Below are 43,150 nucleotides of genomic sequence, written 5' to 3' on the forward strand. Positions count from 1 at the left end.
AGCAGGTCCGGGCACAGCTTCAGCGCGTGCCGCGACGACATGGCCGAACGCACGCCGTAGGCACGCGCTTCATAGTTGCAGGTGGCGATCACCCCGCGGCGGTCGGCCGAGCCCCCCACCGCCATGGGCCGCCCGGCCAGGCGCGGGTCGTCACGCATTTCGATCGCGGCATAGAAGCAATCGCAGTCGACGTGGATGATCTTGCGCAAGGACATGGATGACCGTCAGCACTGTAAATTCATACAGATAGTATCGCATGCGCCCTCGGGTATGCAGCCTGTGCGCGACATTGCTCGATAATCGGCCTGAAAGCCCCGTCGCGCCTGAGCTGCGGGCCATATACAGACGCTAAGAGTTTGAACAGGAAAGGTTTTTTCAGAAAAAAGCTTGACACCCACGGGTAAATCCGTAGAATTCGATCTCACAGGCGCGGGATGGAGCAGCCTGGTAGCTCGTCGGGCTCATAACCCGAAGGTCGTCGGTTCAAATCCGGCTCCCGCAACCAGATTCGAGAAAAGGCCACTGTTCACGCAGTGGCCTTTTTCTTTGCGTCAAATAATGCGCTGATAGAAATTTCAAAAAAATCAACGACTAGCGCTTGACACCCATTCTGAAAACTGTAGAATGCGCCCCACTGACGCGGGATGGAGCAGCCTGGTAGCTCGTCGGGCTCATAACCCGAAGGTCGTCGGTTCAAATCCGGCTCCCGCAACCATATTCGTCAGAACAAACCCCGCCTGTGTAACAGCAGCGCGGGGTTTGTTGTTTCTCCCCTCCTGCTTTTCGTCGCCCCCGATTCTCCCGTCCTCCAGCCAACCCGCAGGCTTGAGAGGTCGTGCCCAGGATGAACTATCTTTAACCCTGCCAGGCCGCTGAAAGCGCTCGAGGCCGGAGTAACATTGGATACGTTTTTCCTAAGGGACTTTCACTTGGCCACACCTTTCCCTCACCTCGCGCTGCATGCCCGGGGCAATCCATGACTTCGCACAACCCCGAATCCCCGGTGCCGCTTGCCACAACGCTGCCTGGCGCCGCGCAACGTTTGCCCTTGCTGGAGCGCATGAGCCGTTACCGCCAGCCCATCGGCCTGGTAGTGACACTGGTGTTGTTCACCATGGCCTTGGTCGCCTGTCGCCACCTGTTGAGCGAGTTGGACATCTATGCCTTGCACGATGCCATGCTCAGCGTGCCTACCCAGTCGTTACTTGGCGCCTTGCTGGCAACTGTGCTCGGTTTCGTGATCCTGCTTGGTTACGAGTGGTCGGCCAGCCGCTATGCCGGCGTGAAACTGCCCGCGAGCAGCCTGGTGCTGGGCGGCTTCAGCGCTTTTGCCATAGGTAACGCCATCGGCCTGTCGATGCTTTCGGGCGGTTCGGTGCGCTATCGCCTGTATGCGCGCCAAGGGGTTGGCGCAGGTGAAGTTGCACGGATGACCGTTTTTGCCAGCCTGTCACTGGGCTGCGCGCTACCGCCCCTGGCCGCCTTGGCGACCTTGAGCGACCTGCCGGCGGCCTCGGCCGCACTGGGTTTGGCGCCAGGCTTGCTGGCGGGTATCGCCATAGCGGTGTTGCTGGTGTGCAGCGTGCTGATGTTCGGCCTGTACCGCCGACGCCTGGCTGAACAACCACTGGCCAACAACCTGCTGGTACAACTGGGCCGCCGCACGCTGCGCCTGCCGGGCGCACGCCTGGCCGCCCTGCAATTGCTGATCACCGCACTGGATGTCGCCGCTGCCGCCACCGTGCTGTATCTGCTGCTGCCCGAAGCACCGCCGTTCGGTGCCTTTGTCCTGGTGTACCTGCTGGCCTTGGCCGCAGGTGTGCTCAGCCACGTCCCGGGCGGCGTCGGGGTATTCGAAGCCATACTACTGGCGGCTTTTGCCGACCAACTTGGCGCGGCGCCGCTGGCAGCGGCACTGCTGCTGTATCGGCTGATCTACGTGGTGCTGCCGCTGCTGCTGGCCTGCGCGCTGCTACTGGCCAACGAGGCCCGGCGCCTGCTGTTCGCGCAACAGGCTATCAAGGCCGCTTCCGGGCTGGCTGCACCGATCCTTTCGATCCTGGTATTCCTGTCCGGGGTGGTGCTGCTGTTCTCCGGTGCCACGCCCGAAATCGACACCCGCCTGGAGCACATGGGTTTCCTGGTTCCGCACCGCCTGATCGATGCTTCGCATTTTGGCGCCAGCCTGATCGGCGTGCTGTGCCTGCTGCTGGCCCAAGGCCTGCGCCGGCGCCTGTCCGCCGCCTGGCTGCTGACCACCGTGCTGTTGCTGGTCGGTGCCCTGCTGTCGCTGCTCAAGGGCTTCGATTGGGAAGAGGCCTGCTTGCTGACCCTCACTGCCGCCCTGCTCGCTCTGTTCCGCCGTTCCTTCTACCGTCCCAGCCGCCTGCTCGAGTTGCCGTTCTCGCCGGTGTTTCTGGTAGCCAGCGCCTGTGTGGTCGGCGCATCGGTTTGGTTGTTGCTGTTCGCCTACCAGGATGTTCCCTACAGCCATCAGTTGTGGTGGCAGTTCACCCTCGATGCCGATGCCCCGCGTGGCCTGCGCGCCGCCATGGGCAGCGCCTTGCTGCTGGCGGCCGTGGCCCTGACCTGGCTGCTGCGTACCGCACCACCGGTGATCCACTTGCCTGACGAAGAAGAGCTGCTGCGTGCCAACCGCATTCTGCTGGCATCCGACCAGCCAGATGGCGGCCTGGCGCTGACCGGTGACAAGGCGCTGCTGTTCCACCCTGGCAACAACGCCTTCCTCATGTACGCCCGTCGCGGTCGCAGCTTGGTGGCCCTGTACGACCCGATCGGCCCGGCCCAGGAGCGCGCCGAGATGATCTGGCAGTTCCGCGACCTGTGCGACCTGCACCATGCCCGCCCGGTGTTCTATCAGGTGCGCGCAGAGAACCTGCCGTTCTACATGGACATCGGCCTGACCGCGCTGAAGCTGGGTGAAGAAGCCCGGGTCGACTTGCGCCGCTTCGACCTCGAAGCCAAGGGCAAGGAGATGAAGGACCTGCGCTACACCTGGAACCGTGGCGGCCGTGACGGCCTGAGCCTGGAAATCCATGAACCCGGGCATGCCCCGCTGGCAGAGCTGAAGGAAATTTCCGACGCCTGGCTTGGCGGCAAGAACGTGCGCGAGAAAGGCTTCTCGCTGGGGCGCTTCAGCCCTGAATACCTGCAGCATTTTCGCATTGCCCTGATCCGCTTCCAAGGCCGCCCGGTGGCTTTCGCCAACCTGCTGGAAACCCATGGCAAGGAACTGGCCAGCCTCGACCTTATGCGTGCGCACCCCGAGGCCCCGAAGCTGACCATGGAATTCATGATGATCGGGCTGATCTTGCACTACAAAAGCCATGACTACGCTCGCTTCAGCCTGGGCATGGTGCCGCTTTCCGGCCTGCAGCCACGGCGTGGGGCGCCCTTGACCCAGCGCCTGGGCTCGATGGTGTTCCGCCGTGGCGAGCAGTTGTACAACTTCCAGGGGCTTCGACGCTTCAAGGACAAGTTCCAACCGGACTGGGAACCCCGTTACATGGCCGTGCCGGCCGGGCTCGACCCGCTGGTGGCACTGGCCGACACCGCCGCCCTGATCGCAGGCGGCCTGACTGGATTGGTGAAACGTTGATGACCCGACGCTTTTGGCTGTACCTGCTGGTTCCCCTGCTGTTGGCTGCCCTGGGAGGCGCGCTGGCATTCTGGCTATGGACGCGCCCGGCTCCCGAGGCACGCCTGGAACAACTGAGCATCAATGACACCCGCATCACCCGTGTGACCCCAGCCGTGCACCCCAAGGCCCGGGTGGCCATCGGCGTACCTCAAGACCAGGCGCTGACCGACAGGCAGCTGCTGGACCTGGCCCAGGCTGGCGAAGCGCAACTGGTGCAGGTGATCCTGCCGCCCAATGACTGCAGTAAACAACAACAGGCCCTGGACCAGGCCTTGGGCCAGTTACCGGAGAAGCCGACCCTGGTTGCCGGTATCGGCCCTGGCGCCGCCCAGGCCTGGCGCTGGCTGGCCAGCCAGAACAACGACAAGGCGCGGGCGATTTCCGTGGGCTTCAGCCTGGAACAGCCGGGCTGCCAGACAGCGCTGCCGAAGTCGGCCGCCCACGGCCACTGGAACGTCGCCTGGAACGACAACCCGGATGACGCCAGCGCCGCCTTCGTGCGCGACCAGGCCAATGCCGAAACCAGCATCAGTGACTACGACATCCACCTGCCACAAGTGCTCAAGGCCCAACTGACCCAGGCCCTGGTCGGCCACGACGGCAACGCCCTGGCCATTCCGGTAGTCGAGGTGCCAGCCGGGCAGACCACCGACACGGTCACCCTGTTCCTTTCCGGTGATGGCGGCTGGCGAGACCTGGACCGCGACGTGGCCGGGGAAATGGCCAAGCTTGGTTACCCGGTGGTCGGCATCGACACGCTGCGCTACTACTGGCAACACAAGACCCCGGAACAAAGCGCCGCCGACCTGTCCGAGCTGATGCAGCACTACAGACAGAAGTGGGGCACCAAGCGCTTCGTGCTGACCGGTTATTCGTTCGGTGCCGACGTCCTGCCGGCGATCTACAACCGCCTGCCGGCCGAGGACCAGCAGCGTATCGACGCGGTGATGCTGCTGGCCTTTGCCCGCAGCGGCAGCTTCGAGATCGAAGTCGAGGGCTGGCTGGGCAAGGAAGGCCAGGAAGCGCCAACCGGGCCGGAAATGGCCAAACTGCCGGCGTCCAAGGTGGTGTGTGTGTATGGCGTGGAAGAAACCGACGAGAGCGGTTGCACCGACAAGACTGCGGTGGGTGAACGCCTGAAGCTGCCGGGGGGGCACCACTTCGACGAAAACTACCCGGCATTGGCCAAGCGCCTGATCGGTGAGATCGAGACGCGCCAGGGCAAGTCGAGTGTGGCTGAGCAGAACTGATAAGGCTTGCGGCCCATTCGCGGGTAAACCCGCTCCCACAGGTACAGCGCAAGCTTTGAAAGCTATGCGCTCCATATGGGAGCGGGTACTGCCTTGAAATCTGTGTTGCCCCTCAGATCTCGACCTGGGTCCCCAGCTCGATCACCCGGTTCAGCGGCAGGTTGAAGAAGCGCAAGTTGCCGTTGGCATTCTTCAGCAGGAACGCGAACAGGTTGCCCCGCCAGCGCGACATCCCCTCCAGCCGTGAGGCGATCACGGTCTCGCGGCTGAGGAAGAAGGTGGTGCGCATCGGGCTGAAGTCCAGGTCTTCCAGGTGGCACAGCTTCAACGCCGCAGGCACGTCCGGTTCGTCCATGAAGCCGAAGTGCAGCAACACGCGGAAGAACCCATCGCCATAGGCCTCCACTTCAAAGCGCTCCTGTTCCGGCACGCGTGGCCGGTCCTCGCTGACCACCGTCAACAGCACCACCTGGCTGTGCAGCACCTGGTTATGCAGCATGTTGTGCAACAGCGCATGGGGCACCGCATCGGAGCGTGCCGTGAGGAACACCGCCGTGCCTTCGACCCGGTGCGGTGGCTGAATGCGGATACTGCTGATGAACAGCTGCAGCGGCAGCGCGCCTTCGTCGATGCGCTCCATCAGGATCTGCTTGCCACGCTTCCAGGTGCTCATCAACAGGAACAGCACAGCGCCGGCCAGGACCGGGAAGGCCCCGCCCTGGATGATCTTCGGCACGTTGGCGGCAAAGAACAGCCCATCCACCAACAGGAAACCCATCAGGATCGGCACCGCCAGCACCGGCGGCCACTTCCATAGCAGCAGCATCACCGCCGCAACCAGGATGGTGGTCATCAGCATGGTACCGGTCACAGCCACCCCGTATGCCGCCGCCAGGGCACCGGATGACTCGAAACCAAGCACCAGCAGTACCACGCCGACCATCAGTGTCCAGTTGATCGCACCGATATAGATCTGCCCCTGTTCATCGCTGGAAGTGTGCTGGATCTGCATGCGTGGGATGTAGCCCAGCTGGATGGCCTGGCGGGTCAGGGAGAACGCCCCCGAGATCACCGCCTGCGAAGCGATCACCGTGGCCATGGTAGCCAGGCCGACCATCGGCAGCAGTGCCCAGCCCGGCGCCAGCAGGTAGAACGGGTTACGTGCAGCATCCGGGTCCTGCAGCAGCAACGCGCCCTGGCCAAAGTAGTTGAGCACCAGCGCCGGCAGCACCAGGGCAAACCAGGCCCGAGCGATCGGCTTGCGGCCAAAGTGGCCCATGTCGGCGTACAGCGCCTCGGCACCGGTCAGCGCCAGGACCACCGCACCGAGAATGGCAACGCCCATGCCGGGGTGAACCACGAAGAAGTTGACCGCCCAGGCCGGGTTGAAAGCCTTGAGCACTTCCGGGCTCTGCGATATGCCGTACACGCCCAGCGAGCCCAGCGCCAGGAACCAGGTGACCATGATCGGGCCGAACAGCTTGCCGATCTTCTCGGTGCCGTGCTTCTGCACCAGGAACAGCGCCACCAGGATCACCAGCGAAATCGGTACAACCCAGTGATCGATACCATCAAACGCCAGGCCCATGCCTTCCACCGCCGACAGCACCGACACCGCCGGCGTGATCATGCTGTCGCCATAGAACAGCGAAGCGCCGATCAACCCGCACACCACCATCAACGTACGCAACCTCGGGTAGGCCGCCGTGGCCCGCCGCGCCAGCGCGGTCAGCGCCATGGTGCCGCCCTCGCCCTGGTTGTCGGCGCGCAGGATGAACATCACGTACTTGAACGACACTACCCATAGCAGCGACCACAGGATCAGCGACAGGATCCCCAGCACGCCGTCATGGTTGACCGGCACTCCGTACCCGCCGCTGAAGACCTCCTTGAGGGTATACAACGGGCTGGTGCCGATATCGCCATAAACCACCCCGACCGCCGCCACGAGCAGGCTCAACGACCGCGTCGCCCCATGCTTCCCCTCGTGCCCGCCCTCGGCGTGACTGCTTGCCTGAACCATCGACCACTCCCGCAGACGGCCTTGCAAGGCCAGTAGAATTCCCGATGCGCCAGGTGATACTGATACCCCCGGCGCAATGGCGCGAAGCATAGCGCAGCGTTCGTCGCATTTCTGCTGGTCAAGCGACCCTGCGCTCGCTAGAATTGCGCACTTTTTGATCAGAGGCGCCAAAAGCGCCCGTCAAGATCGCCCCCGATTCCGGCCGGGCGACCTGCATTCAATACCGAGGTTAGTCATGTCCACCACGCCCGCCACCCCCAAGGTAGGTTTCGTAAGCCTGGGTTGCCCAAAAGCCCTGGTCGATTCCGAGCGCATCCTGACCCAGCTGCGCATGGAAGGCTATGAAGTCGTGCCCACCTACGAGGACGCCGACGTAGTGGTGGTCAACACCTGCGGCTTCATCGACAGCGCCAAGGCCGAGTCGTTGGAAGTGATCGGCGAAGCGATCAAGGAAAACGGCAAGGTCATCGTCACCGGCTGCATGGGTGTCGAGGAAGGCAGCATCCGTGACGTGCACCCTAGCGTGCTGTCGGTCACCGGCCCGCAGCAGTACGAGCAGGTGGTCAACGCCGTGCACGAAGTGGTGCCGCCACGCCAGGATCACAACCCGCTGATCGACCTGGTGCCGCCGCAGGGCGTCAAGCTGACCCCGCGCCATTATGCGTACCTGAAGATTTCCGAAGGCTGCAACCACAGCTGCAGTTTCTGCATCATCCCGTCGATGCGCGGCAAACTGGTCAGCCGCCCGGTCGGCGAAGTGCTGAGCGAGGCCGAGCGCCTGGTCAAGGCCGGGGTCAAGGAGATCCTGGTGATTTCCCAGGACACCAGCGCCTACGGCGTCGACGTCAAGTACAAGACCGACTTCTGGAACGGCCGCCCGGTCAAGACCCGCATGCTCGAGCTGTGCGAAGCCCTGAGCAGCCTGGGTGCCTGGGTACGTCTGCACTACGTGTACCCGTACCCGAACGTCGACGACGTGATCCCGCTGATGGCCGCCGGCAAGATCCTGCCGTACCTGGATATCCCGTTCCAGCACGCCAGCCCGAAAGTGCTCAAGGCCATGAAGCGCCCGGCCTTTGAAGACCGCACCCTGGCACGTATCAAGAACTGGCGCGAGCAGTGCCCGGAGCTGGTGATTCGCTCCACCTTCATCGTCGGCTTCCCGGGCGAGACCGAGGAAGACTTCCAGTACCTGCTGGACTGGCTGACCGAAGCCCAGCTGGACCGCGTGGGCTGCTTCCAGTACTCGCCGGTGGAAGGCGCCCCGGCCAACGACCTGGGCCTTGAAGAAGTGCCGGACGACGTCAAGCAGGACCGCTGGGACCGCTTCATGGCCCACCAGCAGGCCATCAGCGCCGCCCGCCTGCAACTGCGTATCGGCAAGGAAATCGACGTGTTGATCGATGAAGTGGAAGAGCAAGGTTCGGTTGGCCGCAGCTTCTTCGATGCCCCGGAAATCGACGGCAGCGTGTTCATCGATGGCGACCACGGCTTCAAGCCGGGTGACAAGGTACGTTGCCGCGTGGTGGATGCCGACGAATACGACATGTGGGCTGAACCCATCTAACGCAGCAGCAAACTGAAAAGCCCCTGCCCCGCCATTCCCCACAAGGAACTCCCGGGCCAGGGGCTTTTTCGTCAGAACGCGTGAAAAAGCATCAGGCCGCCCTCTGCATCCGGGCTGGCATCCGAGAAGCCTTTGACTGCATAGAGTTGCACTTTCCACTGCTGGTTGAGCTTGTGTGTCAGGAACAGGGTAAGTTCCTTGATCTGCGCCCCCGTCGAAACGACTTTCTGCCGCCAGTCGTAGGAGGCACCCGCCGAAGTACCTGCAGCCACGGGCATGGCAAAGCCGAGACTGGCAAATATCGGGTCGTCGAAATCACTGTCGGGCGGGTCGCCGAACTTCTTCCAGCCCAAGGTCGCGAAACCGGTCACCGGGCCGAAGGCCTTGGCGATGTCGACCTGGCCGGTGTAGTCGTATTCACCGGTGCCCAGGCACTGGTCTTCATCGGCAGTGGGGAATTTGACCTTGCCGATCAGGTCCAGCATCAGGCCACCGTCACTGCCGTCGAGCAGGGCGTAACCGGCGCTGGCAACCGTGTCTCCCAGCCCGCTTTCCACATCCCGGCAGCCACCGGGCAAGGGGTCACCATTCGGGCCCACTTCAGGGTTGGTGATGCGCAGCCAGGGCACAGTGACCTTGTAGGTCATTGGGCCGGTTTCATACTTGCCGACCACGGGGATGTACCAGATTTCCGAGGTTGTACCCGTGCCATAGTCGCCACTTGAATAGTCCATACCTATGGCGGCGCTGAAGGTATCGCCCAGGACCGACGCGCTGGCGCATGACAGCAAGCAGGCGAAAAGAGGGAGCGTGGGTCTCATCTGCACCTCGGTATCCCGGACGGGAAGGGTGATCGCACTTACCCAGCCTAGTTGCCTAATGCCCGGATCGCTCTGGATGCTCCACTTTTTCGGCTTTCTCTACTGTCTCGGGTCTTTCGACCTTTTCGACCTTCTCTACTTTCTCGACCTTCTCTACTTTCTCGACCTTCTCTACTTTCTCGACCTTCTCTACTTTCTCGACCTTCTCAACTTTTTCTACCTTCTCGACTTTCTCAGGCTTTTCGATCTTCTCGACCTTCTCGACTTTCTCAGGCTTTTCGATCTTCTCGACCTTTTCGGGCTTCTCGGCTTTCTCGATCTTCTCTACTTTTTCTACTTTCTCTACCTTTTCAACCTTCTCTGCTTTTTCAATTTTTTCCACCTTTTCGAGCTCGACCTTCTCTACCCGGTCAGAGCTTCCGCTATTGCTGCTCTCGGGTCGCTCCATGGTGTCGACATGTTCCGACTTTCCGGACTTGTCCACGCGTTCAGTACCGTCCCGACCACTGGAATCGTCAACACCGCCGTGCCCGCTGTGGTCATCACTGCTTTCAATGCGATCACTGGTCGCATCTCGTCCGCCGTGCCCGCTGCCACGCCCCGAATGCCCCCTGTCCGGGTTGTCGGCGCGGCCGTCATCGAACTCCACGCGGGTTGCCCGCAGCTCGTGCTTGCCATTGAACACCCCGCTCACCCGCACACGTTGATCGAGCGCCAATGCCGCGGGCTGCTTGCCGACGATCACGGTACCCTGCCCCAGCGTCACCTTGATGCCTGCCACCACCAGTTGTTGAGCGTGGCTGCGCTGTACCAGCCCCTCGATCACCGCCGTCTGCACACGGCCAGCAAAAGGCAGGCTCGGGTCTGGGCGGGTTTGCGCCACTTCCAGCTGGCGTCCGGTCCACTGCCCACGTACCAGCACTTCCCTCGCAGGTGCCACACGGGTTCCCAGCTTCAGCCCCTGGAGGCTGCCGGCACGGTCTACCGCACCGATGGCACTGGCTTCCCTGAGCCCCGGCGCCCGCTCGATACGGCTGGCTACCACTTCGCCCCTGGCATCGCGCAGGCCACTGACCCTGACCGGATCGCCCGGGCGCAACCCTTCAGCCACCCGCGCCCCTGCAGCTAGCCGCACAGGTTGGCCCATGACCCGCAGGGGGGCCGATGCATTGGGCAGTGCCGTCAGCGGCCCTTCGTAAACGTTGAGGATCGAGATGCGCCCTGCTTGCAGGCCGCTTTTGCCGGCAAATGCCTCAACCGCGACAACCTGGCCGATTGCCAGGTGAGCGGTACTGGCAGGCGCACCGTTTTCACTCACCGGTACGTCCTTGCCAAAGTGCACTTCCAGGCCATTGACGCAGATCGAGGCGAACCCGGTAATGGTGCCGACGATGCCCGTGCCACCGGTACCACCCGGGCGCAGGATCGGTGCGCCGGTACCACCTGCCCCACCGTGATCGATGAAGGTACCGTCCACACCGTCGGCCACCGCACCGGTCCCGCCCGTGCCGCCGGGACGCTGCGGCAGCGGCGCACCGGTGCCACCTACTCCGCCGTTTTCGCTGCGTACACCGGTACCACCGACACCGCCCGTCCTGGCCCCGGTACCACCAATACCGCCGGGAAACTGCAAGCCCGCCGCCCCCGCCATACCCACTTCGTCACGGCTGACACATACCGGTGCCGCGGCCACTTCGGCAGGCGCCACCAGATTCAGCCCGAAACCCAGGACCAGTGTGACCACACTGAGGCAGCGCGCGAGGGAAGTCATGGGTCGGATGTCTTCGACAAATCGGGGTCGGTAGCTTCAGTGTAGAAATAAAGCCCTACCGTGATGCGCTGACGTTGCTCGGCGCTGGGCACATCGGCATCTTCCAGGCCTGATGCGAGCCGGCTGAAGGCAAGCAGCATCTGCATGCCGTCCTTGTCCACCGCTGCACGCAAATGGTCGACGCTGGCCGGGCTCAAGGCGTCGTAGTGCACACTGCGTTCAAAGAACGGCTGGCCGTCCCCACTCAGGTTGTGCACTGCTGCGCAGGCATGGTCATGCAGGTTGTGGCCAAAGTACGCGGCCTTTTCGTCGAAGCCCTTCTGCGGCACGAATGCCTGGGCTTCCAGGTGGACACAGTCCTGGTCGTCGAGCCGGACGATACCCAGGCGCAACCACTCATCCAGCACCACCCGCCCGCGGATGTCGGTGCTGATCTTCGCCACCAGCGCATCGAAGGAACGATCGCCGCCAACGCTCGCCAGACGCGGCAACGGCAGCGCCTGGCCAGGCTCCGAGCAGAACGGCTTGCCAGTGGTCCACATATTGACCAACTGTGCACCTAACGTGATGTTTTCCGGCAGCGCGGCGAGCAATGCGCCCCCCTCGCTGCGCAAACGCCGGACATCCTTGCGATGCACGCCCGTGAGCAGGCTGATGCGGCTGTCGGTCGGCACTGTACCGTCCAGGCGAAACTCGCGATGGGCCACATCGACGAACACTTCCTTGAGCAGGTCGGCGAACATCGTGTAGGTGACCCCTTTGCGCAGCATCAGGCGCACCAGAGGACGCATGACACGCCGCAGTGCGCTTAACATCGAAGGGGGGATGGTAGGCGATTGCATTGAGCGCATTCCTTGACAGATGAACCCAGTATACGACGCGGGAAAAGATCCCACACCAACTGTGACCATATCCCTGACGAGATGAGGGATAGTCGTCGGCGCTCATTGCATTCGCGTTCAGTGGGGCTGCCGTGTATCCGAACCTGGCCTCATACAGGCCCGCCCCGTGGGCGCTGCATGAGACCGTTCAGAGCCAGTCAGCTCCTGCTGTTGTCATCACCCGGTTCGCCACCCAGATGGTCGCCACGATCATCACCAGGTTCACCACCAACGTGATTGCCGTGGTCATCGCCAGGCTCACCGCCAACATGATTGTCATGATCGTCCCCGGGCTCACCGCCAACGTGATTGCCATGATCGTCACCGGGCTCACCGCCAACGTGATTGCCGTGATCGTCCCCAGGCTCACCGCCAACGTGATTGCCATGATCGTCACCCGCTTCAGCGTGGTTGCCGCTGCGCCCAGAGTTCGAGGAGCCGTCATGGCCGCGCCCACTGTTGCCGGCATGGCCATCTCCATCCCCGCCAGTGCCGTGGCCGCCGCCCTCACCGCCATGGCCGCCACCACCACCGCCGTGACCACCACCGCCACCGCCATGGCCGCCACCACCACCGCCGTGACCACCACCGCCACCACCGTGGCCTCCACCGCCGCCACCGTGACCACCGCCGCCGCCACCATGGCCACCACCACCCCCACCATGGCCACCGCCGCCACCTCCGTGACCGCCTCCACCACCACCATCCTTGGCGTAGGCGCTGGAGCCATTGGAAATCGAGTCAGGGACCAGAACGATGGAAGTCGACAGCACGCCAGCAACGGCAGCCGCCAATATCGCTTTTTTGAACAGCACATGGATTTGCATATTTCGTCTCCAGGTCGTCGCCGTGAGAACGCCAAATCAAGCCGGGAATCCTGTGTCAGGTTCTTGCTTTTCATTTTGTGGGAATTTTTCCCACAGGAAATTAATAGACCGCCAAACCCCGAGATTCAAGCAGCGCGCGGAGAAGCCGACCGGTGGTTGGCCTGCTATGTTTGCCTTATCGTCATGGAGGAACACCGGCATGCATTCGGTACTGACGCTGCAAACCCCGCGCTTGAGTGACTACGGCGAACTGGTACAGGTGTGGGAAGAATCGGTACGCGCCACCCACGACTTCTTGCCGGATAGCTACATTGCCTTGCTGCGCGACCATGTGCTGCTTCGCTACCTCGACGCAGTGATGCTGATCTGCTGCAAGGACCGCCAACGCATCTGTGGTTTCGCCGGCGTTGCCAACGGGCGCGTGGACATGCTGTTCGTCGCACCGGACTACCGTGGCAAAGGGGTTGGCAAGCGCCTGCTGCACTATGCGATCGACGAACTGAATGCCGAGCGCCTGGACGTCAATGAGCAAAACCCGCAAGCCCTGGGCTTCTACCTGCATGAGGGCTTCGAGGTGATCGGCCGCTCGGAAACCGACGGCCTGGGGCAACCCTACCCACTGCTGCACATGCGCCTGCGCAAAACGGCGTAAATGACACAGATTCCCAGCCCCTCTGCCGCGCGGGCAGGTACAATGCAGGTCTTTCCCTGCCTTTGCGAATTACCGTTATGTCCGAACCCGTCCGCCTGTCCAAACGCCTTATCGAGCAGCTTGGCTGCTCCCGCCGCGAGGCCGAGTTGTATATCGAAGGCGGCTGGGTCACGGTCGATGGCATGGTGGTCGAGCAACCGCAGTTCAAGGTCGAGCAGCAGCGCGTCGAACTGCTGCCGGGTGCCCGTGCCGAAACGCTGGAACCAGTAACCCTGCTGCTGAACCAGGCGGCCAACGTGGACAGCGAAACCGCCCGCGCCAGCATGAACATGGGCAACCTCAGCGAAGCCCACCGCGAAGGCGTGCGCGCACTGCACGGGCATTTTGCCCGGCAGGCCTGCGTGGCGCCGCTGGAGCGCGGTGCCAGCGGCCTGCAGGTATTCACCCAGGACTGGCGGGTAACCCGCAAGATCGAAGCCGACCTGCGCCGCCTGGAACAGGAATTCATCGTTGAAGTGCGCGGCGAGACCACACCCCAGGCGCTGGAACGCCTGGCGCGCGGTGCCACCCGCAATGACCGCGAGCTGCCTAAAGCCAAGGCCAGCTGGCAGAACGAGACCCACCTGCGCATGGCCCTGAAAAACCCGCAGCCCGGGCAGATCGCCGAGCTGTGCGCCTACCTGCGCCTGGAGCTGGTAGGCATGCGCCGCATTCGCCTGGGCGGCGTGTCGATGGGCAAGCTGCCCCTGGGCCAGTGGCGCTACCTGGCCACTACCGAACGTTTCTAAGCAATACGCCGCGCCACAGGTGCGGCACCTGAACAGGATTCTGCAACAATGAACCACAACGACGTCCTGCGCAGCCTGCGCTACATGCTCAAGGTGAATGACGCCAAGATGGCCGAAATCATCGGGCTATCCGGCCTCGACGTGCATCCCCTGGTGCTGGCCACCTACCTGAAGAAGGAAGACGAGGAAGGCTTCGTGCGTTGCCCGGAACGGGTCATGGCGCACTTTCTCGACGGCCTGGTGATCCACCGCCGCGGCAAGGATGACAGCCGCCCGCCGCAGCCGATCGAGCTGCCGGTGACCAACAACCTCATCCTCAAGAAGCTGCGGGTGGCCTTCGAGCTCAAGGAAGACGACCTGCATGCCATCCTCAAGTCGGTCAACTTCCCGGTCAGCAAGCCCGAGCTCAGCGCACTGTTCCGCAAGGCCGGCCATGACAACTACCGCCCGTGCGGCGACCAGTTGCTGCGCAACTTCCTCAAGGGCCTGACCCTGCGCGTGCGCGGCTGATTGGCCATGCAGCATACGGTTACCCCGATCGGCATCATCCGCTCCTGTTTCAAGGAGAAGTTCGCCATCCCGCGCCAGCCGCAACTGGCGCCCGCCGCACGCGGTGTGCTCGAGCTGCTGCCGCCGTTCGACCAGGGCGATGCGGTCGAGGGGCTGGAACAGGTCAGCCATGTCTGGCTGCTGTTCCTGTTCCACCAGGCACTGGAAGACAAACCTCGCCTGAAGGTGCGGCCACCGCGCCTGGGTGGCAACAAGAGCATGGGTGTGTTCGCCACCCGCGCCACTCACCGGCCCAATGGCATCGGCCAGTCGGTGGTGCGCCTGGAAGGCGTGGAGCCAGGGCGCCTGTTGCTGTCTGGTATCGACCTGCTCGACGGTACGCCGGTGCTGGACATCAAACCGTATGTGCCGTACGCCGATAGCATCCCTGGCGCCAGCAACCAGATGGCCAGCCAAGCGCCTGCCGCGATCGCCGTGCAGTGGGGCGACAACGCCCTGCCCCAGGCCCGCGAACATGCACTGCGCCTGGGTGAACCGCTGGTGGAGCTGATCGAGCAGTGCCTGGCGCAGGACCCACGGCCGGCCTACCAGGTGCCACCGGCCGAGCGGGTGTATGGGGTGAAGTTCTGGGATGTGCAGGTAAGGTGGCATTACCCGCAGCCGGACGTGATCCGGGTGCTGGAGGTGGTGAAAGATTGAGGATCACAGGCCCGGCTCTATCGCCGGGCCTGAAAGCACAATAATCACCCACAAAAAGGCGACCCTGAGGTCGCCTTTTTCTTTTCACCATCCCGCGATCAGCGAGCCGGGCCTTCAGCCACGCCCAGGTCGTCGGTCGGACGGGTATCGACCAGCGGCGCACCACCGGAGGCCAGCTCCGATGCCAGCTTGTCGTTGTCCATTTCCTTCACCCACTTGGCCACGACCACGGTGGCAACGGCGTTGCCAACCAGGTTGGTCAGCGCGCGGGCTTCGGACATGAAGCGGTCGATGCCGAGGATCAGCGCCAGGCCGGCAACCGGCAGGTGGCCAACGGCCGACAGGGTGGCGGCCAGGACGATGAAGCCCGAACCGGTAACACCGGCAGCACCTTTGGAAGCCACCAACAGCACCAGCAGCAAGGTGATCTGGTGAGTGATGTCCATGGTGGTGTCAGTGGCCTGGGCGATGAACACCGCAGCCATGGTCAGGTAGATCGAGGTGCCATCGAGGTTGAACGAGTAACCGGTCGGGATCACCAGGCCAACCACCGACTTCTTCGCACCCAGGCGCTCCATCTTGGCCAGCATGCGTGGCAGGGCCGACTCCGAGGACGAAGTACCCAGCACGATCAGCAGTTCTTCACGGATGTAGCGGATCAGCTTGAGAACACTGAAGCCGTGGGCGCGGCAGATACCGCCCAGCACCACCAGCACGAACAGCAGGCAGGTGATGTAGAAGCAGGCCATCAGGTAGCCCAGTTGCACCAGCGAGCCAACGCCGTACTGGCCGATGGTGAAGGCCATTGCACCGAAGGCACCGACCGGGGCCAGTTTCATGATCATGTTGATGATGTTGAACATGACATGGGCGAAGCGGTCGATCATGTCCAGCACCGGCTTGCCATAGCTGCCCAGGCGGTGCAGGGCGAAGCCGAACAGCACGGAGAACATCAGCACTTGCAGGATGTCGCCATTGGCGAAGGCGCCGACCACGGTGTTCGGGATGACGTTGAGCAGGAAGCCGACAGTGGTCTGCTGCGCACCGGCGGCGGCGTAGGCAGCCACGCTGCTGGCGTTCAAGGTGCTGACATCGATGTGCATGCCAGCGCCCGGCTTGACCACGTTGACAACGACGAGGCCGATGATCAGGGCGACCGTGGAGACGATTTCGAAGTACAGCAGCGCGTAGCCGCCAGTCTTGCCGACCGACTTCATGCTCTGCATGCCGGCGATGCCGCTGACCACGGTGCAGAAGATGATCGGGGCGATGACCATCTTGATCAGTTTGACGAAGCCGTCCCCCAAGGGTTTGAGGGCGACGCCCGTCTCCGGATAGTAGTGGCCGAGCAGGATACCGATGGTGATGGCGACCAACACCTGGACATACAGGGATTTGTACAGCGGCTGACGTGTCGTCATGGCTAATTTTCCTCAAGTGTGCCGGTTCACCCTTCCCAGGGCGATGGGGCACCTGAATCGCTAACCCTCCTGCACCCGGAGGGATTTGTCGTTGTGTTCGAGCTGCCTGGGCAGGCCTCTGCGAGGATCAATAGCAAGGGTGGTGCCAAAATGCCCACGAAGGGTGCAAGTGCCGTATTTGCGAGGGATAAACGCCCAACGACGGGGCGAATTGCCTGAGGAAAGCTGGCGGATTTCCGCCCGGTGGCGGGATTTGTACAGGGGCATTGGCGGGAATCCGCCCATTGTGGTTTGCCTGTGCGGGCCCTTTCGCGGGCTTGCCCGCTCCCACAGGTACTGCGCAGGGCCTGAGGGCAGTGCGGTTCGTGTGGGAGCGGGCAAGCCCGCGAAAGGGCCCGCACAGGCTACAAAATCAATCCAGGTTGAAGGTGATCCTGAACGCAGCCCCCCCCAGAGGAGAATCCCCCAGGCTCAGCTCGGCGTCATAGCTGTCGACAATATCCTTGACCACTGCCAGCCCGATCCCCTGCCCCGGGTGCTGGCTGTCCAGCCGCTCCCCACGCTCCAGAATCCGCTCACGCTGGTCCGCCGGCACCCCCGGTCCGTCGTCCTCGATGCACAAGGTCAACCGCCCAGGCGCCTGCTCCAGGCTCACGCGCACCTGGCCCAGGCTCAGGCGGTAGGCGTTCTCCAGCAGGTTGCCCAGCAGCTCCAGCAACGCGCCCTGCTCCATCGGCACCTGCGCCGCATCGGGCAGTTGCAGCGTCACGTCCACCCGCTTGTCCCGGTACACCTTGGCCAAGGTGCTGCACAGGCTTTCGAGCAACGGCCGCAGCAACACGCTGTGGCGTACCAGGCCGCTCTTGCGCAGGCTGGCGCGTTGCAACTGGTAGTCAATCTGCTGGCTCATGCGCTCGATCTGGCTCTGCAGCACGCGCGCCTGCTCGCGCTCGCCGCTACGCTGCTGCAGGCTTTCGCCCACCCCTTGCAACACCGCCAGCGGCGTCTTCAGGCTGTGCGCCAGGTCATCGAGCGAATCACGGTAGCGCTGACGCTGCTCGCGCTCGCTGCGCAACAGGCGGTTCAGCGAGCCGGTCAGGCGCAGCAGCTCCCGTGGGTGTTCGCCGCTCAGGCCATCCCGCACTCCCGACTCCACGTCGTCCAGCTCGTGGCTGAGCCGGCGCAACGACCGCAAGCCCCAGGTCAAACCGGCCCACAGCAGCACCAGCAGCGCCAGCAAGGCCGCGCCAAAGCCCAGGTAGAGCTTTTCGCGCAGGCCATCAAGGGTGTGCTGGTACTCGCGCACAGGTTGCAAGGCAACGATGCTGTAGGCGGCGCTCTGGCCACCCAGCAGCTTGATCTCGACGTCGTACACAAAGAACTCTTCGCCGTCGGCCTGGTGAATGCGGGCGAATTCGTTGCCGCGGCCGTCGTAGCGTGGGCGGTAGTTGATGTTTTGCGCGGCGGTTGCCCGCGACTGCCAGACCAGCTTGCCGTCGCGGTCGAAGATATAGCCGAGCAAGCCGGTGTACGGCAGGTTGTAGCGCTCGTCCGGCAGCAACGTCGGCATCTGCAGTTGGCCGTGTTCGATACGCGCTGCGGAAATCAGCGTGGTCACATCCGAGGCCAGGCGTTGTTCGATCGACTCCTGCAGGGCCAGGCTGAAGGCCTTCTGCAAGGCCGGCAGCAACGCCAGCATGAACAGCAGCGCCAGCACCGCGGCCGCCAGCATCAGGCGCACCCGCAGCGAACGGATCATCGGCAGCGCTCGGTGAACAGGTAGCCCAGGCCGCGCACGGTGTCGATCGGTTTGAAGCCGTGCTCGCCCTCAAGCTTGCGCCGCAAGCGGCCGACCAGCACTTCGATGACATTGGGGTCGCGTTCCTCGTCACCTGGGTACAGCTGCTCCATCAGGCGGTCCTTGGCCACCACCTGCTGGTGATGGCGCATGAGGTATTCGAGGATGCGGTATTCGTAGGCGGTCAGGGCCAGGGGCTGCTCGTCCAGCGTCGCCTGCTTGCGGTTGAGGTCGAGCACCAGCGGGCCGGCGGCAATGGTCGACTGGGTGAAGCCGCTGGAGCGGCGCAGCAGGGCGTTCAGGCGTGCCTCGAGTTCTTCGAACTGGAACGGCTTGACCAGGTAGTCGTCGGCACCGGCGGCCAGGCCCTCGACCTTGTCCTGCCAGTTGCCGCGGGCGGTGAGGATGAGAATGGGGAAGGTCTTGTCCTGGCTGCGCAGGCGCGTGATCAGTTCCAGCCCACTGATGCCGGGCAGGCCCAGGTCGATGATGGCCAGGTCGAAGTGGTATTGCCCGGCCTGGTACAGCGCCTCCTCGGCATCGGCGACCGCCTCGACCACATGGCCGCCTTCGCCCAGGCGGGTGTAGAGGTGATGGCGAAGCAGGGCTTCGTCCTCGACCACCAGCAGTTTCATGTGCAGCTCCTTGATATGTATTGCCTGTACCGGCCTCTTCGCGGGCACGCCCGCTCCCACAGGGATCGCACAGGCTCCAGGGCTCGTGCAGTACCTGTGGGAGCGGGCGTGCCCGCGAAAGGGCCGGTACAGGATAACCCGGCTCGCCCGTCAGAACTTGTAGCTTGCAGCCAGGTAGGTCTGCGCGCTGCTGGTCAGGCGCAGGGTGCCGTCCTTCGGCCCGCCGTGCGCACCCACTTCGGTAGCAGCATTGGTACGCAGGTAACGGTAGCCCAGTTCCACCGAAGCCTTGTCGGTGATGTCCTGGATCACGCCGGCCTGCAGGCCATAGGCGTAACCGTAGTCGGTATCCCGGCTGGCCCCCGGCGAGTCCTGGGTCAGCTTGGTCACGCCCAGGCTGCCGCCGCCGAACAGCTTGGTGGTATCTCCCACCGGCAGGAACAGGTCGTAGCTGCCCAGCAGGTTTTCCTGGCGCAGCTTCAGGCCGCTGTGGTCGCCCGAGACATTGTCGTAAGTCATGTAGTAGCGGCCCTGGTCATTGATCTTGCCCACTCGCACGCCCCAGGTGTCGTCCTTGCCGATGATGCCGTCGGCGTTGAGGTGGTCGGTGTTGCGCTGCAGCAGGCCGGACTTGCGAACCTTGTCGCTGGTCTGGCCGTAGGTCAGGCTGGCGAAGTTGTCGTCAGCGGCCTGTGCGGTGGTGATGCCAGCGGCGCAGACGGCCATGGCGGCAAGCAGGGTGTTGAAGGTTTTCATGGCTGGATACTCCAGTTGAGTGCGCTGTTTCGGTCTGGAAGCTAGAGTAAGCAGGGCACCCTGAACCGCGACTGAACCCTGGCTGAACCCCGGCTGAACGAACCGTTTGAAGAACAAGGAGTAGTGACCATGCGTGCCCTGCTGGCCTTGACCCTGATGTGCAGCGCCGCCCTCGCCCAAGCGGCGGTACAAACCCGCGAGATCCCCTACCAGGACGCCGACGGCAATCGCCTGGTCGGCTACTACGCCTATGACGACGCCATCGAAGGCAAGCGCCCCGGCATTGTCGTGGTGCATGAATGGTGGGGGCTGAACGACTATGCCAAGCGCCGCGCCCGCGACTTGGCAGCACTGGGCTACAACGCCCTGGCCATCGACATGTATGGCGACGGCAAGCAAACCGAGCACCCTGCCGACGCCAAGGCATTCATGACAGCAGCGATGAAAGACCCCAAGGCCGCGGAGCGGCGCTTCGATGCCGGCCTTGAACTACTGAAACTGCAGCCGAACACCAACAAGCACCAGTTGGGCGCGGTCGGTTATTGCTTCGGCGGCAAGGTGGTACTGGATGCCGCACGCCGCGGCGAAAAGCTGGACGGCGTGGTGAGCTTCCATGGCGCACTGGCCACCCAGACCCCGGCCAGGCCTGGGGTGGTACGCGCGGAGATCCTGGTCGAGCACGGCGCGGCAGACAGCATGGTTACTCAGCAGCAGGTGGAGGCATTCAAGGCCGAGATGGATGCAGCCAAGGTCAACTATGAGTTTGTCAGTATCGAAGGGGCCAAGCATGGGTTTACCAACCCGGATGCAGACCGGCTGAGCCATGGCGAGCATGGCGGGCCGGATATCGGCTACAACAAGGCGGCGGATGAAAGATCGTGGACGGATATGCAGGCGTTCTTCAAGAAGGTGTTCAAGTAAACAACGCGAGGGGCCGCTTTGCGGCCCAATCGCCGGCAAGCCAGCTCCCACAGGGGCCGCGCAAAGCTTGGGCCGTGCCCTGTACCTGTGGGAGCTGGCTTGCCGGCGATTGGGCTGCAAAGCAGCCCCTGCGATCCGATCTCCCACACCGTCACCTCGGCTGGCACAATACCCCCCATGAACACACTCCCCGCCTGCTGCGCCCCGCTCCAGCACCACTGGCCCCTGCCCCGCCCTCTACCCGGCGCGGTGCTGGTCAGTTGTGCCTTCGACCCCGCCCATCTGGCACCCGACGACTTTCAGCGCGCCGGCGTCGTGCCTGGCGCCAGCCTGCAGCGCTCGGTGGCCAAGCGCCAGGCCGAGTACCTGGCTGGCCGGGTATGTGCCCGCGCCGCGCTGCAGCGCCTGGACGGCCGTGACTACGTGCCCGGCACCCACGAGGACCGCTCACCCATCTGGCCCGCCGGCATCCACGGCTCGATCACCCACGGTAAAGGCTGGGCTGCTGCCGTGGTTGCTGCCGAGGGCAGTTGCCAGGGCCTGGGCCTGGATCAGGAAGCGTTGCTGGATGACCAGCGTGCCGAGCGACTGATGGGCGAAATCCTCACCCCGCCCGAGCTCGAACGCCTCGACCGCCGCCAGCCAGGCCTTGCAGTCACCCTGACCTTCTCGCTGAAGGAAAGCCTGTTCAAGACGCTCTATCCGCTGACCCGCCAGCGCTTCTACTTCGAGCATGCCGAAGTACTGGACTGGTCCGCCGAAGGCCTGGCCCGCCTGCGACTGCTCACCGACCTGTCGCCGCAGTGGCGGCATGGCGCCGAACTGCAGGGCCAGTTCTGCCTGCTGGACGGCCACCTGCTCAGCCTGGTCAGCGTCTGACCGTCACAGCGGTGCCTGCTGCCGTGGCCAGTTCAGGCTGAAGCAGGCACCACCCAGCGCGGCGCTGCGCCCCACTGTGGCGCGCCCCGCGTGCCAGTAGATGATCCGCCGCACGATCGACAAGCCCAGGCCATGCCCGCCCGAAGCGCGGGTACGGCTGTCGTCGAGGCGGGTGAACGGTGTGAAGATACGGTCCCAGACGCCCTCGGGGATCCCCGGGCCGTCATCCTCCACATCAATGCGGCAGCGTTGCTGCCCCAACTGGTAGCTCAGGCGCACCTCGGCCTCGGCGTGACGCATGGCGTTGCCCACCAGGTTCTGCAGGGCCCGGTGCAGGTAGCGCGGTTCGGCCTCGACCCAGGCGCCTTCGCCATCCGCGCCCTGGCACTCACCACGCACCACCCGTACCTCGGCACGCAGCGGCGCGAGCTCTTCGATCACCCGGTCGAGCAAGGCATCCAGGTCTACCCGCTCGAACTTCAGCGCCGGTGCGCCCTGCTCCAGGCGGGCGTAGGTGAGCATCTCGTCGACCAGCTTGTCGAGGTCCTGGATATCGCCGTCCATGCCCGCCAGGTGCTTGGCCCGGGCCTGCTCGGTGGTGGCACTTTCGATCATCTCCAGGCCAAAGCGCAGGCGTGCCACCGGCGTGCGCAGCTCGTGGGAAACCGCCCGCACCAGCTCGCGCTGCATGGTCAGCGAGCGCTGCAGGTGCTCGGCCATGCCGTTGAAGGCCGCGGCCAGGCGCCCCACCGAGTCGGCGTCGCCGGCCGGCACACGGGTGTCCAGGCTGCCCTGGGCGATGCGCGTGGCGGCAATCTCCAGGCCCGACACGCGCCGCTCCAGTTGGCGCACCAGCAGGTAGACCACCAGGCCGATCAGGCACAGGCCAAGAAAGGTGATCAGGATCAGCAACTGCGGCGGATACGGGTTGAGCTGGTACAGCGGGCCGATTTCCAGCACCCAGGGCGAACCCGCCAGCCCGGCGAACACGCGGATCGAGTCACCATCCTTGCCCAGAGCCATGACCGTGTCGCCCTCCTCGACCCGGCGCCGCTGGTCATCGTCCAGGCTCACCCGCTCGATGCGCTGCAGGGCCACGCCAAAGCCGAAGCCCTTTTCTTGCTTGATCTGTGCCAGGCGCTGCTGCTGTTCGGTCACCGGGTAGCGCACCAGTTCGTCGGCCAGCAGATAGAGGGTGGCCCGCGCCAGTTGCTCGCTGATCTGTTTGATCTGCGCTACCAGCATCAGGTCTTCCTGGCCGACCTTGCGCAGCACCTGGGCCGCATGCGGGCCGGTCTTCTCGACCACCACCAGGCCGCGGTACAGGCGCGCCCGCTGGCTGCCATCGAGTGTGCGCGCGGTCATGGGTTGCAGCGCCAGCGGCACGCCGAGCAGGCGCTCCCAGATCAGCAGCGAGCGCTTGCGTTCGGTGTCGTTCTGCAGCGCCAGGTTGTCGGCCATCAGGCTGAAGGTACCCTGGGCCAGGCCCTCGCGGTGCTGGGCGGCACGCACTTCGTTGACCAGGTGCAGGCTGAGCACCCCGAGCAGGGCCACCAGCACCAGCACGGCCAGCATGCCGCCATAGATGCGCAGGAAGATCGAGTTGTTCATGGGGCCTCGCCGACGAACAGGTAGCCCTTGCTGCGCAGGGTCTTGATCAGCCTTGGCTGGAGCGGGTCGTCGCCGATCTTGGGGCGGATCCTGGAGATGCGTATGTCGATGGAGCGGTCCTGGCCGTCGTAGCCGACGCCACGTAGCGCGGTGAAGATCTGCTCGCGCGTCAGCACCCGCCCGGCGTTGCTGGCCAACAGCCAGAGCAGGTCGAATTCGGCGCCGGTCAGCTCGATCAGCTGTTCCCCCAGACGCGCCTCGCGCAGGCGATTGTCGATGCGCAGCGCGCCGAAGGCCAGGTCCTGGCGCTTGCTGTCCGGTGCTTCGCTGCGGCGCAGCAGGGCCTGAATGCGTGCCAGCAGCAGGCGTGGGCGTACGGGTTTGCAGACGTAGTCGTCGGCCCCCAGGTCCAGGCCCTGGACCTGGTCGAGTTCATCGCTGCGGGCGGTCAGCATGAGGATCGGGCCAGGGTACTGGCTGCGCACCCGGCGGCAGATGCTCAGGCCGTCCTCGCCGGGCAGCATCAGGTCGAGAATGACCAGGTCGGGCTGGCTGTCGACGATGCGCCGCGCGGCGCGCGCGCCATCGCCCTCGACGCTGACTTCGTAGCCGTTGGCCTGCAGGTACTCGGCGGTGAGCTCGGCCAGGCGCTGGTCGTCTTCAATGATGAGGATGCGGGGTGCGGGGTGGTCCATGGCTTGTGCCTTTGTTTGTTGTTTTTCTATGGCCTGTGCCGGCCTATTCGCGGGTGAACCCGCTCCCACAAGGACCGCACCGCTTTCGAACCCTGTGCAGTACCTGTGGGAGCGGGTTCACCCGCGAAAGGGCCAGCACAGGCAACATAACCCTTTAACCAAAAAGCAACATCCCCTCGGAATACTACGGCTGCCATCCGGTACTGCCAACCTGCCAGCAGCCCCTAGACTGAACCGTTTTTTGTGATAGGGTTCGCGCCCGAAAAATTCTGCCCCGGGGCAGCAAGGCGCAGAAAAATACTGCAAACCACTTGGCACAAGGCCTACAGCGAATACCCACCATTCACTCACAAAGTACGCACAAGTTATCCACAGGCGCTCGCCTTGCAAAGCCCCCGATACCGCATTATCTTGTATCCCGATCGCAGCGAACCACTAGATATAGGGGTTCGTGCAAAATCACACACAAAAGTCAACCCGCAAGATCAAGCGATTTTTTCGGGTGAACTTCAAGTGATTCCAGCAGCCAAACCGCTCCTGCGGAGGCGACCGAGGCAAGCCCTGCCAGGGCCTTGTTCGGGTATGGGTGTTACAGGCCAGGCCTGGCATCCATCAGCAACAGTTTTTGGGCCCGGCCCAGAACCTTTGACTTCGGCCAGGGAGCGGCGAGCCATTGCCCCTTTTTCCTGAGTCTGTCCCGAAGTTGGTACGCCCGCGCGGGCGGATGCGCATGCATTGCCCATCCCCGCCAGGCCATCGAGCAAGTGGACGGAACGGTGGGCGCCCAAAAGGCGCCTGAACAATATAGAAACTGTGGAGACACCCACCCATGCAAACCGACACAACTCGCGAGAACCCGCAGGCCAAGGTGCCGCAGGCCGCCGATTCCAACCAGGATCTGGCCGCCACCGCTCCCGGCCAACTGCGTGTGATCAAGCGTAACGGCACTGTCGTCCCCTACACCGACGACAAGATCACCGTGGCCATCACCAAGGCGTTCCTCGCAGTTGAAGGCGGCACCGCCGCCGCTTCGTCGCGCATCCACGACACCGTCGCGCGCCTGACCGAGCAGGTCACCGCCACGTTCAAGCGTCGCATGCCATCGGGTGGCACCATCCACATCGAAGAAATCCAGGACCAGGTCGAACTGGCCCTGATGCGCGCCGGCGAGCAGAAGGTCGCCCGTGACTACGTGATCTACCGCGAGCAGCGCGCCAAGGAGCGTGCCACCCGCGTCAACACCGAGTCCGTGGTCGAGCCGCACCCAAGCATCCGCATCACCCTGGCCGACGGCAGCCTGGCGCCGCTCGACATGGCCCGCCTGAACACCATCATCAGCGAAGCCTGCGAAGGCCTGGCCGAAGTCGATGGCGACCTGATCCAGCGCGACACCCTGAAGAACCTGTACGACGGCGTGGCCATCAAGGACGTCAACACCGCCCTGGTGATGACCGCCCGTACCCTGGTCGAGCGCGAGCCGAACTACTCGTTCGTGACCGCCCGCCTGCTGATGGACACCCTGCGTGCCGAAGGCCTGGGCTTCCTGAACGTGGCCGAGAGCGCCACCCACCACGAAATGGCCGACCTGTACGCCAAGGCCCTGCCGGCCTATGTCGAGAAAGGCGTCGAGTTCGAGCTGCTGGACCCGGCCCTGAAAGGCTACGACCTGGAGCGCCTGGGCAAGGCCATCGACCACGAGCGTGACCAGCAATTCACCTACCTGGGCCTGCAGACTCTGTACGACCGCTACTTCATCCACAAGGATGGCGTGCGCTTCGAGCTGCCACAGGTGTTCTTCATGCGTGTGGCCATGGGCCTGGCGCTGGAAGAGAAAGACAAAGAAGCCCGTGCCATCGAGTTCTACAACCTGTTGTCGTCCTTCGACTACATGGCCTCGACCCCGACCCTGTTCAACGCCGGCACCCTGCGCCCGCAGCTGTCCAGCTGCTACCTGACCACCGTGCCGGACGACCTGTCGGGCATCTACCACGCGATCCACGACAACGCGATGCTGTCGAAATTCGCCGGTGGCCTGGGCAACGACTGGACCCCTGTGCGTGCACTGGGCTCCTACATCAAGGGCACCAACGGCAAATCCCAGGGCGTGGTTCCGTTCCTGAAAGTGGTCAACGACACCGCCGTTGCCGTCAACCAGGGTGGCAAGCGCAAGGGCGCCGTGTGTGCCTACCTGGAAACCTGGCACCTGGACATCGAAGAATTCATCGAGCTGCGCAAGAACACCGGTGATGACCGTCGTCGTACCCACGACATGAACACCGCCAACTGGATCCCTGACCTGTTCATGAAGCGTGTCTTCGATGACGGCAAGTGGACCCTGTTCTCGCCTTCGGAAGTGCCAGACCTGCACGACCTGACCGGCAAGGCCTTCGAAGAGCGCTACGAGTACTACGAAGCCCTGACCGAGTACAACAAGATCAAGGTGTTCAAGACCATCCAGGCCAAAGACCTGTGGCGCAAGATGCTGTCGATGCTGTTCGAGACCGGCCACCCGTGGCTGACCTTCAAGGACCCGTGCAACCTGCGTTCCCCGCAGCAGCACGTGGGCGTGGTCCACAGCTCGAACCTGTGCACCGAGATCACCCTGAACACCAACAAGGACGAGATCGCGGTCTGCAACCTGGGCTCGATCAACCTGCCGAACCACATCGTCGACGGCAAGCTGGACACCGCCAAGCTGCAACGCACCGTGAACACCGCCGTGCGCATGCTCGACAACGTGATCGACATCAACTACTACTCGGTGCCGCAAGCGCGTAACTCGAACTTCAAGCACCGCCCGGTCGGCCTGGGCATCATGGGCTTCCAGGATGCGCTGTACCTGCAGCACATTCCGTACGGCTCCGATGCTGCCGTCGAGTTCGCCGACAAGTCGATGGAAGCGGTCAGCTTCTACGCCATCCAGGCGTCCTGCGACCTGGCCGACGAGCGCGGTGCGTACGAGACCTTCCAGGGTTCGCTGTGGTCCAAGGGCATCCTGCCGCTGGATTCGCAACAGATCCTGATCGAGGCCCGTGGCGCCAAGTACATCGATGTCAACCTGGAAGAGTCCCTGGACTGGGCCCCGGTGCGCGAGCGCGTCAAGAAAGGTATTCGTAACTCGAACATCATGGCCATCGCGCCGACCGCGACCATCGCCAACATCACCGGCGTGTCGCAGTCCATCGAGCCGACCTACCAGAACCTGTACGTGAAATCGAACCTGTCGGGCGAGTTCACCGTGATCAACCCGTACCTGGTCCGCGACCTGAAGGCCCGTGGCCTGTGGGACTCGGTAATGATCAACGACCTCAAGTACTACGACGGTTCGGTGCAGCAGATCGAGCGTATTCCGCAAGAGCTGAAGGACCTGTACGCCACCGCGTTCGAAGTCGAGACCAAGTGGATCGTCGATGCCGCCTCGCGTCGCCAGAAGTGGATCGACCAGGCCCAGTCGCTGAACCTGTACATCGCCGGCGCCTCGGGCAAGAAGCTGGACGTGACCTACCGCATGGCCTGGTACCGTGGTCTGAAGACCACCTACTACCTCCGTGCCCTGGCCGCGACCAGCACCGAGAAGTCGACCATCAACACCGGCAAGCTCAACGCCGTTTCCAGCGGTGGCGACAGCGCCCCGGTCCAGGCAGCCGGCCCTGCGCCAGTGCCGAAGGCCTGCGCGATCGACGAGCCTGACTGCGAAGCCTGCCAGTAAGGCCAGGCCGAGGCTTCCTGCGGGAAGCCTCAACGCGTTTTCCGCACCACTGCGGACCCTGTGGGAGCGGGTTCACCCGCGATGAGACCGGCACTCCCGCCGCCTCTCCACAGCCAGACACAACAAGCCCTGGCTACAAAGCCGCGGCCAGCCCTTTTCGGGCACCTCAGATTTGCGTGCACCGCACCGCAACCAAGATCCACCGGCCATACTTGATAGATGGCCCTCAAGCAGGAGCATCTCACCATGCTGAGTTGGGACGAATTCGATAAAGAAGACGGCGAAGTAGCCGCCAAAGGCAACACCCCTGCGCAGGCCGCTGCCGCCGCCACCCTCGACAAGCTCGATAGCGCCGGTGGTGCCGCCGCCCTGGAAGCCCGTGCCGCCACCGCCGACGACTCCGACGCCGTCAAGCGCGCCAAGGCTGCCCTGAACGACCTCGACATCGCCGAAGGCCTGGCCGAGCTGGAAGGCTCCAGCGCCCGCGTGCGTGTTGACGAAAAGCGCATGATCAACTGCCGCGCCGACCTCAACCAGCTGGTACCGTTCAAGTACGACTGGGCCTGGCAGAAGTACCTGGACGGCTGCGCCAACCACTGGATGCCGCAAGAGGTCAACATGACCGCCGACATCGCCCTGTGGAAGAGCATGGACGGCCTGACCGAAGACGAGCGTCGCATCGTCATGCGCAACCTCGGCTTCTTCTCCACTGCCGACTCACTGGTAGCCAACAACCTGGCCCTGGCCGTGTACCGCCTGATCACCAACCCGGAGTGCCGCCAGTACATCCTGCGCCAGGCCTTCGAAGAGGCGATCCACACCCACGCCTACCAGTACTGCATCGAGTCGCTGGGCATGGATGAAGGCGAGATCTTCAACATGTACCACGAGATCCCGTCGGTCGCGAAGAAAGCCGCCTGGGGCCTGAAGTACACCCGCGCCATCTCCGACCCGGAATTCAACACCGGCACCGTCGAAACCGACAAAGAGCTGCTGCGCAACCTGATCGCCTACTACTGCGTACTGGAAGGCATCTTCTTCTACTGCGGCTTCACCCAGATCCTGTCCATGGGCCGCCGCAACAAGATGACCGGCGTGGCCGAGCAGTTCCAGTACATCCTGCGTGACGAGTCGATGCACCTGAACTTCGGTATCGACGTGATCAACCAGATCAAGATCGAGAACCCGCACCTGTGGGACGCGGCGATGAAGGAAGAAGCGACCCAGATGATCCTGCAAGGGACCCAGCTGGAGATCGAATACGCCCGTGACACCATGCCTCGCGGCGTGCTGGGCATGAACGCAGCGATGATGGAAGACTACCTCAAGTTCATCGCCAACCGTCGCCTGACCCAGATTGGCCTGAAGGAAGAGTACCCAGGGACCACCAACCCGTTCCCTTGGATGAGCGAGATCATGGACTTGAAGAAAGAGAAGAACTTCTTCGAGACCCGCGTGATCGAGTATCAGACTGGTGGGGCGTTGAGCTGGGATTGATAGTCCGGGCGAAGCATAGAGAAGGCTGCCGATTGGCAGCCTTTTTTATTGGCAGGAAAAAAGCCGAAGAGGAAGCTTCCTACAAGGTTCTCATTGTGACTTTTGTATCGTCGCGATAACGTCTGTCGGCGCTTAAGAACGCTCACGCAGCGGTATTCCGTTCCCGTTAGCAGCGGCTCTCCAATTCAGGATGGCCAAGATGGACAGTTTCAATACCCCTACCCTCTTCACCCGCCGCAACCGCCCCCTCCACACCCTCTGGCTCGAATCCCAAGCCTGGTTCTGCGCCCACGAACTCGGCCGGCTGAGTGGTCACTTCTACGACGAACACTGCATGCGCAAGCTCGACCCGGATCAGTACCGCTCCGTGCAGTTGCTGCGCTATGGCAAGTACCAGGAAACCACGATGGTCAGCGAGTCCGGGGCCTATACCTTGTTGGCGCATCACCATGTGCCGGAGAACCGGCATTTGCGCTGGTGGCTGACGCATGAGGTGGTGGCGGTGCTGCGTGATCGGCAGGCGGACGGCGTGGAGGATGTTCCGCGACTGGGGCAGATGTGCTGGCCTGGGGGGCGGAGCGCGACGTTGTTGTATTGGCAGAGTGAGCCTTGGGTGAGGATGCGGGATATGCCGGTGGTGCTGGCTGGGGAAGTGCAACAGCTGCCGCCAGTAGAGCAGCCGAAGTTGAGTTGGCGGGAGTGTGCGCAGCGGGCGCTGCGATTGCATGGGGTTTAAGCGGCGGGTTTGCCTGGGCGGGCCTCTTCGCGGGTGAACCCGCTCCCACAGGTACTGCGCTGGCTTCGAGCTCACGCTGTACCTGTGGGAGCGGCCGTGGCCGCGAACACCGGCGCAGCCGGTGCCATGCACCGCACCGCCTGCTTCGCGGGCTTGCCCGCTCCCACAGCTACTGCGTTGGCTTCGGGTTCACGCTGTACCTGTGGGAGCGGCTTTAGCCGCGAACACCGGCGCAGCCGGTGCCATACACCGCGTCGCCTGCTTCGCGGGCTTGCCCGCTCCCACAAATGCCGGTGACATCCATAGCTAGTTCATTTGCCTGTCTATAACACCACTGCCCTGCTACTTCCCCTCCCCAACCGGCTCCACCCGCTGCACCACGATCTGCATATGGGTCGCCATGTCAGTCAGTATCACCTCCCCTTCCTTGTACTCCGGGGTGATCATCAGCGAGCGGATAAAATGCTCGTTGCCGCCCTCGCGCTTTTGCACGTTCTCGAACGCCACGATGACCGTGTCGTTGCGCCAGTTGCTGATGTCGAAACCGCCCGCAGCAACGAACTCACTAATGTCGCGCTCGTCGTTGAAGACATTGGCAGGCAGGATCAGCAAGCGGTCCTTGAGAAACACCTCGTAGTACTGACGAGGCCCCACCGGCCAGTTCTGCGCCACCACGTGCTCGATGCGCCAGTGATGGACATTGTTCTCATAAACCACCACGCGCTCGACCTTGTGCCCGTTGCACGCAGCAAGCAATGGCAACAGCAAACCAGCGAACCCGATAGGCATGCGGCGCAAATTCATCCAGAAGCCTCGTTACATCAGCGAAAACACGTTACTTGGCAGCTTTCGCCGCCTGGCGGTTGGCCCTGCGAATGTCCCGGTAGCCCACCAGGCGCACGCGCATTTCCCGGTAGCGCTGGGTATTGATGACCAGCAAGGCCAGCAGCCCGAACAGCAAAACCGAGACGTAGCCGCCCATGTGCGGCCGGTAAGCGTAGCTCGGCAGCGCGGCCAACACGGCCAGCCCGTTCAGGCCGATCAGCCCCCGCAGGCCCCAGGCGTATCCACGCACCAGCGCGATATGCGAAGCGGCGCTCACCGTGCATGCCAGCGCCAGGGCCAGTACCGACAGCGACTGGTCCGGGCTGCGCAGCCAGGTGGAGAACACCAGTGAAACACTGCCGCCAATGGCAAAGCAGGACAGCTGGAACTCGGCGATGAAAACGCCGAAATAGCGGGAAAGAAATCTTTGCAGTTCCTGACCCTTTTGAAACTTCGATCCATTCATATGAGTGAGCGCTGTCGTCCTTGAAAACCGTAGAGCGCGGCTAGCTTACCTTGACAATTGCGAATGAATAAACCATAAAACCCGACTTCGAAGTGCCTGCCAGCGCGATATCACTTTGGCACTTTATGTAAGTTTCGCACCTGTGCACATTAACAACTCCGCACAGGCACACGCCCTCCCCAGGGCCGATAGGAGATCGAATTCTGGTGAATGAATCGCCGTTGCTTTCAGCGCTGTTCCCGCAGGCCGGTTCTGGGGAACTGAAATGAAGCGTGTGTCCAAAGCCCTGCCGACGCTGCTGGCTGCAATCGCCCTGAATGCATGCGCGCATGCGCCCGCCCCGTCATCGAATGCGGGGCCTGAAGTTATCCTTGCCGGGCACAAGCTTGCACTTGTGAACCACGAAGGTCGTTGCGCACTGCGCAGCTCCGATGCATCACTGCTAGAGCTGGACATGCCCTGGCCCTGCCAATTCAGCCCGGATAGGGATGGAGGCAAGCCTCGCGTGGAACAGTTCAATGGTGTGCAGATCATCATTGTCAGCCATGTGCAGCCAGCCCTGTCGCTGCCCGGACGTTGCGATAGCCAGTACCAGGCTGTTCGCCAGATGGGCAACCGCCTCGAGCCTTCCATCCTGGCACGTGGCGCCAGTTGCTCAAGCGGCCCTGTGGACCAGAAAAACTTCGTAGGGCTGTTCGAGTGGTAACCGAAATCGCGGACTACCAGTCGCTACGCCAAGTCGTCCGCAAGCGCAAAGGGTGTTACCAGCCATGAAGAAAATCCTCTTGTCCCAACAAGATCGCGGCTTCGGCCAGATCGGTGGCGCGGCTTTGCTCAAGGACCTCTCCTTGTGGCCGAAAAACCCGGAAACCGGCATGTTGATGACGCCCATCCTGACCCTGAGCGAGCGTTTCCAACCGGCCATGTTTGTCCCACCCGGCATGGCCATCACGGTTTTCCTCGCCGTCGAGCAACATCAGGATGGCAGTTTCAGCCGCCCTCTCCAGCGTCGCTATACGGTCAATCAACAAGCCGAACTGCTGAACGTCCTCAGTAGCGGCTTTGCCCGGGTCATCCTGCATGAACTCGCCAGCCAGCCACTGGAACCCGCCAATCCCCCTTTGCTGCTGGAGCGAGCGTTCATAGATTTCGAAGAAATGACTGACGAAGAGCATGACGAGGAACATCAGGATGAGGACAGCGGGATCGGCCTGAGCAAACCCAGCGGTAGGCCCTGCTGGCTGCAGGACCCGATCTACGAACCAACGCGCTACATGTTCATGATGCAACTGATAGATGCTGACGTGGCCGAAGCCAGCCCTCAGCATGCGGGGCTGTTCGGCGAAGGTAACGGCTATCTGTTCGTGGACATGCAGGCACGCCGTGGCAAGCAAGGCGACGACGCCGGTTTCTTCTTCATTCAGTTCGCCTGAATGACCAGCCAGGATCAAGGTCCGCCCATGAACATAGCTACGGCACGAACGGCAAGATCTCGGGGCCTGGTATGAATATCTACCATTTAGACAACGCGCCAACGCCTTGGGGAGACTGGGGCGCGGCACTGGTCCAGGGCATGATCGCCTGGGACGAAGATACCGATGTAGACAGCATCAAGCGCGCCGGCCCGTATACCCCGGCCGCCTACATACGTTCGGGTTCTCTGGTGCTCACCCAGCCGGTCAAGGAAGCCCTGGAAAAAAGCGGGCTGAAGGGGGTCGGGCGTTACGAGCACCTGGAGAAGACCCATATCGTGCACATCGACTGGCTGCACTGGGATACCAGCAAACCCATTACCGAATACCTCGATCTGGAAGGCGAGCCGACCTGGATCATCGATTCCCTGCCCCATGACCCTGAGCTTGCCGCACGTATGCCGGAGTACTGGCAGGCATTCGTGGTGGGCAAGCTCTACCTGCTCAAGGACCCGCAGCATGACCCTGCCGACCTCGGCCAGTATCTCAAGGTGCTCAAGGCCGACGAGCAAGCCGATTTATTCAAAGGGGATGTCTATCGTGGGTATTTCCTGAGCGAACGCGCCAAGGAGTGGCTGGAACAGCAGTGCCCAGGTTGCTTTACATTCACCCTGCTCGGTTGAATCAGTCCAGCTGCCGAGCCCTCAGCGCCTGCGCCAGCATGTCAATGAAGGCGCGGACCTTGGCCGAACCGTACTTGCTCTCCCGGTGCAGTATATGGATTGGCCACGGCGCCTCTTCGTATTCGGCAAGGATCACCTGCAACTGCCCACTGGCCACCTCATCCGCTACCTGATACGACAGCAGGCGGGCAATGCCCAACCCGCCGCTGGCGGCAGCGATTGCCCCGTCATTGCTGGTCACCGTCAAGCGAGGCTTCATGCGCACCAACGTTGGTTCATCGGTTACTCCGAAACGCCAGCCGGCTCGCGGCGACAGGTTGGTGGTGCCGATCACCGCATGCCCCGCCAGGTCGGACGGGTGCTTCGGCACGCCGTGGCGCGCCAGGTACTCGGGAGAGGCGCACAGCATGCGCCGTACCCTGCCCACCCGCAGTGCTTTGAGCCCGGAGTCGGGCAAGGGGCCGATACGAACGGCCACATCCATGCCCTCTTCGACCATGTTGACGATGCGGTCGAGGAAGTAGGCGGAAACGTCAACCTCGGGGTACTGCTGCAGGTAGTGGACGATGCACGGCATGACGAACTTCTTGCCGAACAGGATGGGCGCGGTGACGGCCAGGTCGCCCTTGGGCGTGGCGTTGATGCCGGCGGCGGCTTCGTTGGCCTCGTTGATGCTGGCGAGGATATGGCGGGTGTCTTCCAGATAGCGGCCACCGGCTTCGGTCAGGCGTACGCTGCGGGTGGTGCGCAGCAGCAGTTTGACCCCCAGCTGATCCTCCAGGGCGCTGACGGCGCGGGTGACTGCGGCAGGGGAGATGTCCAGACGGCGGGCAGCGGCGGCGAAGCTTTCCAGCTCGCCTACGGCGACGAACACCTTCATCAGGTGGATCTGGTCCATGCGGGTTCCTGGGAGGCTATGAAGTGCCGGGATTATCTTTCATCTGGGCGTTTTGTGTTGCCTGTTCTGACCTCATCGCCGGCAAGCCAGCTCCCACAGGTACTCCACAGGTTTCGGCAACGGTGGAGTACCTGTGGGAGATTGCCCAGCCCTTTGGGCTGCGCTTTCGCGCAGAGAACCAATATCGCTCGTCTGACGCGTCCTTTGTAGGAGCAGCCTTGTGCTGCGAAGAGGCCGGTACAGCCAATAGACAGGCTTTGTCAGCCCCGGCCTCTTCGCAGCACAAGGCTGCTCCTACAGAACCTCGCCGAACAAATGAGTCATGTGTTGTTCTATGAGAGCTGGCTTGCCGGCGATGAGTCGGTAAAGGCATATCAGATATCCAGTACCAACGCCTGCCCTCCCTCCTCCACCCGCGCCGGTATCGCGCAACAGATTAGCGCAGTCCCACTTTCCGGCGTTTCCGCCGGCGGATTCGGGTAATGCACCCGGCCACTGACCAACCGTGTCTTGCAGGTACCACACGACCCACCTCGGCAACTGAACTCCGGCGACAATCCGCGAGCCTCGGCCAGCTCCAGCAGCGTCCCGCTACCAGGCGCCCAGCGCGCCTCCTTGGCCGAAGCCGCAAAGTACACCGGCACCGGCTCGCTGGCCGCGGGCGGCTGTTGCAGGGTGGGCTGGTCATCGTCGGTGTGCCGCCGGAGCGTTGACGGGCCAAAGGCTTCGGCATGAATCCGCGCATCCGGCACATGCAGCCCGCGCAGCCCTTCATACATGTCCTGGGTAAAACTGCCTGGGCCGCACAGGTAGAAATCGTAGTCGTCCAGCGCAAGCGTCGCCTTGACCTGCTCGATACCCAGCCGACCGGCAAACTCGTAATCACGCCCCGCCAGCGCATGCTCTTCCGGCTGGCTCAGGGCGCGGTACACGTGCAGCAGGCCGCCGGCCTGTTGCCGCAAACTTGCCAGCTCCTCACGGAACGGCAGGTCGGCCAGGCTGCGCGCACCATGGAACAGATGAATGCGCCGTGCCTGCCCCTTGCTCAACTGCTCGCGCAGCATGGCCAGTAACGGCGTGATACCCACACCCGCGCCGATCAGCACCAGCGGCCGCGTACTCTGCTGGTCCAGCGTGAAGCTGCCCATCGGCGAGCGCATGTTCAGCACATCGCCTGCCACGACGTGCTCATGCAGGTGCCGCGAGGCCCGACCCTGGGCTTTGACGCTGATGCGCAGGTAACCGTCGGAAGGCGCGCTGGACAGGCTGTAGGTGCGGATCAGCGCCGCCTCACCGTCGAGCTGGACTTGCACCGGAACATGCTGCCCCGGCGCAAAGGCCATCGCACTGCCAGCAGGAGGCTCAAGGTAGAACGAGCGGATATCACGGCTTTCCTGCTCCACCCGCAGCACACGCCAGGCCTGCCATTGGCGCTGCCGCTGGCGTTGCTGCAGACGTATGTCGGCCTCGGCCCAGGTGCCGGTCATCAGGCTGGTCGGGGCGTACTCCTTGAAGGCCCAACGCAGGGAAACGGCAGCCGGGCGCCGCACCAACTGCTCGACCTCCAGCGTCCACAAGCGCTCGGCGCCTTCGAACGCCTGGATGGCGGGGCTGTCCAGCAGCAACTCGGCATGCCCGTATAGCTGCAACACGTTGCCGTTGCTGAAATCGATGAATAGCAACCCTGCTTGCGGGTTCACCAGCAGGTTGCCCAAGGTGTTGAAGTGCAGGTTGCCAGCATAGTCGGGGATGGTCAGGCGATTACCTTCGACCTTGATGAACCCGGGCCGCCCGCCACGGTGGGAGACATCCACCGAACGCTGGCCGTCGACATGCTCGACATAGCTGGCGACAAAGAAGGTGTCGGCTGCCTGGATCATGCTGACAGCCGAGGCATCGAGTGTCGTCGCATCGACACGCCCTTGGGCGGGTTCCGCGACACGGGTGTAGTCACGCAGCTGGATGTACTGCGGGCAGTTGCCGAACGACTGCTCCACAGTCACCTGCAGTTGCCCGTCGCCGGCCTGGTGGATCTGGCCGTTGAGGCGGTTGCGCCGGCGGGTGTGCAATTCGATCCCCAGCAGGCCGACCGCCTGCCCGGCAGCCAGCCCCGGGGTGGCGGGATCGTCTGCTGGCAGTTGAGTGTCGATCGTCAGCTGGCGCGGGTCCGGCGAGCTGACGAAACCTTCCGGCCCTTCCAGCAGCGTTGCCCAGGGCCGCCCCAGTGCGTCCACGCTGGCGGCGACCATGAACGGCAACTGGTGATAGAAAATACGATGCTGGTCGGGCATGTAGTCACGAATGACCTTCTGCCCGAACGCCTCCATGCGCTCCGCGACACCGGCTTTTTCCTGCAGGGTCTTCTCCCCCGCATGCCAGGGCGAGGAGTGGTGGTCCGGGTTCTGTTGCATGGCGGCGTTCCTCGCAGTGGCGGGATATCAGGCGCTGGTCTGCAGGCCGATCACGGTGCGTGGCATGGGCACGAAGCGCGGCAGCGCCTCGATCCGCGCCAGCCAGCTGCGTACGTTGGCATAGGGCTCCAGCGACACATTGCCCTCCGGTGCGTGGGCGATGTAGGAGTAGTTGGCGATATCGGCGATGGTGGGTGTGCTACCGGCCAGGAAGGGCGTTTTGGCCAGCTCGGCGTCGATCACCTTCAGCAGGGTATGGGCGCGGGTAATCACTTCGTCGGTGTTGAACGAGGCTCCGAACACCGTGACCAGACGCGCGGCAGCAGGGCCGAAGGCCAACGGGCCGGCAGCGACCGACAGCCAGCGCTGGACGCGGGCGGCGGCAGCGGGCTCCTCGGGGAGCCAAGTGCCGTTGTCGTACTTCTTGGCCAGGTACACCAGGATGGCATTGGAGTCGGCGATCACCGTGCCGTTGTCGTCTATGACCGGGACCTGGCCGAACGGGTTGAGGGCCAGGAAGTCCGGCTGCTTGTGCGCGCCTTTGGCCAGGTCGACGAACACCAGCTCGGTGGGCAGGTTCAGCAGCGAAAGCATCAGCTCGATGCGATGGGCGTGGCCGGACTTGGGGAAGTTGTAAAGCTTGATCGGGTTCGACATTGGCTTGGCTCCTGATCAGCACCGGGGTGGGCTGGTGGAGCACATGCTGCACCGGTTCGGCTGGCAGCAGAATCCGTGTGGCGGGGAAACCATAATTTCGCGGAGCGGAATAATGCACTCAGGCTTCTGGCCTCCTCGCGGGCAAGCCCGCTCCAAAAGCACTACACCCTCCCGTGGGAACGGCTTTAGCCGCGAAGAATCCAACGCGGTGCCTGGCACCGGCTGCGCCGGTGTTCGCGGCTAAAGTCGCTCCCACAGGTCCCTGCTAAATCAGAGAAATCAGCCCAATCGCTGCTGCCGTTGGTAGAGGTAAAGAACATGCACAGCATCTACCACCAACGGCACAGTGGCTTGGTGTTCTTCGAGGCTCATCTTGTCCAGGACGGAAAAATTTTCCTCCGAACCGTGCAAGGCAATAGCGTCGAGATATTTTTGAAGATGGGCAGGTAATTCTGTCCATCGTCCCAAACGAACACCCCGCATGTACCCGAAGCACCACTCTTCAAGCACTACAATTTCGCCCTGCGCAGTATCTCTGACCTCAAAGAACAGATTCAGCTCATCCGTGGCTTCGCTGAGCATGATCGCGACGGTGTTGTAAAACTTGATGATCAAATCCGTGTAGCGCTGAGCCTGGGCCTTGCTTTTGAACCGAGGCAATTTGCCGCCAGAAACCTCCGGCAGCCACTCACTTGGTGGCAGCATATGCGGCGAGCTGCATAGGGCATTCACAAAGCCATCGAGTTCACTGACATCAAGTATCGCGTCATCATTGCCATACTTGAAAAGCAGCTCTCCCAGCTCGTCCAACTCCTGGTCGGTGATGGGGTTACTCATAGAGGTCAATCCTGCAGCCGGTGGTAACGGTAAAGCCTGCGTGCTGCCTCGGTCACCTGAGGCACGCAGGACTGGATATCCGCTTCGCTCATCTGGTCCAGCAACTCGAAGTTGTCCTCCAGCCCATGCAGCGAAATGGCCTTGAGCAGTTGGTCCTGCTCCGGCGGCAGCTCGGCCCAGCCAGCGACCTGGGTGCCGCGCATATAGCCGAAGCACCATTCCTCCATCACGACCACCGTGCCTGCCTCGCCTTCACTTTCCTCGAACAGCGGCTCGAAGTGATCGACGTCGTCCCCCAACTCCTCCGCCACCTGGCTGGCATAGCGCAGCATCAATGCCGTATACGCCTCCTCATGCGCCGGCTTCTTGAATTTCGGCACCTTGCCACCAGCCACCGAGGGCAGCCACTGTTCCGGGGTGACAGTGGTCGGTGAGCTGGCCAGTGCAGTGAAAAAGCCATTGAGCTCGGCCAGGTTGAGTACCGAGTAGTCATTGCCGTAGGTGATCAGCAGGTCTTCGAGGCGGTCGAGTTCTTTTTCGCTGAGTGCGGGGAGCATGGGTGAACATCCTGGGAAGCAAAAGTGTGTGCACCCTAGCACAGCAACGCCCGAAGGGCTGCCCGCGCTTACAGCTTTGCGGGCAGATTGCTTAACGTGGCAACCAGCCATGCAGCAGCTGCTGCCTGCCAGTTCCGATCAACAGCCATAGCAGAATGCGACACTTGCGCGGACACAACTGCCCCGCCATATGTACCCCCTTGCTCTGCAGATCGATCTCGGCACCGGCAAAACCGTAAGAGGCCGTGGCTGTTGGGCCACTGCCTGTGCGGGTAGCAACAATCACTGGCAAGGTAGGCGCGAGATGGCCAAGCACTTCGGACCAGCTACTGGAAACGTGGCCGGCACCAAAACCGGCGATGACCAGCCCCTCGTAGCCCAGTGCCGCTGTAGCCTTCAACAACGCCGTATCTGCGTCCAGGCACGCTTCCAGCATTGCAACCCGGTGCTCGGTGCGATGCGGTAACGGCAGCACCTCTCGTGGGCCAGGTGGCTGACGATATACCACAGCACCTTCCACAACATCGCCCAGCGCTCCACACCCGGGCGATTCGAATGCAGCCATCGCGAGGCTTGCCGTCTTGCGAACCCTTGCAGCACAGTGGACCTGATCATTCATCAGTACCAGAACGCCGCGCCCACGGCTGCCCGGCGCCAGTGCAACCTGCGCCGCAGCCAGCAGGTTGGCCGGGCCGTCGTTGCCCGGCTGGCTGGCCGCGCGCATGGCACCGGTCATTACCAATGGCGCATCGAACGGCCAGAGCAGATCGAGGAAATACGCCGTTTCCTCGAGGCTGTCGGTACCTTGTGTCAGTATCACCGCGTGTGCTCCGCGAGCCACCTCGCCCCGGGCCCAGGCCAGCACCTCGAGCATCGCCGCAAAGCCCAGCGAGGCACTGGGGAGCAGACCCAGAGTGGCAGCTTCAAGCTGGGCCATCTCACGCAGTTGCGGCAACTTGGCCAGTTGTTCATCGCAGTCAAGCTTGGGCATCACCCCCCATTCGCTCGCACTTGCCCGCATGCTCACCGTCCCTCCAAGGCTGGCAATCGACAATTTGGGCAGGTTTGCATGCGCTTTCATACGCCACCTCCAGCAAGCAGCCCGACCAGCGGAACGATCGCCAGTGTGCTAATGGCCATCGACACTACATTGCCGATGTAACCATGCATGTAGGCCGGCAAGCGCTGACTGATGGCCACTGCCAACGGTGGCGCTACCAACGCGCCGAGCACTGCACTGGCTACGACCACTTGCCAGCCTCCTCCGTGGGTGAGCACAGCGGCAGGTACGATAGAGACGATGGGAATGTAAGTGGGGTACCAGCCTCGCGCCTGCCATTGGCGACGCCAGAACACGACTCCCACCAGTGATGCCAGCGTCTGCCCGGCAACCATCGGTATCAGCAGCAGCGAACCGTAGACTGGCGCAGCGGGGGCCAGCATGTATGCCAGGAATACCCCCAGCAGCAGCCCGAGGCTAGCCAGTTCATTACCAAAGAATGGCGCTTCGCTGAAATCGGCCAGTACACGCCGCAAGGTCCAGGCCACACCGTAATCGGGTTGGGCCGCAACGGGCTCAGGTGCGGCGGGCGGTTGACTGGGCCGTACCCATGATGGAAAGCGCCAGCACAGCATGAACGCCACCACGCTTGCCAGCGCCATGCCGCTTACGTTGCCGACTACCACCGGCAACTGCAGGGGGTAGCACAGGTAATTGACCATGAACAGGCTGGCTGGCGTTACCAACAGCGCTCCCAGCAGTGCGCCGGTGATGGTCACCTGCCAACCCGCACCAAACAACAGCACCATGGCTGCTGGCAACGATACGAAAGCAACGAAGGTTGGTTGCCAGGTGCCACTGGCCAAGGTCCATCCCCACAACGCGTGACTGAGCAACAAGCCCAGCAGCGAACTGGTGAACACCCACGGCCATAGTCCGCTGCCGTAGCAGATGGCAAAGCCGTGCCAGCGATACCCATGCACATGGGCCCAATGCGCCAGGCAAGCTCCCAGTAGCAAGCCCAGGGCGGGCAACTCGTGCTTATAGAAGGCCACTTCGCTGATATCACCAACTATCCAACGCAAGCGGCTTAGCGGCTGATCAAGCGTCGCTGCCAATTGCGTGTAGTCCGGCCATTGGCCCTGTACGAGGCTGGCGGCCAGCAGCACCACCAGGCAGGCAAGGATCAACACCGACGAACGCTGCCGGTTGGGGAAGAGTTGCGTTTTCATATGCAACTCCTCAGCGGGGCATAGGTGCATGAAGGCGATAGCCAAGCGTCGCATCGTAAAGGTCGGTACGCCTGTCTCGCGGCAGGTCGTTGAGGCTGTTCCAGATCGGCGCCGAGCGGGCGCTGCTGAGGTCGACATCGGCGTAGAGAATGCCCTCCTCCTCTGCACTGGCCACCTCGCCGATGGGCCAGCCATTGGTACCGGCAATCAGTGAACAGCCCAGGAAGCGACCGCCCCGCTCGCTACCTATGCGATTGGCGGCAGCGATGTAGACGTTGTTGGCGTGTGCCGCCGTCATGGTCAGGTAGGACGCCATGCAGCGCCCTGATTCATCGAACAGCGGTGGTGGCGTCCATACCCAGTTGTTCAGGCTGCAGATGATGTCGGCGCCTTGCGCGGCCATCAGCCGCGGCACTTCCGGGAACCAGATATCCCAGCAGATCAGCAGGCCGATACGGCCGATCGGTGTCTCGAACACTGGGAAGCCCAGGTCGCCAGGGGTGAACCAGAGCTTTTCCTGGTTCCACAGGTGCGCCTTGCGGTAATGCCCGAGCAAGCCTTGCGGACCGAACAGTGCGGCACTGTCGAAAAGTTTCAGTCCCTCGCGTTCGGCAAAACCCGCAGCCAGATATACCTGGTACTCCTTGGCGAAATCCGCCCAGGCTTTCAGGCTGCGCCCCTCCTCCAGCGTTTCGGCATGGGCATAGGCCTCTGCACGCGTGTGGAAGGTGTAGCCGGTGTTGGCCAGCTCGGGTAGCACGATCAGGTTGGCGCCTTCACGCGCCGCGCACCGGGCCAATGCCAGGCCCTTGCTCAGGTTGCCATCGCAATGCTCCAGCCCGACCTGAGGGTCGTACTGGATGACAGCGATACGTACGGGGCTAACGGGCGTGCAGTGTTCAGACATGGCGGCTTCCTTTTATGGTTGTTTTGGAAGGGCGCCAGTAAAGCGGGGTTGGGCGGGGGCGTGACAGTCGGGGAGTTCCTATGGGATCGAAGGACGAGAGAAGTGTTCCAGTAGGAAATTCCCCACAAAAACTCCCGGATGCAGCTATTTCCCAGCTTGATAATGTGGGTAGTGGTTCAGGATAAAGCCACCATTGAACGATGCCGATGTTCTGTTGCATAGGTTGATGACCACATCAAGCGCCGTGCGTAAACACGGCTCGGTCCAGCCGGCGTCAACAGAGAAGGACTCTCCAGCCAGATACAACCCTGAACTGGCACTCAGATCACGGTTGTACTTCATCAGGCTCACTGCATCGTAATAGGTCCCAGCCCGATACAACTTTGCGCAGCCAAGCGCGTTTCGATCAGTCATCCAACGCTGTATGCGAATGTTTCAGGTATCGATATAAGGCGATATGGGTTCAGCCACGTTGCTCCCCCATTTCAAAAGGGGTTACAGGTTGCTTGTGATTTCCTGCGTTATTCACCAGCGTAAGGTGACGCCCACCCACACGTCGGGACTGCTCGATCAAGGTGATACGGGTAAAGCCGCAACGTAGCAATTCTCGGGCTGCAGTTAGCCCGGTAACACCAGCACCGACAATACATATCCGGTGATCCGGCTGAGTGGCGTATGCAACTCCGCCCTCTTGTTCGAGTAGACGGCGATAATCAAAGCAAAGATCAGGAGGGTTAGGGTAACGCGCAGCCCACGGCTTTACGGACAGGGATGGCTCGATAGCCAGATCAGCAGGATGGTTGTGTGTTGAGCCGATGGTCATGGTCTCGTGTTCTCAATGAGTTGGGAACATGAGAATGATCAATCAAGAGATGCGTGAGGAGGTTGTTAATTAGCACCAACTGGCCACCACAGGATCGGGAGATATCTGTGGTGGCCGGGTTGATGTCAATAAAGCCGTTACACCTTACACCGCCAGCGCGCGCTCACGCAGCTCGCTATTGAGGATGCGGTCGTTCTCGCTGTAATCGACCGGGCAGTCGATCACGTGCACGCCAGGGGTCTTGATGCAGTGCTCCAGCAGCGGCAGCAGGCCTTCGGCGCTTTCCACGCGGTGGCCGTTGGCACCGTAGGCTTCGGCGTACTTGACGAAGTCC

Annotated in this window: 39 protein-coding genes, 2 tRNA genes and 1 pseudogene (1 of these 42 cut by a window edge); 17 read left to right on the top strand and 25 right to left on the bottom strand. The window is 62.8% G+C overall.

All coding sequences use genetic code 11. The features are described 5' to 3' along the window. Window positions 1–209, bottom strand: the start of a protein-coding gene (dinB, locus tag CAG18_RS22045; RefSeq protein WP_161551482.1) for a DNA polymerase IV. Its footprint begins 850 nt before the window's first position; 209 of the gene's 1,059 nt are visible here — the first part of the coding sequence; it begins with the start codon at window positions 207–209; the stop codon falls past the left edge of the window. A gap of 219 nt (window positions 210–428) precedes the next feature. On the opposite strand from dinB, the gene CAG18_RS22050 reads away from it, so the two are divergent. The 4 genes from CAG18_RS22050 (at window position 429) to CAG18_RS22065 (ending at window position 4,911) form a co-directional block, all read left to right on the top strand. Next, window positions 429–505: transfer RNA gene (locus CAG18_RS22050), tRNA-Met, on the top strand. A gap of 133 nt (window positions 506–638) precedes the next feature. Then, a tRNA-Met gene (locus CAG18_RS22055) sits at window positions 639–715 on the top strand. Window positions 716–976: 261 nt separating this feature from the next. Then, a complete protein-coding gene (gene mprF, locus CAG18_RS22060) occupies window positions 977–3,619 on the top strand; it encodes a bifunctional lysylphosphatidylglycerol flippase/synthetase MprF (RefSeq protein WP_015271482.1) in 2,643 nt (880 codons plus the stop codon). After that, entirely contained in the window at window positions 3,619–4,911 is a 1,293-nt protein-coding gene (locus CAG18_RS22065) for a virulence factor family protein (RefSeq protein ID WP_015271483.1), read from the top strand. The genes mprF and CAG18_RS22065 overlap by 1 nt, the downstream gene beginning before the upstream one ends. A gap of 112 nt (window positions 4,912–5,023) precedes the next feature. Here CAG18_RS22065 and CAG18_RS22070 read toward each other — a convergent pair whose 3' ends face one another. Further along, the gene (locus CAG18_RS22070) at window positions 5,024–6,934 is read right to left on the bottom strand and encodes a potassium transporter Kup (RefSeq protein ID WP_085721541.1); all 1,911 of its coding nucleotides are present in this window, start codon (window positions 6,932–6,934) and stop codon (window positions 5,024–5,026) included. Window positions 6,935–7,169: 235 nt separating this feature from the next. On the opposite strand from CAG18_RS22070, the gene rimO reads away from it, so the two are divergent. Further along, the gene (gene rimO / locus CAG18_RS22075) at window positions 7,170–8,501 is read left to right on the top strand and encodes a 30S ribosomal protein S12 methylthiotransferase RimO (protein ID WP_013973825.1); all 1,332 of its coding nucleotides are present in this window, start codon (window positions 7,170–7,172) and stop codon (window positions 8,499–8,501) included. Between the two features lie 71 nt (window positions 8,502–8,572). Here the strand turns inward: rimO and CAG18_RS22080 are convergent, their stop codons facing one another. The 4 genes from CAG18_RS22080 to CAG18_RS27365 form a co-directional block, all read right to left on the bottom strand. After that, window positions 8,573–9,322, bottom strand: a complete 750-nt coding sequence (locus CAG18_RS22080) for a hypothetical protein (RefSeq protein ID WP_039613960.1) — start codon at window positions 9,320–9,322, stop codon at window positions 8,573–8,575. Between the two features lie 55 nt (window positions 9,323–9,377). Then, the gene (locus tag CAG18_RS22085) at window positions 9,378–11,093 is read right to left on the bottom strand and encodes a DUF5666 domain-containing protein (RefSeq protein WP_085721542.1); all 1,716 of its coding nucleotides are present in this window, start codon (window positions 11,091–11,093) and stop codon (window positions 9,378–9,380) included. Further along, a complete protein-coding gene (locus tag CAG18_RS22090; RefSeq protein WP_085721543.1) occupies window positions 11,090–11,935 on the bottom strand; it encodes a DUF6502 family protein in 846 nt (281 codons plus the stop codon). Before CAG18_RS22090 ends, CAG18_RS22085 begins: the two co-directional genes overlap by 4 nt. Window positions 11,936–12,132: 197 nt before the next feature. Continuing rightward, window positions 12,133–12,801: a hypothetical protein gene (locus CAG18_RS27365; protein ID WP_256573427.1), complete on the bottom strand. Its 669-nt coding sequence runs from the start codon at window positions 12,799–12,801 to the stop codon at window positions 12,133–12,135. 199 nt (window positions 12,802–13,000) lie between these two features. On the opposite strand from CAG18_RS27365, the gene CAG18_RS22100 reads away from it, so the two are divergent. The 4 genes from CAG18_RS22100 to tsaA all read left to right on the top strand — a co-directional run bounded on the left by CAG18_RS22100 (window position 13,001) and on the right by tsaA (window position 15,450). After that, on the top strand, window positions 13,001–13,453 hold the full coding sequence (locus tag CAG18_RS22100) for a GNAT family N-acetyltransferase (protein WP_015271489.1): 453 nt from the start codon (window positions 13,001–13,003) through the stop codon (window positions 13,451–13,453). A 77-nt stretch (window positions 13,454–13,530) separates the two neighbouring features. Continuing rightward, entirely contained in the window at window positions 13,531–14,241 is a 711-nt protein-coding gene (locus CAG18_RS22105; RefSeq protein ID WP_085721545.1) for an rRNA pseudouridine synthase, read from the top strand. A 48-nt stretch (window positions 14,242–14,289) separates the two neighbouring features. After that, a complete protein-coding gene (locus CAG18_RS22110) occupies window positions 14,290–14,751 on the top strand; it encodes a DUF1456 family protein (protein WP_013973832.1) in 462 nt (153 codons plus the stop codon). Window positions 14,752–14,757: 6 nt separating this feature from the next. Beyond that, complete coding sequence (gene tsaA, locus CAG18_RS22115; protein ID WP_085721546.1) at window positions 14,758–15,450, top strand: tRNA (N6-threonylcarbamoyladenosine(37)-N6)-methyltransferase TrmO; 693 nt, start codon at window positions 14,758–14,760, stop codon at window positions 15,448–15,450. A 98-nt stretch (window positions 15,451–15,548) separates the two neighbouring features. On the opposite strand, the gene CAG18_RS22120 is transcribed toward tsaA, so the two are convergent. The 4 genes from CAG18_RS22120 to CAG18_RS22135 all read right to left on the bottom strand — a co-directional run bounded on the left by CAG18_RS22120 (window position 15,549) and on the right by CAG18_RS22135 (window position 20,060). Continuing rightward, the gene (locus tag CAG18_RS22120) at window positions 15,549–16,871 is read right to left on the bottom strand and encodes a dicarboxylate/amino acid:cation symporter (RefSeq protein WP_013973834.1); all 1,323 of its coding nucleotides are present in this window, start codon (window positions 16,869–16,871) and stop codon (window positions 15,549–15,551) included. A 412-nt stretch (window positions 16,872–17,283) separates the two neighbouring features. Next, window positions 17,284–18,630 carry an ATP-binding protein gene (locus CAG18_RS22125; RefSeq protein WP_085721547.1) on the bottom strand — a complete coding sequence of 449 codons (1,347 nt, stop codon included), beginning with the start codon at window positions 18,628–18,630 and terminating at the stop codon, window positions 17,284–17,286. Further along, on the bottom strand, window positions 18,627–19,304 hold the full coding sequence (locus CAG18_RS22130; protein ID WP_004375868.1) for a response regulator: 678 nt from the start codon (window positions 19,302–19,304) through the stop codon (window positions 18,627–18,629). The genes CAG18_RS22125 and CAG18_RS22130 overlap by 4 nt, the downstream gene beginning before the upstream one ends. 150 nt (window positions 19,305–19,454) lie before the next feature. Beyond that, a complete protein-coding gene (locus CAG18_RS22135) occupies window positions 19,455–20,060 on the bottom strand; it encodes an outer membrane beta-barrel protein (RefSeq protein ID WP_013973837.1) in 606 nt (201 codons plus the stop codon). 129 nt (window positions 20,061–20,189) lie between these two features. On the opposite strand from CAG18_RS22135, the gene CAG18_RS22140 reads away from it, so the two are divergent. Then, window positions 20,190–20,981 carry a dienelactone hydrolase family protein gene (locus tag CAG18_RS22140; RefSeq protein WP_085721548.1) on the top strand — a complete coding sequence of 264 codons (792 nt, stop codon included), beginning with the start codon at window positions 20,190–20,192 and terminating at the stop codon, window positions 20,979–20,981. A gap of 177 nt (window positions 20,982–21,158) precedes the next feature. After that, window positions 21,159–21,860, top strand: a complete 702-nt coding sequence (locus tag CAG18_RS22145) for a 4'-phosphopantetheinyl transferase (protein WP_085721549.1) — start codon at window positions 21,159–21,161, stop codon at window positions 21,858–21,860. A 3-nt stretch (window positions 21,861–21,863) separates the two neighbouring features. On the opposite strand, the gene CAG18_RS22150 is transcribed toward CAG18_RS22145, so the two are convergent. Continuing rightward, window positions 21,864–23,471: an ATP-binding protein gene (locus tag CAG18_RS22150; RefSeq protein WP_085721550.1), complete on the bottom strand. Its 1,608-nt coding sequence runs from the start codon at window positions 23,469–23,471 to the stop codon at window positions 21,864–21,866. Then, window positions 23,468–24,166 (bottom strand): response regulator transcription factor, encoded by a 699-nt coding sequence (locus CAG18_RS22155; protein WP_085721551.1) that lies wholly within the window; start codon window positions 24,164–24,166, stop codon window positions 23,468–23,470. The genes CAG18_RS22150 and CAG18_RS22155 overlap by 4 nt, the downstream gene beginning before the upstream one ends. Window positions 24,167–24,995: 829 nt before the next feature. Between CAG18_RS22155 and CAG18_RS22165 the strand changes: the two genes are divergently transcribed. From CAG18_RS22165 to CAG18_RS22175, 3 genes are all read left to right on the top strand, one after another. After that, window positions 24,996–27,875, top strand: a complete 2,880-nt coding sequence (locus CAG18_RS22165) for a ribonucleoside-diphosphate reductase subunit alpha (RefSeq protein ID WP_013973842.1) — start codon at window positions 24,996–24,998, stop codon at window positions 27,873–27,875. A 246-nt stretch (window positions 27,876–28,121) separates the two neighbouring features. Next, entirely contained in the window at window positions 28,122–29,372 is a 1,251-nt protein-coding gene (locus tag CAG18_RS22170; protein ID WP_015271500.1) for a ribonucleotide-diphosphate reductase subunit beta, read from the top strand. A gap of 199 nt (window positions 29,373–29,571) precedes the next feature. After that, window positions 29,572–30,108 carry a Bro-N domain-containing protein gene (locus tag CAG18_RS22175; protein WP_085721552.1) on the top strand — a complete coding sequence of 179 codons (537 nt, stop codon included), beginning with the start codon at window positions 29,572–29,574 and terminating at the stop codon, window positions 30,106–30,108. A 342-nt stretch (window positions 30,109–30,450) separates the two neighbouring features. Here CAG18_RS22175 and CAG18_RS22185 read toward each other — a convergent pair whose 3' ends face one another. Continuing rightward, window positions 30,451–30,912 carry a hypothetical protein gene (locus CAG18_RS22185; protein ID WP_085721554.1) on the bottom strand — a complete coding sequence of 154 codons (462 nt, stop codon included), beginning with the start codon at window positions 30,910–30,912 and terminating at the stop codon, window positions 30,451–30,453. Window positions 30,913–30,943: 31 nt separating this feature from the next. Next, window positions 30,944–31,399 carry a hypothetical protein gene (locus CAG18_RS22190; protein ID WP_015271502.1) on the bottom strand — a complete coding sequence of 152 codons (456 nt, stop codon included), beginning with the start codon at window positions 31,397–31,399 and terminating at the stop codon, window positions 30,944–30,946. Window positions 31,400–31,904: 505 nt separating this feature from the next. On the opposite strand from CAG18_RS22190, the gene CAG18_RS22195 reads away from it, so the two are divergent. The 3 genes from CAG18_RS22195 (at window position 31,905) to CAG18_RS22205 (ending at window position 33,494) form a co-directional block, all read left to right on the top strand. Then, window positions 31,905–32,105 (top strand): hypothetical protein, encoded by a 201-nt coding sequence (locus CAG18_RS22195; RefSeq protein ID WP_052329232.1) that lies wholly within the window; start codon window positions 31,905–31,907, stop codon window positions 32,103–32,105. A 79-nt stretch (window positions 32,106–32,184) separates the two neighbouring features. Beyond that, complete coding sequence (locus CAG18_RS22200; protein ID WP_223997998.1) at window positions 32,185–32,832, top strand: hypothetical protein; 648 nt, start codon at window positions 32,185–32,187, stop codon at window positions 32,830–32,832. 71 nt (window positions 32,833–32,903) lie between these two features. Then, a complete protein-coding gene (locus CAG18_RS22205) occupies window positions 32,904–33,494 on the top strand; it encodes a hypothetical protein (protein ID WP_170304005.1) in 591 nt (196 codons plus the stop codon). A gap of 1 nt (window position 33,495) precedes the next feature. On the opposite strand, the gene CAG18_RS22210 is transcribed toward CAG18_RS22205, so the two are convergent. The 11 genes and pseudogenes from CAG18_RS22210 to CAG18_RS22255 form a co-directional block, all read right to left on the bottom strand. Next, entirely contained in the window at window positions 33,496–34,392 is an 897-nt protein-coding gene (locus CAG18_RS22210; RefSeq protein ID WP_015271506.1) for a LysR family transcriptional regulator, read from the bottom strand. A gap of 374 nt (window positions 34,393–34,766) precedes the next feature. Further along, window positions 34,767–36,803 (bottom strand): pyridoxamine 5'-phosphate oxidase family protein, encoded by a 2,037-nt coding sequence (locus CAG18_RS22215; protein ID WP_085721555.1) that lies wholly within the window; start codon window positions 36,801–36,803, stop codon window positions 34,767–34,769. Between the two features lie 27 nt (window positions 36,804–36,830). Further along, the gene (locus CAG18_RS22220; RefSeq protein ID WP_015271508.1) at window positions 36,831–37,460 is read right to left on the bottom strand and encodes a glutathione S-transferase family protein; all 630 of its coding nucleotides are present in this window, start codon (window positions 37,458–37,460) and stop codon (window positions 36,831–36,833) included. Between the two features lie 279 nt (window positions 37,461–37,739). After that, a complete protein-coding gene (locus tag CAG18_RS22225) occupies window positions 37,740–38,297 on the bottom strand; it encodes a UPF0149 family protein (RefSeq protein WP_085721556.1) in 558 nt (185 codons plus the stop codon). A 5-nt stretch (window positions 38,298–38,302) separates the two neighbouring features. Next, window positions 38,303–38,854 (bottom strand): UPF0149 family protein, encoded by a 552-nt coding sequence (locus CAG18_RS22230; protein ID WP_085721557.1) that lies wholly within the window; start codon window positions 38,852–38,854, stop codon window positions 38,303–38,305. Between the two features lie 91 nt (window positions 38,855–38,945). Beyond that, complete coding sequence (locus CAG18_RS22235) at window positions 38,946–39,935, bottom strand: asparaginase (protein WP_085721558.1); 990 nt, start codon at window positions 39,933–39,935, stop codon at window positions 38,946–38,948. Further along, window positions 39,932–41,086 carry a hypothetical protein gene (locus CAG18_RS22240; RefSeq protein ID WP_085721559.1) on the bottom strand — a complete coding sequence of 385 codons (1,155 nt, stop codon included), beginning with the start codon at window positions 41,084–41,086 and terminating at the stop codon, window positions 39,932–39,934. The genes CAG18_RS22235 and CAG18_RS22240 overlap by 4 nt, the downstream gene beginning before the upstream one ends. Before the next feature lie 10 nt (window positions 41,087–41,096). Further along, entirely contained in the window at window positions 41,097–41,993 is an 897-nt protein-coding gene (locus CAG18_RS22245; RefSeq protein ID WP_054571840.1) for a nitrilase family protein, read from the bottom strand. 144 nt (window positions 41,994–42,137) lie between these two features. Then, window positions 42,138–42,470: pseudogene (locus CAG18_RS27580) on the bottom strand (amine oxidase); the annotation flags it as partial. Further along, entirely contained in the window at window positions 42,457–42,816 is a 360-nt protein-coding gene (locus CAG18_RS27370) for an FAD-dependent oxidoreductase (RefSeq protein WP_223998001.1), read from the bottom strand. The gene CAG18_RS27370 and the pseudogene CAG18_RS27580, both read right to left, overlap by 14 nt. Window positions 42,817–42,960: 144 nt before the next feature. Beyond that, on the bottom strand, window positions 42,961–43,150 hold a 190-nt coding region (locus tag CAG18_RS22255; RefSeq protein ID WP_232873947.1), incomplete at its 5' end, for a thiamine pyrophosphate-dependent enzyme.

The organism is Pseudomonas sp. B22(2017), assembly GCF_002113105.1.
GTDB lineage: Bacteria > Pseudomonadota > Gammaproteobacteria > Pseudomonadales > Pseudomonadaceae > Aquipseudomonas > Aquipseudomonas asiatica.

Bases quoted from the DNA above. Each gene is read 5' to 3' on its own strand.
- mprF (WP_015271482.1), top strand. From the start codon at position 977: ATGACTTCGCACAACCCCGAATCCCCGGTGCCGCTTGCCACAACGCTG.
- CAG18_RS22065 (WP_015271483.1), top strand. From the start codon at position 3,619: ATGACCCGACGCTTTTGGCTGTACCTGCTGGTTCCCCTGCTGTTGGCT.
- CAG18_RS22070 (WP_085721541.1), bottom strand. From the start codon at position 6,934: ATGGTTCAGGCAAGCAGTCACGCCGAGGGCGGGCACGAGGGGAAGCAT.
- rimO (WP_013973825.1), top strand. From the start codon at position 7,170: ATGTCCACCACGCCCGCCACCCCCAAGGTAGGTTTCGTAAGCCTGGGT.
- CAG18_RS22080 (WP_039613960.1), bottom strand. From the start codon at position 9,322: ATGAGACCCACGCTCCCTCTTTTCGCCTGCTTGCTGTCATGCGCCAGC.
- CAG18_RS22085 (WP_085721542.1), bottom strand. From the start codon at position 11,093: ATGACTTCCCTCGCGCGCTGCCTCAGTGTGGTCACACTGGTCCTGGGT.
- CAG18_RS22090 (WP_085721543.1), bottom strand. From the start codon at position 11,935: ATGCAATCGCCTACCATCCCCCCTTCGATGTTAAGCGCACTGCGGCGT.
- CAG18_RS27365 (WP_256573427.1), bottom strand. From the start codon at position 12,801: ATGCAAATCCATGTGCTGTTCAAAAAAGCGATATTGGCGGCTGCCGTT.
- CAG18_RS22100 (WP_015271489.1), top strand. From the start codon at position 13,001: ATGCATTCGGTACTGACGCTGCAAACCCCGCGCTTGAGTGACTACGGC.
- CAG18_RS22105 (WP_085721545.1), top strand. From the start codon at position 13,531: ATGTCCGAACCCGTCCGCCTGTCCAAACGCCTTATCGAGCAGCTTGGC.
- CAG18_RS22110 (WP_013973832.1), top strand. From the start codon at position 14,290: ATGAACCACAACGACGTCCTGCGCAGCCTGCGCTACATGCTCAAGGTG.
- tsaA (WP_085721546.1), top strand. From the start codon at position 14,758: ATGCAGCATACGGTTACCCCGATCGGCATCATCCGCTCCTGTTTCAAG.
- CAG18_RS22120 (WP_013973834.1), bottom strand. From the start codon at position 16,871: ATGACGACACGTCAGCCGCTGTACAAATCCCTGTATGTCCAGGTGTTG.
- CAG18_RS22125 (WP_085721547.1), bottom strand. From the start codon at position 18,630: ATGATCCGTTCGCTGCGGGTGCGCCTGATGCTGGCGGCCGCGGTGCTG.
- CAG18_RS22130 (WP_004375868.1), bottom strand. From the start codon at position 19,304: ATGAAACTGCTGGTGGTCGAGGACGAAGCCCTGCTTCGCCATCACCTC.
- CAG18_RS22135 (WP_013973837.1), bottom strand. From the start codon at position 20,060: ATGAAAACCTTCAACACCCTGCTTGCCGCCATGGCCGTCTGCGCCGCT.
- CAG18_RS22140 (WP_085721548.1), top strand. From the start codon at position 20,190: ATGCGTGCCCTGCTGGCCTTGACCCTGATGTGCAGCGCCGCCCTCGCC.
- CAG18_RS22145 (WP_085721549.1), top strand. From the start codon at position 21,159: ATGAACACACTCCCCGCCTGCTGCGCCCCGCTCCAGCACCACTGGCCC.
- CAG18_RS22150 (WP_085721550.1), bottom strand. From the start codon at position 23,471: ATGAACAACTCGATCTTCCTGCGCATCTATGGCGGCATGCTGGCCGTG.
- CAG18_RS22155 (WP_085721551.1), bottom strand. From the start codon at position 24,166: ATGGACCACCCCGCACCCCGCATCCTCATCATTGAAGACGACCAGCGC.
- CAG18_RS22165 (WP_013973842.1), top strand. From the start codon at position 24,996: ATGCAAACCGACACAACTCGCGAGAACCCGCAGGCCAAGGTGCCGCAG.
- CAG18_RS22170 (WP_015271500.1), top strand. From the start codon at position 28,122: ATGCTGAGTTGGGACGAATTCGATAAAGAAGACGGCGAAGTAGCCGCC.
- CAG18_RS22175 (WP_085721552.1), top strand. From the start codon at position 29,572: ATGGACAGTTTCAATACCCCTACCCTCTTCACCCGCCGCAACCGCCCC.
- CAG18_RS22185 (WP_085721554.1), bottom strand. From the start codon at position 30,912: ATGAATTTGCGCCGCATGCCTATCGGGTTCGCTGGTTTGCTGTTGCCA.
- CAG18_RS22190 (WP_015271502.1), bottom strand. From the start codon at position 31,399: ATGAATGGATCGAAGTTTCAAAAGGGTCAGGAACTGCAAAGATTTCTT.
- CAG18_RS22205 (WP_170304005.1), top strand. From the start codon at position 32,904: ATGAATATCTACCATTTAGACAACGCGCCAACGCCTTGGGGAGACTGG.
- CAG18_RS22210 (WP_015271506.1), bottom strand. From the start codon at position 34,392: ATGGACCAGATCCACCTGATGAAGGTGTTCGTCGCCGTAGGCGAGCTG.
- CAG18_RS22215 (WP_085721555.1), bottom strand. From the start codon at position 36,803: ATGCAACAGAACCCGGACCACCACTCCTCGCCCTGGCATGCGGGGGAG.
- CAG18_RS22220 (WP_015271508.1), bottom strand. From the start codon at position 37,460: ATGTCGAACCCGATCAAGCTTTACAACTTCCCCAAGTCCGGCCACGCC.
- CAG18_RS22225 (WP_085721556.1), bottom strand. From the start codon at position 38,297: ATGAGTAACCCCATCACCGACCAGGAGTTGGACGAGCTGGGAGAGCTG.
- CAG18_RS22230 (WP_085721557.1), bottom strand. From the start codon at position 38,854: ATGCTCCCCGCACTCAGCGAAAAAGAACTCGACCGCCTCGAAGACCTG.
- CAG18_RS22235 (WP_085721558.1), bottom strand. From the start codon at position 39,935: ATGAAAGCGCATGCAAACCTGCCCAAATTGTCGATTGCCAGCCTTGGA.
- CAG18_RS22240 (WP_085721559.1), bottom strand. From the start codon at position 41,086: ATGAAAACGCAACTCTTCCCCAACCGGCAGCGTTCGTCGGTGTTGATC.
- CAG18_RS22245 (WP_054571840.1), bottom strand. From the start codon at position 41,993: ATGTCTGAACACTGCACGCCCGTTAGCCCCGTACGTATCGCTGTCATC.
- CAG18_RS27370 (WP_223998001.1), bottom strand. From the start codon at position 42,816: ATGACCATCGGCTCAACACACAACCATCCTGCTGATCTGGCTATCGAG.